Below are 57671 nucleotides of genomic sequence, written 5' to 3'. Positions count from 1 at the left end.
GCAACCCAAGGGGAAAAAGATCGCCCTTTAAAAGTAGAAGTGTGGTACCCAGCAGCAGACAGTGCAAACGCACCCTTAACTAGCTACAGCGACATAACCCGTACAGGTAAAGCGTTTACCTTACAAGCCGATGCCATGCGCGATGTAGCCATTAATAACAAAGAGCACTACCCTGTTATTGTGCTCTCACACGGTTATACCGGCTATCGTACAATTATGTATTACTTGGGCGAACATTTAGCATCGCATGGGTACATTGTGGCAGCCATAGATCATACCGACTCAACCAATGCAGATGTTGATTTTAAAAATGCGCCGTTTTCGGGCTTTTTTAGTACCCTTATTAACCGCTCACGCGATCAACAATTTGTACTTAACTACTTTAACGAACAAAACAACTTTGCCAGCAAGCAAGTAGATAACAAAAAAGCAGGCGTAATTGGTTACTCTATGGGTGGTTTTGGCGCGGTTAATACAATTGGTGGCTGTTATGACTTTAACGAGCAAACCACTGCAATGTTTACCGGTATGAAAGACCCTGCACAAATAAAACAAGTGCAGCAATTACTCAATAGCTGTGCAGGTGGGCAATATAAGAATCCACAAGTAGATACACGCATTAAAGCCATGGTGGCCTTCGCGCCTTGGGGCGGGCAACATAATTTATTTAATGCCAGTGCTATGCAAAACATTAAAGTGCCTTCGCTTTATGTAGCGGGTAGCTTAGATGATATATCCGGTTATGAAGGCATTAAAAACCTATATAACCAAACGGGCAGCCCCGACAAGTACCTGCTTACTTACAAAAATGCGCGCCATAATATTGCGCCGCACCCTGCTCCTGCTATTGCCAAACGTAGCAGCGAATTAGATATAGGCCATTACTACGAGCCTTCGTGGTCAATGCGCACCCTAAACGAGACCAACAAACACTTTGTACTTGCTATGATGGACTGCCACGTAAAAGGCATTACCAGCCAATGTGAATACCTAGACTTACCACAAAATGGCGACCAAGCTGTGGTTAATGGTAAGCCACTGCCAGCTTGGCATGGGTTTGATAATCGTTTTTCTACTGGTATGGATTGGCAGCAAGCTAAACCGCGCACCAAGTAACACAAACTTTGGCGGCTATTTTTATATTTAGCCGCATACGCACTTAAAATAATGCTGCTATAAAACACCTGTTATTTAAAAGAGTTAGCAAACAAAAACAGCGTGCTTATTTTTTGAACGGCTATTTTAAGAAAAAATCATTGCCATTAATGTAAGTTAAAGGCAATCTAGTCATATATAAGATAAGATAAATAACACAAATATCATGTCAAAATACATACTCTCAATTGATCAAGGAACCACAAGCTCTCGGGCCATCTTGTTTACAAAAGATGCAGACGTTTTTGGCTCAGCACAACAAGAATTTTCGCAGCATTTTCCGCAAAATGGTTGGGTAGAACACGACCCTAACGATATTTGGCAAACCGTGCTAAGTACCAGCCGCGAAGTATTAGCAGATAAAAACGTTAAGCCTGAAGAAATTATTGCCATTGGTATCACCAACCAACGTGAAACCACTTTAGTGTGGAACAAAAAAACCGGTAAACCTATTTATAACGCCATTGTGTGGCAAGACCGCCGCACCAGCGATTACTGCGAAAGCCTAAGCACTGACGAGCTTTGCCAAACCATAAGCGATAAAACCGGCTTACTGCTAGACCCGTATTTTTCGGCCACTAAAGTACGCTGGATTTTAGACAACGTTGAAGGCGCACGCGAACAAGCTCTTGCAGGTGAACTGGCGTTTGGTACCGTTGATACCTACTTACTATGGCAGTTAACCGGTGGTAAAGAGCACCGCACCGACGCCACCAATGCATCACGCACTATGTTATTTAATATTCATACTCAGCAATGGGATCAAGAACTCCTCGATTTATTCGAAATTCCTGAATCTATGCTGCCCCAAGTGATGGACTCAGCCGACGAATTTGGCTCAACCAGCGATGAGATTTTTGGCGCACCAATACGCGTATGTGGTATTGCCGGCGATCAGCAAGCAGCCCTTGTAGGACATGCATGTTTTGAACAAGGCATGGCAAAAAGTACTTACGGTACAGGCTGTTTTTTAATGCTGAATACCGGCGAAAAAGCGCTTACCTCTGAAAACCGCTTACTAACCACGGTGGCTTATAGGCTAAATGGCAAACCAACATATGCCATTGAAGGCAGCATTTTTATGGCAGGCGCCACGATGCAGTGGATTGTTGAAGGCTTAAAACTATTAAGCCATGCCGGAGAGAGCGAATCGTTAGTAAAAGATGTACCGCTTGATCATGGGGTATTTTTAGTGCCTTCGTTTACAGGTTTAGGCGCGCCCTACTGGGACCCTAATGCACGTGGCGCTATTTTAGGTTTAACCCGCGACTCGGGCATTAGCACCATTGTTGCTGCTGCGCTGCAATCGGTTGGGTATCAAACCAAAGACTTACAAAAAGCAATGGAGCGTGATGGCTTACGCCCAAGCGTGTTACGGGTAGATGGCGGTATGGTTAAAAATAACTGGGTACTGACCTTTTTATCAAACATTTTAGGCGCAACGGTAGAGCGCCCAACAGTGACCGAAACCACCTCTTTAGGCGTAGCATACTTAGCAGGCTTACAAACCGGTGTGTATGAGTCAACTGAGCAATTAGCAAAAATGTGGACCTGCGACCGTCGCTTTGAGCCAACAATGAGCGCTGACGAACGTAATGATTTATACGCAAAGTGGCAGCACTGTGTAGCGCAAGTTTGTCTCTCTAGTGACGATAGTAAACAAGCGTAATACGCCTAGCCGCTAATTAAAATTAGCGGCTTACAAAACACCGGCAACAGCGCTTAAATGGCGCGTTGTACGCTGTATGTTTTAAAAAGATCAGGATTGAAAATTAACAAGCAAAAAGCGCGGTTATCTATTGTCAAATAAGGGCCGCAGCTTTATGATGCCATATGTCTTATTTATATTACAAATAAAAAGGTTAGCTCGGTGGAATTAGCAGATAACGAATACGACCTACTCGTCGTCGGTGGTGGTGTAAACGGCACTGGAATAGCAGCTGATGCAGCAGGCAGAGGATTAAAAGTGCTATTGTGTGAACAATCAGACCTTGCCAGTGCAACGTCTTCAAATAGTTCTAAGCTGATCCACGGCGGTTTACGCTACCTTGAACATTACGAATTTAGATTAGTAAAAGAAGCCTTGGCTGAGCGCGAAGTGCTGCTTAAAAATGCCCCGCATATTATGTGGCCGCTTACCTTTAGGCTACCGCACCAATCGCACCTACGCCCAGCATGGATGATCCGCATTGGCTTATTTATGTACGACAACCTAGCTAAGCGCGAAACACTGGCTGGCTCGCGTGGCATTAAATTTGGTGAAAACAGCGTATTAGAACCTTCAATTACCAAAGGGTTTGAATACTCAGATGGCTGGGTTGATGATTCACGTTTGGTAATTTTAAACGCCTTAGCAGCCCAAAACAAAGGCGCAACCATTGCTACGCAAACCAAGTGTGTAAGTGCAAAGCGCATCGATAACCAATGGCAAGTAACGCTTGAGCAACAACAAACTAAGGCGCAACAGACTATTAAAGCCAAAGGTATTGTTAATGCAGCAGGCCCCTGGGTTGCAAAATTATTTGACGAAGCACTGATAGAAAAATCGCCACAAAGTATTCGCCTTGTTAAAGGCAGCCATATTGTTGTGCCACGTATTCACGATGAAAAACAAGCCTACATTTTACAAAATAAAGATCAGCGCATTGTGTTTGTTATACCTTTTGAAGATGACTACTCGCTAGTAGGCACCACCGATGTTGAACACAAAGGCGCAGCGCAAGATGTAAAAATTAGTGATGAAGAAATCGATTACTTAATCGATATTACTAACAGCTATTTTAAAAACCACATTAAACGCGAAGACATAGTACATACCTTTTCAGGTGTGCGCCCACTGCTTGATGACGAATCAGTGAATGCACAAAAAGTAACGCGTGATTACAAGTTAGAGCTTTCAAGTGAAGGCAAACACACACCACTGTTAAGTGTTTTTGGTGGCAAAATTACCACCTACCGTAAACTTGCCGAAGCTGCGGTAAATAAACTTGAAGAATTTTACCCGCAAATGAGTGAAGCGTGGACCAAACACAGCGCCTTACCTGGTGGCGATTTTAGCTCGGTAGAAGCGCTGACCAATGAGCTTAAAGCGGCTTATAGTTGGTTACCAGAAATCACTCTTAAACGCTTTGTACGTACCTACGGGACTCGTGCAAAACTAATTTTAGGTAGTGCAACCCAGCTCAGTGATTTAGGCCAAGATTTTGGCCATGGCTTATTTGCAGCAGAAGTCGATTACTTACTAAATGAAGAATGGGCGGGTAACGCTTACAATATTTTATGGCGCAGAAGTAAACTAGGGCTGCGCTTTAATGAAGCACAAGTGGCAACGCTTAATCATTATATTACGCAAAGCCAAGCGGCTAAAACAGCCTAGCAGCAGGCTACAGCCAATGTAACCCTTACTTAATTTAAGAACTAGCCCCCAATGATTGCACAATCAATATTGGGGGCTTTTTATATTACTTGATTTTATTACTATTAAATAAGTAGTTAAAACCACTTAACGTAGCCTCTTTCACGCCAAACTCTAAACATTGCACACCAATGCAATTTAACGCATGGGTAAAGCAGGTATTTAGTTGCTCTGTGCCAATAACCACCACTTTAGAATTATTCACCAATTGCCACTCACTGGCATGGCGTGCTGCGCGTACATCACTACCAATAAGCACGCCCGACAAGTATGCCTTGGCTTGCACTGGTGTTAACTCTTTTGAAAGCTGGCGCGTACGGACACTAAAAATACCGTGCGCCAAATTACCGCTGTCACTGCCTAACGTGAGTTCACAGCCTTGCTCAAATGCATGCCAATCAAATTCCCCTGCTTCACAGTCGTTAGGAATAAGTACACTTTGATGACATAGCAAGTCGTATAATTCGCCGGTCATTGCGGTTTTAAAACAGATAATTTGGCCATCTTTTAACAGCACCCATTTAGTATGGGTACCGGGTAAACAAATGAGTACGTTGCCATGCTGATAGGCCGGGTTTTGCTTTAAAAAACCTAAAATTTGCAGCTCTTCGCCGCGCATTACATCAAATAAATTGTTTTGTAATGTGCATTTTGTACCAGGCAAAGCACTGACTTTATTACCTGCACAATCAAAATTAATTGCGCCACTAAGCAGGCTTTCGGGGTTTATGGGGCACGCTAAATAAGGGGTTTCTTTCCAGCCAATACTTGAGGTGATTTGCCCTGCCATATAAATAGGTAAAACGCCGTATTCGCTAGTCCATGGTGCAACGACACCAATTAAAGTATGTTCAAAGTTTTGTTTATCTCTAATCACACCGGGGCCGTCGCGCTGAGCAATTAAAGTTAACTGCCCTGTGGTATTTACGCTGCATAAATAGGCGCGTAAATGACTCGTGCCCCAATCTACGGCTATAAAAAGGTTTAAGTGCTGCAACTTAGAGCCTCCCACCGTCAATTTTAATACCTTGACCGGTGATCATACTGCTTTCGTCGGCAGCTAAAAAAAGTGCTAAATTAGCTACATCTTCAGGGGTTACTAACTTTTTAAGTGCCATGGCTTCCATCCACTTCACTTGCTCTTGCTCGGTAAACCAACTGGCTAATTGGCGGTCGGTGGCAACCCAACCCGGCAAAATAGCATTCACCCGAATACCAAATTCACCATAATCGCGCGCCAGTGCTTTAGTCATGCCGATTAAACCGGCCTTTGCCGTTACGTAACCCGCCATTTGTGGCTGCCCCATTATGGCATTGATAGAGCTAAAATTAATAATACTCCCCGCGCCTTCGCTTTTCATAAAAGACATAGCGACTTGCGAGGCAAAAAACGCCGGATTTAAGTTAATTTGTAGGCATTGATCCCAATCTTGTACTGTAACGTCTTCACTGGCTTGGCGGCGGTCGTTGGCTACATTGTTTACCAGTACATTAATAGCGCCTAGTTCAGCACATGCATCTACCAAAGATTGCTGTAAAGCATTTGAGTCGGTTACATCAACCTGTCTAAACCACAATTTGGCGTTAGGCAGTGAGGCTATAAGAGATTGGGCAGCCTCGTTATTAATATCTATAAAGGCAATTTTGGCAGCTTGAGCGGCGAACGCCTTTACCATTGCACGGCCAATGCCTGAAGCGCCCCCGGTAATAAAAACAACTTTGCCAGAAATACTGGGGTAGTGAGCGTGATTATTCAAATGCGTTTCTCCATAATACAGACTGCCCTCTCAATATATATAATTATTTGCTAAAGAGGATTACTGTTACAGCTGTGTTAAAATACTTGCCTTTAACAAAGTTTATAACATATCCTTTCGTACATTAATATGATATATGATATATAATAAAGCAATAACTCATTCGGATAACGCTCAATGAAAAGCCAACCTCGTCAAAATTTAACACAACAATTAACCCATGATTTAGGCTTTGCAATTGTGCGTGGCGTTTACCCTGTTAACGAAGGCCTGCCCTCAGAAGCTGACCTATGCGTAAAATACGATGTGAGCCGCAGTGCAACACGCGAAGCAGTTAAAATGCTCTCTGCTAAGGGCTTAATATCTTCTCGCCCTAAGCAAGGGATCCGCGTACTGCCAGAAAGCAGCTGGAATATGTTTGACACAGATGTACTGCGCTGGATTTTAAGCAGTAAACCGTCGCTTTCTTTATTAAAAGAGTTTACGCAAGTACGTGTCGCACTTGAGCCACAAGCCGCTGCCCTAGCAGCTGAAAATGCCAGCGCCGAACAACTTGCTGAAATAGACAACGCACTTGCCCGCATGGCCGATGCAGACCAAGGCTTAGACGATCCGCTTGAAGCCGATATTGCCTTTCATACCAGTATTTTAGTAGCTAGTAATAACCGCTTTTTTGTACAGCTCACTGAATTTATTAGCACCGCGCTGCGCGTAAGTATTCGTTACACCAACCACATTAAAGGTGTGCCAGGGGCCGACGTTGCAAAGCATGCTGATATTTTAGATACGATTAAATCGCGCAATCCAGAGCGCGCTAAAAAAGCAGTAGAAACTATTTTAGAAGAAGCGCTTGAGTTGATTGAGTCTAAACTCGACTAATAGCTTAAAAAACATTATTAAAAAAGGGAGCTAATTAGCTCCCTTTTTACTGCTTGCTCTATTTTAAGCTTTGTTAAGCTCAAAAATAAGCGATGTTTGCGGGAATGAAATTGGCATTTGTAGGCCAAATTCCATCAACGCTTCACCCGTAAAAGTTTGCCCGTTAACAGCGGCAATAGACGAAGGTCGGTATTCTTCAAATTTAACAGGCCACACTAAATTAAGTGTGTACTGCGTATCTGCATCTAAACCAACAAAACGAAGCTTATTAGGCGCAGTGCGCGGTGTTTCGCGTACACTGTTATACGCAAATAACGCTTTTGATTTTTGCTCGTCGATTAAACCAAAGTTAATTGATAAATCGTCGCTATCGAGGCGGTACAAATCGGCAGCATGAATAAATTCACGGTGCTCTTTGTGTAGCGAAATAGCCGCTTTAAGCGCATTGTATTCGTGATCGGTCAGCTCACGTGGGTCCATTTCAATACCCATGTGACCAAACATAGATACCGCAGCACGCATTTCAATACTGACATTACGACCTGTGATATGACAATCACGAGGGCCTACGTGTGCACCCATAACCGACGATGGGAAGAAGAACGAACAGCCGCGTTGAATTTCAAGACGGTCAAGTGCATCGTTAGAATCTGACGTCCATACACGGTCTGTGTGTGCAAGCACACCATAATCTACACGGGCACCACCTGAAGAACAGCTTTCTATTTCAAGGCCTGGGTGCGCCGCTTTAATACGGTCGATTAAGCGATACAGTGCCAGTGTTTGCTGATGCACCGCAGGCTTGCCTGAGAAGTTACCCGCGTGGTTTATATCGCGGTTCATATCCCATTTAATGTACTTAATTGTTGGGAATTCAACTAAAATGTCATCAATCGCTTTGTATAGGTATTCAATAACCTCAGTGCGCGTTAAATCAAGCACTAGCTGGTTTCTAAAGCTAAGTTGCTCGTTATTTTCTGAGCCTAATACCCAATCAGGATGGGCGCGGTATAAGTCACTATCTGGGTTTACCATTTCAGGTTCAAACCAAATACCAAACTCCATGCCTAAGCTATTTACATGGTCAATCACTGGCGATAGGCCGTCTGGATAAATTTCGTAGTCTACGGTCCAATCACCTAGGCCTGCATAATCACCACGGCGACCTTTAAACCAACCGTCGTCCAGTACAAAACGCTCAATACCTAATGGCGCTACTTTATCGGCTAGCTGCTTTAGCGTGTCTACATCGTGATCGAAGTAAATACCTTCCCACGTGTTGTAATGTACTGGGCGTGTTTTTTCGCGCTGTGCTTGGCTAAGTAAGTTAGCTTTAACAAAACGATGAAAATTACGCGACAGCGCACTAAAGCCATCGCTCGAAAACGAGCCATAAATACTTGGGCTTTGATACGTTTGGCCTTTAGCAAGGGTTAGCTCGCCCGGTAATAATAACTCACCCATTTGCACATAACGGCGCCCTTCTGGTAATAGCTCAGCGCGTAGCTTGTTGTTACCGCTCCAACCTAAATGAAAGCCATAACACTCGCCTTGTTGCTCGCCTGCGCCTTCGCTATGAACTAATAAGCCAGGGAATACGTCGTGCGATGTTTTACCTTTGCGGTTTTCGCGTACAAAGCTGCCTAATACTAAATCAACCGATTGGCGTTGAAATTCGTTAGACCAACGTCCTTCAAAGCTCACTAGCTTGTTCATGCTATCGGGTAGTTGGAACGTGGGTGCGGCGCAAAAGTTAACGCTTAGCGGTGCATCACTTAAATTAGTTAATACGGTATGCGCACTTAGCACATCGGTGTTGCTATCAAGTGTGATGCTGTGCACTACTTCAATACCACGCAGCTCATCAACACTTACAAACTCTAAACTAGAATGGGTTGGCTGACGAACATCTTGAAGAGCAGGCCCAACTGACCAAGCTATGGTGTCGTTTGACAGCTCTAGCCCTGGCGCGCCTGTAAAGCCTTCACCTAATAGTGGAGAAAGAGAAATAGGTGCTTCTTCAACCACGGCACATTTTACTTCCTGACGAGTCGCAAGCTGAGTTAGCATTGTTTCAGTTGTTTGCTCAGATAGGCGCTTACCAAAATAAAGTAACGCTGGGGTTTTGCTCTGGCAGTCGAAAATAACGGTGCTGCTTGCGCTGTCTAATCGAAAGAATGGTTTAATATCAGCCATGATTCTCCTGTCCTCTTTAATGAAGATGAGTTTAATACGCGAGTACATTATATGTGTGCTTACTCGCCGCTTACTGCATCAAATTGCAGTCAGTGATTTTAAAATAATAGTATATATCATACAAATTACTTTTAGATAGTGTTTACGGTGTAATTTAGCCAATATTATTACTGGCTATACCAGTCATTAACTTAAACAGCGGTTAAAAAATTTAATACCACCTTGAGCAATATTATATTTAGGGGCTCTTAGCCTGGGGTAGTCTGTAAAACCCCAGCAGGTAGTCACACGTTTAGACCCGCAAAATGATTAAGTATTATTGCCCATGGGTGTTATCTACAGTGTCGATTAATTGAATAAATAAAAATCGGCCTAAGTTACCTTAGGCCGATTTAGTAATGTGTTAACTGGCTAATAAAAAGTGACTTAACTTTTTATTGCTGGTTATTTTGGTGCGTGCACTGGTGGCGTATCTTCAATAGCAGGTGTTTTACCTGCCCACTGTGCATTTAAACCAAACACTACTTTATTAACGATTAACGCAAAGGCTACACATACAATAAGTGTAATTGGCATTAAGTGAATATAGTGTAGTTCAGTATGTAGCGGCGAATTTTCAAACGTCAGCATGCCATACATAACAACGCCTAAAATTACCGCGGCAATACCTGCACGCGCATCCACATTTTTAAACAATAAGCCCACTACAAAAATTGAGAATATAGGCATACTTAATAAGCCGTTTAACTGTTGTAGTAAGTTAATAATGCTGTCGGCTTGCTGATAAATTGGCACAAGCACAAGCGTTAAACTAGTAAGTAACAACGTAACGTAACCACTTAGCTTTACTACACTTGGCTCTTTATTAAAGTAAGCTTCGTGAATATCACACACGTAAAGTGCCGTAGCCGAGTTTAATAAGCTGTTATAAGTAGAAAGCACTGCCGCCGCCATTGCTGCGGCAAACACACCCGTTAACCATGCAGGCATTACATCACCTACAATTCGACCATAAGCTGCATCGCCAATGTCGCCATACAATTTGTACGAAATAATACCCGGTAGTACCACAATCGCCGGTACAATTAAAAAGCGAATACCCGCTGCTGCAAATATCCCTTTTTGCGCTTCTTTAACGTTTGGCGCAGCCATTGCACGCTGGGTAATGGTTTGGTTAGTACCCCAGTAATACATTTGAATAAAGATCATACCGGTTAAAAGCGTAGGCCAAGGGATTGGCGAGTCAGCATCACCAATTAATGTTAAGCGCTCTTGTGGAATACCGCTAAAGTCGTAATCAATCGCGTTAAGCGCTAAAAATACGACCAGTATTGCCATACCTAACACTAATAAACCATTGTAGGTATCGGATACGGCAACCGCACGTAAGCCACCAAAAAATGCATAAATAGCGCCTACTAAAGCAAATGCGGTCGCTATGTATATTAGCGGAATATCAACCTTAAACATGGTCTGCATAAATAGCGCACCAGAATAAATAACCGCAGGCATGTAAATTAGCGCATTACCTAAAAAGAATAAGCCACCAATAACAGCGCGAATGTGCTTGTTGTTGTAGCGTTTTTCTAACAGCTCTGTGGTGGTTGTACAGTTGTACTTGTAATAAACAGGAATAAATACTTTGGCTAAAATAATAAGCCCTAAAATAGCCGCCAATTCCCACCACACAAGCAAGGCCATTTGATTGCCATTCATACCCACCAGCTGGTCGGTACTTAAATTTGTGAGCGTAATTGAGCCTGCTACAAACATCCAAGTAAGGCCACCGCCCGCTAAAAAATACTCTTTTGTTTGATTATCACCACTATTACGGTTTTGGCCTCGGCACTTCCAATATGTAAGTCCACCAATTAAAGCGGTTACAAAGAAAAAAACCACCAACTGCAAAATGTTGTCTGACATGTGTGTGTCTCCAGCGCGTTAAACGCAATGTCTGTCTATGTGAACGTATTAACCTATGAAGGCTAATTAATAAATTGCACCTTACAGTGCGTGTGCATCTCGACTTAGTTCTAACTTGATTTGCTTTAATGGCATAAGTTCAGGATGCTGGTTGTGACGCTTTACTAACGCATTTAACTGAAACAACGAAATAAGCATGCTGTTAAGTACGCTCAGGTAACCTTGTTTGTGTAAATTGGCAATGGTATCGCTGTCTAAAGTTTGCAGTTTATCTTCATCAACAGTGCTCAAACCTTGAATAGTTTGCGCCTCGCCTTGTTCAAACTGCAAAACAATATCTATGTTTTTAATAAGCCCTAAGCGGGCAATTTCTTGGGTAAATTGGTACGTTTGGTAATCATTTTTTAAATCGCTTTCTAGTAGTTTTTGCTGCGCACTTAAATACAGGCTTGGGTTGCCTTTGGCATCAAATAACGGCTCGCCTTGCTGGGTATTAACGGCTGAGCTTTGCTCATCAATAGCAATAAAGTAATCACTGCTATTTGCCTCACGAGTGAGTAAATAAAGCGGCTGGGTTTGCATGCACACAGGCATGTACAGCGCTTGCCATTGATTGTTACTCACAAATAAACTTTGCTGAGCACTAAAGCTGGTTAAGCCCGAAATAGTGTAGCTGCCGTTGTGTGCGTTACGCGCTAAAAAAATAGGTAAATCGCAGGCCGCTTTTGCTACTTCGTTTGCACGCAGATTAACTAAGTGCTGTGTTTTTGCGTATTCAACACCCGCATTAGGGTTAATTTTTATTGCTTGGTGCTGAGTATTTGATAGTTCACTAATTGCCATAGTTACACATCCTTAAACTGGGTTAGCCGCAAGCCACTGCTCAATATAAGCACGGTGAGGCGGCAACGTTTGCAACATCTGCTGTGTAAGCTGGCTGTTACGTTCAATTATTTGATTTGCTTGCGCATCGTTTGAGTACAAATACGCTTGCTTAGTAAAGTCGGGCTTAAAGCCCATACCGTATAAAACATACTGGTAACTGGCGGCAGGAAATAGCTCTAATGCGCCATGAAAATCTTGAATAAGTGGGCCACGCGTCCCCCAAAGCAGTAAGTCTTCTTGTAAACTTTGCGGAATGCTTTGTGGTTGTACGTGCGCTTGCCAATAAGGCTCTGGGCGCTTAGTTAACATGTAATGTAGTTTTAAAAAGTCGATAATACGCTGCCAGCGATAATCCATTTGCTCATTAAAGCGCTTTGCAACAATGGGCATTACTTGGGTATCGGCTGGCATATGCTCTGCAACAAAGCGAGACGAAATTTCAACCAACATAATGGCGGTTGCCTCAAGGGGCTCTACAAAACCTGCCGACATTCCCACTGCGACACAGTTTTTGTGCCAAAATTTTTCGCGATAGCCTGACTCAAAACTTATTTTTCGGGCAGTTAAGCCTTTAGCGGCATCACCTAAATAGTTACGTAAGTTTTGTTCGGCTTCTTCATCTGATAAAAACTTGCTTGAATATACATGCCCTACACCACGGCGATGCGTTAGGCCTATATCCCAAATCCACCCAGCATTTTGTGCGGTGGCAATGGTATGACTGGCCAGTGACTCATCACCTTCGTCGTAGGGGACTTGCATAGCTAGGGCGCTGTCGTTAAATAATACGTGATCCATTTTTTTAAATGGCACGTTAAGGGCTTGGCCTAATAACAGCGATGAAAAACCCGTGCAGTCTATGTATAAATCAGCGTTTATGGTGCGGGTTTGATCGGTTAAGGTAAGCGTGTCTATAGCCCCGCTTTCATCAAGCTTTACCTGATCAACGGTGCCAATAATGTGCTCAATGCCTAGTTTGCTCTTACAATGTTGCTTTAATAGCTCAGCAAAGGCGCCGGCATCTAAATGGTATGCGTAATTACAATTTGCTTGATACTCGCCTTGCGCAATGCCTCTCGGGGCTAGGTTTGCTTCGCAAATATCGTGCTGAAAATTAGTTTGCTGAGCAAAGTTTTCAACATTATCTAAATAGGGGGCTAAATCTATACGGCCGTAACCTAGCGGTACCGTAAAGGGATGGTAGTAAAAATCGTTGTTGCCATGCGTCCAGTTTACAAATTTACCGCCTTGTTTAAAGGTGGCATTACAGGCTTTAAATACATCCACTTCTCGCAAACCAATTTGCTGAAGTGTGTTTTTCATAGTGGGCCAGGTACCTTCACCTACACCAATTGTTGGAATATCAGATGATTCTACCAACATCACTTTTAAGCCATCACCCTTATTACCTTGGTGATACGAAGCGATAATTGCAGCGCTCAGCCATCCTGCTGTGCCGCCACCAATTACGGCGATTATTTTTATTGCTTTATTCATAACGGACTACTCTTTGAGTACTTTATTGATAACCGGTTAGACAACAAATGCCCTTTCGGGCATTTGTTTAAATTAGTCTCATTTTGTGCAAATTAGCTACTAACTTTATTAGTAACAGTACTTATAATGCACTGCAATGAAAACTAAGAGGCAATCGCTGCCTCTGCTATCAATTAAAACGTACCGCGAATACCAAACGCGTAACGTGAGCCATTATCTTCTACAGAGTAGATTTGATTAGCAAAACGGCCCGTTTGCACTAGCTCTTCTTCAGTAATGTTGATGCCTTCGGCAAAAATAGTGAAGTTTTCGTTGATATCGTAGCTTGCACTAATATCCCATTGACCGTACGTTTCTACGTTCACTGGTTCGCCGTTAAAGCCGTTATCAACTAAGCGTAAAAAGCCCTCACGGTTGTTAAATGCAACACGTGCCTGCCAGTTATCTTGCTCGTAAAACAGCACTAAGTTTTGTGAATCACCTAACCCTTCAAGTGCAAATGTTTGGCTTGTATCGCCATCAACACTAATGTCGCTATCTACTACCGTGGCATTAGCAATAAAACCAAAGCCGTTTTCAAACATATGAGTTACACCGATTTCGTAACCCGTTACCGTTGCAGACTCGCCATTTTGCGGGCGGCTTACAGTGTAAACTTCTGAGCTACCGTTAAGTTCGGCATCGCTTTGGTCAGTACAGGTTGTACACGCAAAATCAGGGCCTGTACGGTCAGTCATGTCGTATGTTTCGTCGCCGGTTAGGGTAACAATAAAGTCATCCACTTCTTTACTAAATACGGCAAAGCTAAATAAGTTAGCGTCGTTGTAGTACCACTCGTAAGAGATATCCCAGTTTTCAGATTGGAACGGCTTAAGTGCAGGGTTACCACCACTTGCTGTTAAGTTTTGACGACGAGGCTCGTTAAACGTGGTCGCAGGTGATAACTGTGACATAGTAGGACGAGTAATACTGTCGTACGCTGCAAAGCGTAAAATCATGTTGTCTTGCAGTTCAAGCTTAACGTTAAAAGAAGGAAGTAAGTTTGAGTAACTCGTCCCTTCTTGAATGTCTGTTGCCGGGCCAAATACGTTTTGGAATAAAGTGGCATCAGAGGTAGGTATAACATCGCTGATAAAGCTTTGTACGGCAGCTACTTCAATATCAGTTTCTGAGTAACGTGCACCCATGTTAACCGTTACTGGCATATCAGCTAGGTCAAAACCAATGGTAAAGTCCATGTAAAGGCTAGTGATATCTTCGTTAATTGTGTAACGGTTATTTTGTAGTGTTGGCTCTACAGGGAAACCTTGGTCAGCAAGGTAATCAAGCATTTTATCGCCGTCGTAGCTATAAAATGTATCGATTAAACCTGGGAAGTAGTTACTTGCTGAGTAAGCTTCAAAATCAATTTCATCAAGTGGCGCTTCAGTGCCGTAACCACAAAATTGACATTGGCTACCAAAAATTTGGAAGCTTGATTTTTCACGTTCCTGACGATAAGCACCAAAGTTAATGCGATCAACTGGGCCTTTATCTGGTACGTATTCAAAATCGGCTTTGATTTCGGTAATTTCATCTTCATCAGTAAACTGGTTACCAATTTCGTTGTGGTGAAGACGCGCAAGGCTTGCATCTGGCAGCGAGCCATTTTCAAAACCATCATGCTGTACGGTAGGAACGCTACCGGTGCCGTCAAAGCTGTAGCTGTTAATAATACCCACTACGTTAAAGCGGTCATTACCAGCACGGTCGTTTTCAGCTGTTGAGCGAGATACGTCAAATTTTGCTTTTAATGACTCGTTTACTTGCCAGTCAACGTTAATACCAAATGCTTTGTTAGTTACATCACGCGAGTTACGTGTGTGTGATACAAAGTCGGTTGCAGGGTTGCCACTGGCGTTACCTAAACCCACCTCTTGCGTAAAGGTAAGCAAGGTGCCCGTTTCTGGATCGATTGTTGCGCTACCTACGCGGTCTGGTTCAAACCAAGAAGCTAAATCGCGTACTGATGAGTCCACTTCAAATTTTGAAATTAAACCATCTACAGTAATAGTAATATCGTCAGACGGTGCATATTGTAATACTAAACTTGCATTAGTACGTTCACGGTCTTGCTCATCTACAACTTGGTCCCAGTTACGTGGGATGTATGCATTGTCGTACAATACGCCGTCTTGTGGATTTGAAATAGTTTGTCCACCGCGCCAACCAGCCGTTAAAATTTGGTTATTTTGCAGCTTACGTTGTTGGTTAGTGATGGCAAAAAGCACACCGAGCTTGTCGTCGTTAAACGTATTACTTACTAAAAATGAAGCCGATGGCGATACTTCTTCAGAAAGGCTTTCGTACATACCTTTTACTGAACCAATCACATGTAAGCCACCAAAATCGAATGGACGAGCTGTGGTTACGTTAACCGTACCACCAATGCCGCCTTCTTGAAGCGTTGCACTGTTACTTTTATAAATATCAGCGCCGGTGATTTGGTCTGCCGCTAATACATCAAAATTAAATTCACGCCCCGCACTGTCAGTCGCAATTTGACGACCATTTACAAGTACCGTGTTAAATTGTGGGCCAAAACCACGAATTGTTACTGCTTGCCCTTCACCGCCACTACGGTCAATGGCTACACCTGTAATACGTTGCAGAGACTCTGCTACGTTTAAATCAGGAAATTTACCAAGATCTTCTGCTTTAATCCCATCGGTTACAACATTAGATGCTTTTTTATCTAACATTGATGAACGTAAGCTGCTGCGAATACCCGTTACTGCGATAACCTCAACATCTTTATCTACTACTGTCGGTGTGTCGCCTTCAGCGCCTTGAGCTGCAACGTGGCCGCTTGCCAATATGCCTGTAATAGCAATACTGAGTGCGGTTTTCTTGTTGAACGATAACTTATTGTTAATTATCATTTTTTAAAAACTCCTGATTGTGTGTAGTCATTTTGTCGTTGTGTGGTGTGTATAGCTTCAAATACTATTTATAATATAAATACTTTAAATCGAGCAAAAGTGCAACCTTTTCCTTAATTATGGCTATCTTTTTGTTACGTGTATTTTTCTTTTTGTTTTCTTTAATTTAACAGTGGAATTAGTATGTTATTGCGAAAACGCAAAAATTATTTGCTGATTATATTCTTCATCCGGCAATAAATTAGCTTTTGGATAATCGCTTCTATTTGCTGCATTGGGCCAGTTTTGAGCTTCTAAACACACTGCTTGGCGTGCTTTAAAAGGAGAACCTACAAAATTTGCCGTATAAAGCTGCATACCAGGTTGGGTACTTTTAAGGGTTAAATTAACGCCCGTGTGTGGCGAGGTTAATGTAGCCATTGTTTTTAAACGATTGTCATCGCTAAAAATATAGCAATGATCAAAGCCACTACCGGCATCAAGCTGTGCATGCTGTGCGCAAAGTGCATCGCCAATGGGCTTAGGGTGAGTAAAATCAAAGCAGCTGCCCGAGCCATCTTCATGATGGGCAAGCGGTATACTGTTACTATCGATAGGTAAATACGTTGCGGTATTTATTTGCAGCAGGTGATTATTAATGCTCTCCCTGCCTTCAAGATTAAAATAGCAGTGGTTGGTAAAGTTAACGAGGGTTTCTTTATCGGTAATGGCTTTGTAACTGAGGATTAGCTCGCCATTGCGTGCAGTAATTGTTTGCCAAACTTGTAATTGGCCAGGAAAGCCTTCTTCTCCATCTGCCGAGCAGTAATAGAGCTCCACGTCATTATTGCTTTGTTTAGTGACTTGCCACAGTACTTTATTAAAGCCTTTTTCGCCGCCGTGTAAGCTATTTGGGCCATTATTTGCTTTAAGTTGGTACTCTGTGCCTGATAATACAAAACGTCCGTTTTCAATACGATTTGCGTAGCGCCCGACTGTTGCCCCTAAATAAAATGGGTTTTCTAAATAATAAGCAGGTTCGTTAACGCACAGTGTCATCTCTTGGTTATTAAACTTTATGCTTTTGATAATAGCGCCAAATGGCAATATTTCTGCAGTTAAGCTTTTACCATCGCTAAGCGTTATTACCTCTAATGGTTTATTGCCAGTTGTAGATGCCACATTCATTCTCCATAAACTACCAGCTCAACAGTACCTGTCATAGCGGTGCAACAATATATAATATAAATAGTATATAAGTGAGAAGCGTAACTCAATCAAAATGCGTTAAAATAACGCTATAAAAATTCACAGCTGTCGCTTGTGGTTTACATCACCGCTCCTCGTTGCGTGGAGTAAATGCACCTAGTTAAACTAGGTGTTCGCTGAGTGCTGCGACTTCTGCTTCGCTTAAATTTTGTTTAGCTTTGTTTTTAAAGTTATAACGCACTAATACAGTTTTACCCACAACACAGCATTTACCTTGCTGCCACGCCTCTTGCTTAATGGTAAAAGAGCTATTTCCTACATGCTCAACAGCTGTTTTAATCGTCACTTCGTGAGCATAAAATAATTCCCCTACAAACGATGCTTCTATTTTAGCAATGATCAGTTTCCAGTCGTGTGGGTTTAGATCGGGGGTAAAAAATTTAAAAATAGGGACGCGTGCGGCTTCAAACCACACAGGTAGTACGGTATTGTTGATGTGTCCGAGTGCATCTGTTTCGCTAAAGCGCGGCATCACTTTTTCAATAAACATAAAAATCCAAATAAAAACTAAATAAAAAGGTAAATCATGACGGACTTTATCCACGTTATTGATAACGCGTTAAGCGATGATTTTTGCGATAACTTTATTACCACATTCTCTAACAGCCCGCATGTAAAACAAGGTGTAACCTCTGGTGGTGTGGACTTAAAAAAGAAAGACAGCCACGACCTGCAATTAAACAGTTACCCAGAATACGCCCAACAATTAAAGCATATTCAGCAAACCACTGCACAGCATGTTTTTAACTATGTAGAAGCACACTTTTTTATGCTAATTGGCGCATTTGGCTTAAAAGTTTATCACCCAAAAACGGGGGATGTGGTGGATTTAACACAGGATAACTTTGACGAAGTGGGCAAACCACAGCTCTCTGTGTTGGTGCAGCAAATATTTAGACTTGGGAACATTCAGGCGCAAAAGTACGAGGTAAATAAAGGCGGCTACCCTTACTGGCATAGTGAAGTGTATCCACAGCTACAACACAATGAAGCACTGCACCGTGTATTATTATTTATGTTTTATTTAAACGATGTAGAGGAAGGTGGCGAAACAGAGTTTTATTATCAAAAACGTAAAATTGCGCCTAAAAAAGGCACTATGGTCATTGCCCCTGGCTACTTTACGCATACCCATCGAGGTAATAAACCGGTATCGAACGATAAATATATTTTAACTTCATGGGTGCTATTTAATCGCGCAGAGCAAATATATGGTGCGCCTAAAAGTTAGCGCACCAAAATTAGTATCATTTAACCGAGCAGTTCATCAAATAAATTAAACAACTGATCTAGCTCTTCAATGGTGTTGTAGTGCATACAACCAATACGTACTACACCGCCTTTATCAAGTACGCCTAACTGCTCACATAAGCCTTGTGCATAAAAATGTCCATCCCATACACAGATATGCTGTTTGCCTAAAAACTCAGACACCTCACGCGGCTCTAGCCCTTCAAAGGTTAAAGCAAATGTAGGCGTACGCTCGTTTAAGAGCTCTAGGTCATCAATGCCAAATAGCTTAATGCGCGGGTAATTAACTAAACGCGTTAAAAAGTACTCACTAAGCGCCATTTCGTGCTGCTTTGTTTTAGCAAAAGCCGCAGTTAACTTTTCACGGCGCGTGTGGCCTTCATCAAGCCCGCTAATTGCAGCAATGTAATCAACAGCGGCAATAAAACCAGCTAAGGCTTCGAAGCTTTGCGTGCCTGTTTCCCATCGACCTGGTGCTACATCTTTAGCTGGTTCTACTTTGTAAGGCGTAAAACCTTCAAGATGCTGTGTTTTACCGTACACCATGCCTAAGTGAGGACCAAAAAACTTATAGGCAGAACAAGCCAAAAAGTCGCAATCAAGGGCCTGAACATCAACAAGCTCATGCGGTGCATAATGCACGGCATCAACGTACACTAATGCGCCTACAGCATGGGCGAGCTCTATAATACGTTTAATATCGTTAATAGAACCCGTAGTATTTGAAGCGTAAGTTACCGCAACCAGTTTAGTATTGCTGTTTAATAAGCTTTCAAACTGCGCCATATCTAAGCTGCAATCAGCCTCGTTAATTAAAGCGGTTTGAACTTTAACGCCTTTATCTTGCGCTGCTTGCTGCCATGACGATACATTTGAGAAGTGATCAGCATTAGTCACAATAATCTCATCGCCGGCTTGCCAATCGCGTGAAATAGCACGGCTAAAGCTAAAGGTAAGGCTGGTCATGTTAGGGCCAAACACTATATTTTGTGCACTTGGCGCATTAAGTAAATCGGCTGCTGCTTGGCGCGCATTTGCCATTAGCTCAACTGTTTTATCACTTGAAAAAAACGCACCGCCTAAGTTTGAGTTGTAGTGCCCTAAATAAGCAGTCATTGCACTTAGTACAGACTGCGGCACTTGAGAGCCACCTGGGCCATCTAAAAATATTGGCGATTTACCATCAACGGTTTGTATTAATGCAGGGAACTGCTCACGTAATTGCGCTATGTTCATGAGCATTCCTTAAGAGGTAAGTACAAAACAATCCAGGTAACCTGGCTTGTTTGTATCTACTTTGTTCATTGGCGTTGCATTGTGCCAAACTTGACGGTCGTTTATTAGTGCAAACATTCCGTCTTTAATTTCCATTTTAAAACACGGTTCTGCTTGCTTATTTTCGTATACAAGCAGCTCGCCGCCTTCTAAGTTTTCGTGAGAAACACCACATACACAAACATGGTCAAACCCATCTTGATGCACACCTTCTGGTGCTGCGGGCGTATCGCTATCAATGGCAAGCATTCTAAATTGGTGAATTTCAATATCACGGCCTTCATCAATGCCGGTAAGCTCACAAAACTCACTTACAATGCTTTTCATACCTTCTGACTCAAGTAAGCTTTGCTCTAAGTTTTCATAAGTACGCTCAACATTACCCTGAAAGGTATTAATAGAATCGTCTTGAACAAACGCTTTGGCAGCTTGTAGTTTTAGCTCACCATTTTGAAATTTAATTACCGAGTAACGACGCTTACGAAATTCACCATCTGCATACGGATTAGCAGGTAGGTTATCAAAAGAAGGCTTAACCAAATCAATATTTGCTTGGTTAATAAAACGAAGTTGCAGTAAATTCTGGTTGTTTAATGCAGTCATAAAATCTCGCTTAAAATAATGAGAATATTGAAAGGGATTTTAATGCATGTAGAAAGGATTTTCTGAGCATAAATTGAGGCATAAAAGATAAAAAGTTAAATTTTAAGATATAAAATTCTAGTTTATTGAAAATTTAATTCAAAAAAATTGGCTACACTGTGTAGCCAATTTATTAAATTTAATCACCGCTCTAATTTTAGAGCGAAACTATAGAGCGTATTCACTCCATTAGTTCAAATGCGATATTAATATCGCAGCTTTGCGCCAAATAATGAACCGTGTATGTATTGTCTTCTAAAACGCCATCACACCCGCTAATAGACTCTAATTTATAGCCTGCATTTGCAGAAATATTAAAGGTTAACGTATCGCCATGAAAGCTTGTGTAGTTTTCAACCCCGTTATTTACCACACCATTACCATCTGAATAAACTGTAACATCATACCTTGGCGCAAAAATCGTAAAGGTCATCTTTTCTTGATTTTGACATGCTGTACCTTGTAAATACTCACAAAGCACTATCTCATCGCGATCATTCGAGATAAATTCAATCACCTTATTTTGGCCGTCTTGTTCGTAGGTAAACTTACCTTCAACTAATTCAAGTGATCCAGCTTTAATATCGTTTTTCCAAAGCTCGTACCCATCTATATAGTAAATACCCCACTTTACGAAGCTCTCACCACTGCGTTCGTAAATTTCAAAAGGGATTTCATGCTCATAAAACTTATCAGCGCTTGTATTTTCAATATAGTTTTCAAAGTAAAGTGATGCGTAAGAAAGGTTTTCTTCCCCTGAATTAGTATCAAACGATCTAGATACACGCTCTACAACTTGGTAACTATCATTTTGATTAATAAGCCTATAATCCATCGTATAATCAATTAAGCACGTTTCTAAAGTCAAATCACAATCGGAGCCGTATGTTCCTGTAAGTTGATCATATTTTCGGCTTCGACTAAAGCTTTCATCTTTAAACTCACCTTGAATGGAACTTGTTGAATAAGTGAAGAATACTTGACCATCTTCATATACTTGTAGCTCATCCCAAATGGTCTCTAAGTCATGACCTTGTTTAAATAAGTGACGCCCAGCAAAATTACTCGGTGTTATAGGTTGTTCTTCAAGCCTTATCATCACGGCAACATTTACCTGTCTTTCATCTTCATACTGGCCTTGCATTATCATTTGATAGCCAAGGTCTATATCCTTAATAATATAGATATCTTCAACACTATCAGAAGTCGTAATTTGAAACCCTACTTCTGTTTGCTGCCAAGTAAAACTTTCTGCTTGCGTTGTATCAATAGTATCGACTACATTACCTGTTCCATCACCATTTAGCAGTAATTCCTTAACTGTACTCTCAGATGGAATATCCAAAGACCAGCTACCAACCAAATCGCTTGGGGTTAAATCAATTTGAGATGCTACAGAATCAAATAATTTAACATGGCTATCACTGTGCCACTCTTCAACTAGTTCCTCGTTACGAAACTTACTTATACTCTGCGTCATTTCGTACCAGCCGTTACCTAAATCAAAACGCTCCTTTAGTACCATACTGGTCATTACATCTTTACGTCTGACTTCTACTTGAGTGCCATTTTCAACTTCATACGCAACACTTTCATTTAAAACATACTCATCAGAAAAATAAACTCTAATTTCATCAAAGTATTTATACCAAGTGATCGCAACCTGGTTATTGCCAGTAAATGCGCCCTCTTCATTTTCGTTGAGCTCTAATTTGAAAGAGGTAGAGGTAAAATAATCAGGATTATTAATTAAAAATTGCCCTGATATTGTTTCTGGCTTTTCCACAAATGTAGCATTAATTTCGCAGTCACTGTGTCCACTAAAGGCAATATAATATTCCCCCTCAATATAACCTTCGCAGCCTTCTATTGAATCAACTTCATAGCCCTCATTAGGCACTATATTAAAACCAACCAACTGAGCAAAAGGCACCTCTTGCACTGCTGGCTGTAATTGACCAAATTCATTAGATAGAGCTGTTAAAGTCACTCGTGGGTTTTTAGATTGATAGACTGTTTTATCGCTCTGTGTACAGCTACTACCTTGTTGGTAATTACAAATAGTGTATGTTTCACCATCACCACTAACAATTTCAAAAAGCCATGTTTGCGCATTTTTTTGATATTCAATGACACCTTCATTCAACTGCGCTTCATACTCTATGCCATCGATTGTTATCGTAAATGAGCCGTCATCGTAATTAACCCGGATTCGATCCTCTATTACTTGCTCACCAGCACTTTTATAAAGATTAAAACTGCTTTGTAATAAGTAGGGGGTAAACTCTGAATAGCTTAGCTCTTTACTGTACTGATAAATAAGTAAACCTTTTTGGATATCATCAATATCTCCTTCAGGAGAAAACCATTTAAACTCTCTTAGTAAGTAATATTGACTGTCTTCTACTGCAATGATGTCATGGGTTACTTCGGCGCTTAAGTAGCAGGTTTCATCAAACCCTTCACAACTGCTAACGGTGTAGTCATTATATTCATAACGGCGTCTAGTTAGTTTTCCATCCTCAAGAATCCCTTGGTAAGACGTAGTTCCTAGCCCTAACATTATTGTGCCATCGGCAAACACGTTCATATCATAAAGTTGTGACGTGCCAACAAAGCCCTGCCAACGCCCAACTAAATCGTCATTTGATAAAGACACCGCTTCTCTTTTTATCATTAAGCCATATTGGCTATCAGCTGGGTCGGCTGATGTAGTATCTAATGAAACTAGCTGATAGCCTGCTTTTAAATTTTTAGTAAACCAAAAATTTGTTGTTCCAACGCTACCGTCTTCATCATAGGTTACTTGTAATTGATTATTAGTCAGCTCCCACTCAAACGGTGCTGAATTATCACTTAAAACAGCGCCGGTCCCATCCTCATAGAAAGCAATAGTCTCTAGGTGGCTAATGAAATTACGGCTTTCTGTACGTTCCATTTCCCATTCACCGACAATATCTCCGACGGTCAAACTTAAGGTTTTACTTTTAAGAATAAGGTTGGTGGTTTGTATTTCTTGCTTGTTTTGCGCTTCAACGCTGTTTTCATAAACTGAAATATCGCTTTTAATATCTACTGTTTTAAAAACATCGTTTTCGCCGAGTACTTGTAGCGAAAATGAATTTAAATGCTCCTCATAAATAGTTTCAACATCTTCTTCGATCTGGGAGTATTTATTAATAAGTACTGGAGACTGTAAATTAACTTCGATTTTACCACTTACTTCTTCCCACGTTACTGGGCTACCCGTCACTGCATGGTATTGACCAGTACCATTTTCATTTAAGGTTAAGTGACTAGCGGGGTTTGCATAATAACGCGGAGAATTAATTATATACTCACCAACCAACGGCTCTTTTGAGCCTGTTACTAAGTCTTCGTCTTCTTTAATTTCGGTTTTCGTTTGCTCTATTAGGTCGGGGTCTTGCTCGTTAACTTCTTCTTCAAATTGCTGTGCAACTTCTTCATCGGTAACTAAATCAAGGGTGCTTTCTACCCCCTCCGGCAACTCATAATCAGAATTATCTACAATAATTTTAATCAAGCTTGCAAGTTGTACTTTTTCATCAGCATCAACATTTAAAAGTGCATTATCTAGTTCATCTTCACTTGTCGGTTCATCACCATCTCTTACAATCAGTGCATACTCTGCTGTTGTCACATTAGTTGTGTTAACCCCAAAATTTTCATTACTGTCTAAAATGCCATCATCGCCTGCCTGCGTAGCTAACTTTTTAACAGAGCTAAGCTGAGAGATAAATTCAACCCCAGGATTTAAATCATCCCGCCCTTTAGCTTTAACTTTTACTAGGGTTTGCTCTAAGGCTTCATCGACATCTAATACTATTGTGTAAACACCATTTTCATCTGCTGTCGCTGAATAAACTTCATCACCTATTATTATTTCTACGCTTGCATAACTAATTGTATTATCGGTGATTAAGCCATTAAGAGTCACTGCCGTTGAGTTGCGTTTAATTAATACTTGCTGAGTAGCACTTGTTGTTGCCCCATCATCATCTTCTACAGTTACTGTAAAGTTGACAGTTACATCTTCTGTAATATCGGGGGAGAGGTATGTTATCTCATTTGAATTTGGGTTTTGTGCGCTGAGGTTTAAAGTCGAGTCATGCTGCCAATAATAATTTACTATTTCTCCATCTTGATCTGATGCGCTGGCAGTAAGTGAAAAGCTGGTTTTTTCTTGTATTTCGCCTTGCCCAGAAATTGCTACAGAGGGAGCTAAGTTTACGGTTTCGTCGCTATCCTCATCTTTATCAAAACTACAGGCCGAGACTAAAAAACACGTACTCACAGTACTCGCTATTAGTTTTAATCGGTAGTTACTTTTATATTCCATTATGTGCTCCGTGAGTTGTTTAAAGCGGAGCAAGAAAATACTTGTTGATTGCTCCCTCAATCTTTAACAAATGTTATTGTGACTTATAATTGTTCATTTTTTGTTAATTTTCAAATTAATTTACTAGTTATTATGCTAATTATTTATTTTTATAGTTTAGTTATTGAAAGTATTAGATTTTATTTTAACCAATAAAAAACCCGCCTAAGCGGGTTTTTTTAAAACAGGTTTAGATTATACAGCTTGCTGAATAATTACGTTGTCTGCTTTTTTAGTGTACTGAGGCATACGGTGGAAGTTCAAGTAACGGTATGTATCTGCAGCCGTTGCATTGATTTTCTCTGCGTATTCTTGGTACTCAGCTGGTGTAGGTAATTTACCTAAAATTGCCGCTACTGCAGCAAGCTCAGCTGATGCTAAGAATACATTTGCGCCTGTACCTAAACGGTTAGGGAAGTTACGTGTTGAAGTAGAAACAACCGTTGCTTTATCAGCAACACGTGCTTGGTTACCCATACACAGTGAACACCCTGGCGTTTCGATACGTGCACCAACACGACCAAAGATACCGTAGTAACCTTCGTCAGTTAGTTGGTCTTTATCCATCTTCGTTGGTGGAGCTACCCAAAGTTGAGTTGGGATACGACCAGTAAAGCCATCTAGTAATTTACCCGCAGCACGGAAGTGACCAATGTTAGTCATACAAGAACCGATGAATACTTCGTCGATTTTCTCGCCAGTAACATCAGAAAGTAAACGCGCATCATCTGGGTCATTTGGAGCACAGAGGATTGGCTCTTTAATTTCTGCTAGGTCAATTTCTACAACGTGCTTGTACTCTGCATCAGCGTCAGCTTCCATAAGTTCTGGGTTAGCTAACCACTCTTGCATTGCATTAATACGACGTTCGATTGTACGTACATCGCCGTAACCTTCAGAGATCATCCACTTAAGCATAACAATGTTAGACTCAAGGTATTCGCTGATAGACTCTTTAGAAAGCTTAACAGTACAACCTGCTGCTGAACGCTCTGCTGATGCATCTGATAATTCAAACGCTTGTTCAACAGTTAAGTGCTCAACACCTTCAATTTCTAGTACGCGACCAGAGAATTCGTTGATTTTACCTTTTTTCTCTACTGTTAATAAGCCTTGCTTAATACCGTAGTAAGGGATTGCGTGTACTAGGTCACGTAAAGTGATACCTGGTTGCATTTCACCTTTAAAGCGAACCAAAATAGACTCAGGCATATCAAGTGGCATAACACCTGTTGCTGCTGCGAACGCTACTGCACCTGAACCCGCAGGGAAAGAAATACCTAATGGGAAACGTGTATGTGAATCACCACCAGTACCTACAGTATCTGGTAATAACATACGGTTTAACCAAGAGTGAATTACACCATCACCAGGGCGAAGTGAAACACCGCCACGGTTCATGATGAAATCAGGAAGCGTATGGTGGGTGTTTACGTCAATTGGTTTAGGGTAAGCAGAGGTATGACAGAATGACTGCATTGTTAAATCTGCAGAGAAACCTAAACATGCTAAGTCTTTAAGCTCATCACGTGTCATAGGACCTGTAGTATCTTGCGAACCTACAGTGGTCATTTTAGGCTCACAGTATTGGCCTGGGCGAATACCTGCTACGTTACATGCTTTACCAACCATTTTTTGCGCTAGTGTAAAGCCTTTATCAGACACTTCTGTGACTGCTGGTACTTTAAATACGTCAGTAGCACCTAAACCTAAAGAGGTACGTGCTTTGTCTGTTAAACCACGACCAATGATTAGAGGAATACGGCCGCCGGCACGTACTTCATCTAAAATTACGTCTGATTTAAGTTCAAAAGTAGAGATAACGTCATCAGTACCGTGGCGCTTAACTACACCTTCGTATGGGTAAATATCAATTTGATCACCCATGTTGAACTCATCAACATTTAACTCGATTGGTAACGCACCTGAATCTTCCATTGTGTTGAAGAAGATAGGCGCAATTTTGTTACCTAAACATACACCACCAACGCGCTTATTAGGTACGTATGGGATATCATCACCCATAAACCAAAGCACAGAGTTAGTTGCAGATTTACGAGAAGAACCAGTACCTACAACGTCACCTACGTATGCAAGCGGTAAACCTTGAGTTTTTAATTCTTCAAGTTTAGTGATTGGACCTACTTCACCCGCTTTGTCAGGAGTGATACCGTCGCGCTCATTTTTTAGCATTGCTAAAGCATGAAGTGGGATATCTGGACGTGACCATGCATCTGGTGCAGGTGATAAATCATCAGTGTTTGTCTCGCCGGTTACTTTAAATACAGTAACAGAGATTTTTTCAGCAACAGCTGGCTTGTTAGTAAACCATTCAGCGTCTGCCCAAGATTGAATAATCTTTTTAGCGTGCTCGTTGCCTGCTTTTGCTTTTTCTTCTACGTCGTAAAATGCATCAAACATTAATAATGTGTTTGATAGACCTTTTACAGCGATAGGCGCAAGGGTTTCGTCATCAAGTAGCTCAATCATTGGGGCGATGTTGTAACCACCTAACATTGTACCTAATAATTCTGCTGCTTTTTCTTTAGATACTAATGGAGATTGTGCTTCGCCTTTAGCAACTGCCGCTAAAAAGCCTGCTTTGATGTATGCTGCATCATCAACGCCTGGTGGTACGCGGTTGATTAGTAAATCTAAGATGAACTCTTCTTCACCCGCTGGTGGGTTTTTAATTAGTTCAATAAGATCAGCCGTTTGCTGAGCATCTAATGGCGCTGGTACGATACCTAACGCGGCACGTTCTTCTACGTGTTTACGATATTCTTGTAGCACAATATTGCCCTCTTGGTGACGTGAAAGTATTCGGTAGCGCCTCATGCGCAAAAAAAGTAACCCAATACTTATAGTATTCTAACGCGGGATTATAAAGCTTTTATGTATAGATGAAAATCCATCCAGCTAAGCAACTGATTATACCGGCTATAAATATTATGAATAGTGGTAAGCGTAAATTCTATTTTCGTGAATGTTTGTTAAGTAATAATCATTCTTGTTTAATCAAATTAATACTGCATATGCTGTTTTAAAGGCATAAAAAAACCCAGCACTAAGCTGGGTTTTTAAAATAAAGTAAGTAACTATTAACGCTTAACTTTTACACGTTCAATAGATTTTACATGTGCTTCTACACGACGGTTTTCAGCGTGAGCTTCTTTCGTGTTAGCTGTGTTTTTAAGACGTTCTTCACCTAGGCCAACAGTTGTAATGCGATCTTCAGCAATGCCATCTTTAATTAGCTCTTGTGCTACATCATCAGCACGCTTTTTAGAAAGCATCTTGTTGTAGTTTGCGTTACCTACAGCTGACGCGTGGCCTTCAAGTAGTACAGTTGTATCTTCGTGCTCTTTTAAGAACTCAGATACTGATGCAATGTCGTCAAAGTAACGTTGACCAACTTGTGCAGAATCATGTGGGAAAGTAACTAATAAGCTTGTTGTTACTTCACGGTCTTCGTATAAAGTACAGCCATCGCCATCAACAGCGTCTGTCATTGGCGTGTTAGGACATTTATCATCTTTATCTAGGATGTTGTCGTTGTCGCTGTCTTTAGGTTCTACAGGTACTTCTACTACTGTAGGCGCTGGCTCTACAGGCTGTGCAGGCATAGAGTTTTGGCCAAATAAGTAGTTAATACCAATTTTAGCACCTACATCTGTGTAACCTTTATCAAGACCTTGGTATACCGCAGTTTCAGCGTTTACGAAAAAGCCATCAGTAATAAAGTGTTGGTAACCAACACCTGCGTTTAAAAATGTGTTGTCATCTACTACGTCCATTTCTTTAATACCGAATAGACCGTAGAAAGGGCCGCCGTCAAGGTGGTAAAGCGCATCAATACCGTAACGCTCGCCGTCGATATTATTACGATTGCCCGCAGCTTTATCGAACGCGTTAAAGTCCATATCTGCATACTCAAGGCGTGCGCTCCAGTAATCGCTGAAACGGTAACCTGCTTCTACACCCCAACCAGTTGACTCGTTTACGTCAAGGCCAGCTTGAGCGCGCATGTTTTCCCATGACGCATCATAGTAGTCACCAAATGCACCAATGTAGAAACCTTCTTCTTTATCGGCAGCGAATGAAGACGCGCTAGTTGCAGCTAACGCAATTGCAATTGTAAGTGATTTTAATTTCATTGTTTTCTTCCCATTTTAACAACTTAGAAAATTGTAGCTAATCAATACTAGCTCAACCAGTTTTGTACACACTACCCGAGCTTTTGTTAATCGATACTTAACGAAAAATAAAGTTTATAAATTTTTTCAACGATCTACAGGCATTCCAACCACCAATTGTAGGTTAAGTAAAAATTTTTACCTAATCTGCAATTAATAAATTATGGTAATTTATAAATAGTTACTTTTTATGAATGCGCACAATAACACCGAGCGAGTAACTGCTCAATCATTGTACACTGTATTATTTAATAATGACTATTTATAATCAAAAACTTACAATTAATTACAATACTTAAGTGCCGCAAAAAGTTTGATAGCCCTTGTCATCTTTACCTGTCTCTTGAAAGCGGGCTAAATTAGCTGTTTTATCATATGGGTTACTCATCACCGTTAAAAAGTCGCTTAGCAGCTCGCTCTCGCCGTGTTGATTATATTGCGCAAGGATTTCTTCGACGATGTGATTACGCGGTATAACCCTTGGGTTAGCCGCTCTCATTAGGTTATAGCTGTTTTCATCACATCTTTTTTGCCATAACTGGGCCCATTGCGTTAATTCATTTGGCACTTTGCCACCCTTTAGTGACTCAGTTAGGGCATCAAAGGTATTGGTATAATCGAGCTTATGCTCTTGAAATAACAATAATAACTTACTTACAAGCTCTACATCGTCTTCTTTATAACCTGCTGAGCCTAATTTTTGTGCCCACATTTGATTATATTGCGCGTTAAATAACGTAGAAAACTGATTAATTAGCGGCGTCATTAAACTTACAGCTTGTTCGTCATCTTCATCTATTAGCGGGATTAGGCTCTCAGCTAAACGCGCGCAGTTCCAACTTACAATATTTGGCTGATTACCATAGGCATAGCGACCTTGCTTATCAATTGAGCTAAACACGGTATCAAAATCAAAGGTATTCATCATTGCACACGGGCCGTAGTCGATAGTTTCGCCGCTTATCAAGGTATTATCAGTATTCATAACGCCATGAATAAAGCCTACTCGCATCCAGCTAATAACCAGCGCTAGCTGACTATTTATAACGGCTGCTAAAAAGTCTAAATAGCGCTGAGCCCCTGTTGATTGAATACTTGGGTAATGACGCTCAATGGCTACATCAGTTAATTTTTTTAATCCCTCTACATCACCTTGAGTTGCTAAATACTGAAACGAGCCAACGCGAATATGGCTATTTGCTAAGCGGGTAACAATTGCGCCAGGTTGCGGCGGATTACGATAAACAGCTTCGCCTGTGCCGACAACAGCCAAACACCGCGTGGTTTTAATCCCTAAGCCATGCATAGCTTCGCTCATAATATACTCGCGAATAGCGGGGCCTAGTGCACATCGTCCATCGCCTCCTCTTGAAAAAGGCGTGGCGCCTGAGCCTTTTAACTGAATATCCCACAGCTGATTTTTATCATCGCTGATAGCACCCAGTAAGTGCGCTCGCCCATCACCCAAGCGCGGCGAAAAGTGCCCAAACTGATGCCCAGAATAGCCAAGCGCTACAGCACTTACCGGTTGTGGCTCGTTACCAGCAAAAGTACTGGCGCGCAGCGCTAGCTCAACATCTATATTAAACTGCTGTGCTAACGCTTCGTTCCACAAAAGTAATTGCGGGGCAGCAACGCTTGAAGGACTGTCCTCTATTGCGAAGTTATCTGCTATGTCTGTGTATCTTGGCACTAGTTTCATGGTTAATCCTCTGTTTGCTGGCTTATGCCTACGCGATTGTCGCCCACACTGTAAGCCACAATTAAGCTAAGTTCTTGCAGGCTCAAACCACTTTGTTTTTGCATTTCGTTAAAAAATGCCTGTGCGGCAGTGAGTGATTTTTTAGTTTGCAGGCCGCCATCTATAATTTTGTGCGCTCTTAGGTAACTTTCTACATCTCGCGAAAGTAAAAAAGTATCTTTACCAAGCGCTCTTAAGGCATACGGGCCAGTATTTCCACCCAAACGGGCGCCGTGTTTTTTTAAATATGCCCATAAACCAATAATGTCATCGCTCGGCCAGTTAGCTACGAACTTGCTAAAACTGCCATGTTGCTGTGCTATTTCGTGGATCATGTAGGCATTTTCAGGAATTGTTTTTACCTTTTTATAATTACGAATAATACGCTCATCAGTTGCTTTTTGCTCGAGCATATCGGGCGGCATCATAAGTAATTTATCAACACTAAATTGCCAAAAAACCTCTCTGAAACCGGGCCATTTACTGTTTATTACCGACCAGTAAAACCCGCTTTGAAATACTTTTCGGGTAAACTCTTCAAGCCAGTCGTCGTCACTTAATGCGCTTAATGCTTTTTTAGATAAGGGTTTTGCGAGTAATAACTTAAGCATTTTTTCAGAACCTTTTCGCTCTACTGCTCGCTTATAAATATCGCTAAATTTTTCCATACTTATTAAATACCTCATCACTGCTCATAGGGTTAGTTTACGAGAAAAGCAGCCAATACGTAACCACCCACATTTTCGATGAACTAATCTGTATCCTGCAACTTGACACCTAGACGGCTAAAATGTTTTAATCGCCGCAATTACCCTATTTAAATTGTATTTTGTTAAACCTTTTGCGGTTTAAACAAAATACAAAGGGCTAGAAGAGGTGCGTTATTCAGGTAGCGTATGTTAGGAGCGCAAACTCCAGTGAGCATATGTGAGGGGAATACCGCCGAGAGGTAAACGCTTTTGCGAAGCAATTACTTCGGGCGACTAGGTTGAATCCTAGCGACTGTCACCAATAGCTGTTTTAAAACAGCTTATTAGTTTGGTGGAGAGCTTCTGGTCTTAAATAATAAGGCCGTGCGCCCTATTATTTTAAGCCCATTCGCTCTTCGAATACTGTTCGAACGACGTTAATGCGGCTCACATCATACAGCCTCCTTAATATCTCGAACACCTTATAGGTTCGTAAGAGATGATTCACAACTTCAATTTAGACGACTACGCACTGTGGACAGCGCTTGTTACGCCGTTTGATCAACAAGGTAATGTTGACTACGACACGCTCACAACACTTGTTAGCGAACAAGAAGCGGCACACAACGGTATTTTACTGCTCGGTAGCACAGGTGAAGGCTTAGCCCTTACGCTTAAAGAGCAGCAAGGTATTGTTGAGCACATGTGCCAATTAAAACCCAATGTACCGCTTATGGTTGCTGTTGGTGGTAGTAACTTGGCCCAACAAAAAGAATGGGTTAGCTACTGTAACCAATTACCTATTCACAGCTACTTATTAGGCTCGCCTCTTTATGCAAAACCAGGGGCTGTAGGTCAAACACATTGGTACGAAAGCTTATTAAACGAAAGCGCGCATCCGTGTATGTTATACAACGTACCTGGGCGCAGCGGTGTAAGCATTCCTATCGAAACCATTGAAAACTTAAAAGCGCATCCAAAACTGTGGGCTTTAAAAGAAGCCAGTGGCAACATCACCCAATTTGAAGCATACCGACAAGCCGCGCCTAATTTAGCGCTATACAGTGGCGACGATGCACTTATGCCCTACTTTGCCCAAGCAGGTGCAAAAGGCTTAGTTTCGGTTGCGGCCAATGCATGGCCTTTGCAAACACACGAATTTGTAAAGCGCAGCCTAAGCGGTCAACACCCCAATTTATTTGCTCAGTGGACTCGCGCTATTAATAGCCTATTTGCTGTAGCAAACCCTATACCCGTTAAAGTGCTAATGCACCAGCAAGGGCGTTTAAATAGCCCACTGTTGCGTCCACCTTTAACGCATCTTGAGTTAACGCAAACCGATTGCATTACCACTGCAAACGACACCATTTTATCTTGGCATTAAACACAGGTTTTTATAATGAGCTGGTTAGAACTACTAAATAATTTAGAATCGGGCGCAGTACGCGCAGCATCACAAAACGAAAGCGGCCAATGGGAAGCTAACGTAGAAGTAAAACAAGGCATTTTAGAAGCCTTTAAAAATGGCACTAACACCGAGTTTGCAGGCGGGTTTGTTGATAAGCATAACCTTGCACCACAAGAATTTAGCACTGAAGATGGCGTGCGTATGGTACCAGGTGGCACCAGTGTTCGCCGCGGTGCCTACGTAGCTAAAGGCACTATTATTATGCCACCAGCGTACGTAAATATTGGCGCATACATCGACGAAGGTACTATGGTTGATAGCCACGCATTAGTGGGTTCGTGTGCACAAGTTGGTAAAAATGTACATTTAAGCGCAGCTGTTCAACTTGGTGGTGTACTTGAGCCAATTGGGGCAAGCCCAGTAGTGGTTGAAGACGATGCGTTTATTGGCGCAGGTTGTGTTATTGTTGAAGGCGTAGTGGTTAAAAAAGGCGCTGTACTTGCACCAGGTGTGCGTTTATCTGCAACTATTCCGGTTTACGACTGTGTTAACGAGCGCCAGCTAGATAAAGGCGAGCCAATTCCAGAGTACGCTATTGTAATACCAGGTTCTCGCCCTGCGTCTAACGAATGGGCTCGTGAGCAAGGCCTAAGCATGTCGTGTGCACTCATTGTTAAATACCGCGACGAGCAAAGCGATGCATCGTTATTGCTAGAAGAGGTTTTACGATAATGAGCTTTTTGAGCACGCCTATCAAGGCCGCCGTAAATACACTTACTCAGCAACTTGATACACCTTTTTTTGTTTACGACTTAGACAAACTAAACGCACACCTTACCCGTTTAGTTGCGCAAACCGATGTAAAGCTTTGGTATGCGGTAAAAGCCAATCCGCTTTCTAAGGTTATTCAATGCCTAGACAGCGCCGGATTTAACTTTGACGTAGCAAGTAAAGGTGAGCTTGAACAAGTCCTTGCACAAGGTATTAGTTCACAGCGCGTGCTCAACACAGGGCCTGCAAAGAGCCCTAAACAAATTAAACACTTTATTGAGCGCGGCGTGCGTATTTTTGTTGCCGAAAGCCTCAATCAAGTACGTTGGTTAAACCAGCAAGCGCAGCTGCAAAATACGCAGCTGCAAGTATTACTGCGTGTGCAATTACGCTGGCCAGAAGGTGAAAAAAACCCATTAGGGGGTGACAGCCTTACTCCGTTTGGGCTTGGTTGCGATGAATGGCAAGCGCTCAATACCCGCGATTACCCAGCACTTAATTTTGATGGCCTACATATTTTTCAGTGGGGCAACATGCTTAGCACACAAAAGCTAAGCGAGCTGTGGTCGCAAATGATTGCACCGCTTACCACCTTGGCTAATAACTTAAATATAAACCTGAAAATTTTAGACTTAGGCGGCGGTTTAGGTATCCCTTACACACCAAACGATGCAACACTTGAGTGGGATGGATTAATCACCGCGCTGGCAAAAATTAAAAAAGATGCGGGTGTAGACGAGCTTTGGATGGAGCTTGGCCGTTACGCTGTAGGCGAATGCGGTCATTACGCTAACCCCGTCGTTGAGTGCAAACAAAACTACGGGCAACAGCAAGTTATTTTAACCGGTGGTATTAACCACTTATTACGCCCTGCTGTTACAAGCCAAGATTTTCCTGCGGCGTTACTACGCGAATCAACGGCGCCAGAACAAGCAATGAGCTTATACGGCCCATTATGTACTGCCCTTGATTGCTTAGGCGAGCATACCCTACCAAGCGATTTAAACGAGCAAGACTGGCTGGTGTTTAGCCAATGTGGCGCCTATGGTTTTACCGAAAGCATGCCCTATTTTTTATGCCATGAACTAGCTGCAGAATACGTGTTACAAAATGGCGAGCTCACGTGTGTGCGCCAAGCAGAAGATGCCAGTCACTACTTAAGGTAATAAACATGAGCATAACAACACCCATTAGCCAAGAAAACATTGTAGTAGGGGAAGTAGCAAACGGCTTACCCCTAACTATTCCGGTGTATCGCTTAAAAGGCGATGGCAGCGGGCCAAGCGTGTATATTCAAGCCAACATGCATGGCGCCGAGGTACAAGGTAACGCGGTTATTTTTCAGCTGCTAGAGCAGGTAAAACAGCTCAATTTAAAAGGCGACATTACCTTAGTACCATATGCTAACCCTATTGGTTGCAATCAAAAATCAGGGGAGTTTACCCTTGGCCGATTCGACCCTATTACTGGCACTAACTGGAACCGTATGTATCACTACAATAGTGATTTAGTCACCCAGTTTGCCAAAGATCATAGCCAGTACGACGATGCAGCTTTAAAAGATAACTTTAAACAAGCCTTGCTTGATGAAATAGACACCAAACTTAACGGCCCCGCATATTTACTCAATACCGGTAAACGCATTGCGCTTAACCTGCAAAAGCTTGCGCACCAAGCCGACATAGTGCTCGATTTACACACAGGCCCTATTTCCAGTAAGCATTTATATTGCCCAACCTATGCAACAGACAGTGCTCGTTATTTTAATATTGAACATGTACTGCTGATCCCAAGCGACTTTGATGGCGCTATGGATGAAGCTAGCTTTTGCCCATGGTGGCACTTAAGTGATGCACTTAGTGCGCAAGGCAGGGACTTTAATGTACAGGTTGAGGCCTTTACAGTAGAGCTAGGCAGCCAAGAAAAAATAGATTTAGCAGCCGCCTTTGACGATGCAAACAGCATTTTAAGCTATTTGAACCATAAAAATGTATTGGTAGATGCAGTGCATCAACCTAAGCAGATGACCCGTTATGCGTGCCATTTAGATGACTACTTTGCTTATTATGCGCCGATTGGCGGCATGGTTGAATATGTTGCCCCATTAGGCGCACACATAAAGGCAGGTGAGCCAATAGCCCATATATTGCGCATGGAGCGCTATTTAACTGAGCAGCCCCTACAAACATTAAGCCTCGATTGCGATGCAATTGCTATTTTGCATTTTGCCTCAGCAAGCGTAAACCAAGGCACTGAACTTTATAAGTTTTTTACTAACGTATTTGAGTTATAACGCACCGCGCTATAACTCCCCCTTCTCATTGCGTGAGAGTAAGTTAACTAACTTACAATATAAGCGGCTATATGCCGCTTTTTTTGATCTGTGATAACGGTGTAAACGTAAGGTAATCAAATAAGTCTAAATTCAGTGAAAGTTCACTGTTACAAATGTAAAAACACGTTATAATTTATAAATCTACCTTACTCTCAAAGGAATAAACAATGAGCTGGCGTTATTGGATTGCAGTTACGGCTTTACTAAGCACACCCTCTTTTGCCCAACAAGAGGTTAAAAAAAATGAACAAGACAACGACATAGAGCTAGTTAAGCAATGTATTTTAAATGAAGTAATTGGTGGCGATGGTAAGCAAACCTTAGACGAGCTGCGCACAAAGTGTTCCGCCCTTGAAGAAAACAAACAACTTACCGCACTTGATAAACGCAAGGCTCGCGAAGAGGTAAGTAAAAAAAATCGTAACGTAATTACGCCGCATAAACGTAACTACATTTTACCTTTATCGTATGTCTCGCACCCTAACGATCGCCCGTTTGATGGCTTTGACGAGCTAACAGATGAAGAAAATGGCGAACCCCTTGACAACCTAGAGGCTAAATATCAGCTTTCTATTAAGGTGCCACTGTACGATGATTTTGCAGATGACGACCAAGCCATATTTTTTGGCTTTACCTTGCAGTCGTATTGGCAAATTTATAACTCAGAGATTTCTTCTCCGTTTCGTGAAACCAACTACGAACCAGAAATATTTTGGGTAAACTACCTAGACCAAGAAAACGTACTTTGGGGCGACGAAATGGCCATAGCGCTGGGTATTTCGCACCAATCTAATGGCCGCAGCCAGCCAAACTCTCGTTCATGGAACCGAATTTACGCCGATTTTATATGGGAAAAGAGCGGTTTTGTATTTAGCTTTAAACCTTGGTATCGCATTGCCGAGGATGAAAAAGACAATATATTAGAAGCCGATGGCGACGACAATCCAGATATTTACAAATACATGGGTTACTTTGAATTTGGCGGGGCGTATCGTTATCAGGATCATGAGTTTAGCTTTATGACGCGTAATAATTTAAATTCAGATAACCGTGGTGCACTTCAACTAGATTGGTCATTCCCTCTTTGGGGTCGTTTGCGTGGCTACGCACAATATTTTAACGGTTACGGTGAAAGCCTAATTGATTATAACGCTGATGTAGAGCGTATTGGTGTAGGTATATTACTTACTGATTTACTCTAATTTATTAATACGCCATAAAAAAAGCCAAGCCCTTTTATAAAGTGCTTGGCTTTTTTATTAAAGCGTTACTCGTTATTTTTTAACGGCAAACACCCCTTCAAACTCTGCAACAACATCGCTGCCATCAAATATAGTAACAGGTACTACATAACTTGCTTTGCCTGTTGTTTCCAGCTCTCTGAGTTTACCTTTACAGGTTTGCACATCAACACAACCGCGTGGGTCGGTATTAAGTGGTTTTAAGTATTTTATAGTGGCATCGGCTAATACAATATTACCCTCAAGCCCTGCCTCTTTAAGCGCTAGGTACGTTGCGCCCCAACCGGTTAAGGTTGCTAAGCTGTATATAGAGCCTGCAAACATAGTGTTGTGTAGGTTTAAGTTAGCGTCTAAATCAGCACGCGTTGTAAACTGCCAATCTGTGTAGCTTTCTACTTTTATACCCATTGCATCACTAATTGGGATTGATTCACGCCAAATATTTTGCAGTACTTGCGTCCAATCAGGGTGGCGAAACCAACCCGGCTCACTAGGCTTTTGCTTAATCATTTTGAAATGTTGTACATCGCCATACGCTAAGTGGGCTTTTTCTTTTAGCTCGTAGCCATGGCGCTTATAAAACTCAAGCGCACGCTCGCGAGCAAATAACACTAATTCGCCTGCATTTTGCGTCCATGCTATTTTTTCAAGCTCGTGTAATAAACGGCTACCAATATGTTGATTACGGTTGCCTTCGGCTACGGCCATGTAACGTACTTGCGCTTGTTCATGGTTGTTAAAGTGTAAACGGGCCACACCAAGCACATCACCGTTGTTATTTTTTATAAAGCGATGCTCTGAGTCTTGTTCCATATCATCTTGTTCAGAGCCTCGAGGCTCATTCCAAGGCGCACGTAGTACTTCCCAACGTAATTGATAGTACGCTTGCCAGTCTTCGCTGCTCTGCGGTGTCGTTACTTGAAACATATATACTCCTGTTGTTTTGCCGTAAATAAAAAATAAAGGCTACGGCATGTAATCCAACTGAATAACTCTTTAACCTGCACATTGGTTTTTACATTAGAAAATTAAAGATTAAGTTGGTTGGAATTATTATGGCAAATACCATACTCCATCTTTTAAACACTGCCAATACGACTTTGGTAAGCAAGCGAAAAAATAACTGTTTTACCCATCGCATCAGCTAGTTTATGCTGGGCCTTTAGGGATTGAACATGCACTGAGCGAAGGGTTCTGCCTTGGGAGAATTTACTCTTTGTTGCCTACATGGATATAAGCCAGTAGAGTAACGCAGGAGCAGTTACCTAGCCCACTAGGTTACGAATCTCGCGCCGCGATTAAATCGCCCCTAGATTGAACAAACTTTAATCCTGAAAGGTCAACAGGCCCTTAATGTTATGAGCGATTTTATAAACCCTTTAACGGGTGTAGTGAGTAGCCACTTTATTAGTCACAGCCAAGATATTGGGCAACTAGTTTACTGGCATAAATATGCAGGCGATCACATACAGGTTCGCCATTCCGGTCAGCTTCGCTGGCTGCTAATTAACGATACGTTGCAATCGGTGATAGAGCTTAACAATCCACAGCGCTTACTATTTCCACATTTAACCTATTTAGCTAAGCAGTGGCAAACCTTAGCACCACCAAATCATGTGTTAGAACTTGGCCTTGGCGGTGGCGCTATACGTAATTACTTACAATACACTTACCCGCAGGCACACGTAACATCAGTTGAAAAAAATGCAGATATAATTGCCTGCTATACAGATTTTTTCGCTCTTAAAAACCAAAGTGACGTGCAGTGTGATGACGCGCAAAATGTACTTAGCAAGGCACATAACCATGACTGGATTATTCTTGATTTATTTAGCCAGATAGATGCACCACGATTTTTGTTTGAACGCGCTTTTTATCAAAAAATATACGATGCGCTAAACGCAGGTGGCACGCTATTTATAAACTTTTTGTCGCAACATGAGTCGCAGTTAATTCAGTTACAGCAATTACTATTTAATGTGTTTGGCGTAAAAGTAAGCCCGCATAAAATTGCGGGCTTTGTGAATCATATTATTATTGTTACTAAAGCAGGTAATTAAACCGATAAGTTAAACGTAACAGGTCCATCGTTACACAAGCTCACTTGCATATCGGCGCCAAACTCTCCCGTGGCAACACTAATACCCTGCGCTTTAGCTTGAGTTACAAAGTACTCGTAAAGCGCGTTAGCTTGGCTAGGTGTGGCTGCTGATGAAAAGCTTGGGCGCATGCCTTTTTTAGTATCAGCCGCTAATGTAAATTGCGACACCACGAGTAACTCACCGCCTATATCTTTTAGGCTTAAGTTCATTTTTTCGTTTTCATCAGTAAATATTCGGTAATTACTTACCTTATGCAACAGTTTGTCGGCGGCTTGCTCATCATCTGGTTTTTCAACACCGAGTAACAATAATATACCTTGGCCAATTTCACCTATAACTTGGTTATCAACTTCTACTTTGGCACCTTTTACACGTTGTATTAAGCCTTGCATTTAACTGCGTTCCTCTGTTTTTAGTTCTTCATCAATGTCTATCTCTGGTGTTTGTGGTACATGATTAGGGCTTATACAGGCGGTAAATTCGGCCCCTAATAACACCACCACCCACGACAAATACACCCACACAAATAAAATAGGAATGGTCGCAACAGCGCCATAAATTACTTCGTACGATGGAAAGTGGCTAATATAAAGCGCAAAGCCTTTTTTAGTCAGCTCAAATAATACTGCCGCAAAAAGAGCCCCAGGTAGCGCTGCCCGAATAGATACAGGCGTGTTAGGCACTAAAGTGTATAACATTAAAAAGCCAATCATCGAAAAGCCATAAGGCACCAGCTTTAACAAAAAGCCACTAAACCCAGGAATGCCCTGATCGGCAAACGACACTAACGAAACAATATACGATGTAACACCAATACTTGCGCCCAGCAGTACGGGGCCTAAGCTCAATACCATCCAATAAACCGCAAAAGAGATCATCATGGGGCGTTTTTTCTTAATACGCCAAATACGATTAAGCGTGGCATCAACATTACGTATAAGCAGCAGTGCAATCGCCGCTAAAAAGCCAATACCCACGGCGGTCATTTGGTTCGCATTGCCAGCAAAGGAGCTTATATGCTCTTTAATCACATCAGATGAGGTAGGTACAAAGTTAGTAAACAAAAAGCTTTCTATGGCTATGCGGGTAGATTCAAACCCCGGAAAGGCCGAAAATATTGCCACGCCTACCGCTATCAGAGGCACTAAAGAAAGCAAAGTAACATAGGCAAGGTAGCCTGCATTCACTGTAATTTGATCGTCTATACAGCGGTTAACGTATTGCATCCACCAGCTTGGCTGCTGCTTCAAAAAGGAGATAGCTTGCTGTTTATAAAGGGAGAGCTTATCATTCATACAATTGACTTGTGCTAATCGAATTTTGATTATGATAGCAATCAGCACCATAATTTACAGCACTTACTGGTAAATAGGGATCCAAATGAAAAAACAAACATTACTTAGCGCCTCGGTACTGGCCATTACGCTTACTTTATCGGGCTGTCAGTCGGCCTATTATTCTGCAATGGAAAAAGTAGGTGTACATAAGCGCGACATTCTTATTGACCGCGTAGAAGAAACCAAAGATTCACAAGAAGAGTCGCAAGAAGAATTTCAATCAGCACTTGAGCGCCTAACGACCTTAATTAATTTTGACGGCGGCGAGTTACAAGATGCCTACAATCAACTTAACGACGATTATGAGTCGAGCTTAGCAGCCGCTAATGAAGTGTCGAGCAATATTAATAAAGTTGAAGATGTAGCAGAAGCTTTATTTGATGAATGGAGCGATGAGCTTGAGCAATACAAAAGCGCGTCGCTTAAACGCGAAAGCAGTAAAAAGCTAGCGGCTACACAACGCCAATTTAGCCAGTTACTTCGCTCTATGCGCAGTGCAGAAAGTAAAATGGAACCAGTGCTATCGTCTTTACAAGATAACGTACTGTACTTAAAGCATAACTTAAACGCACAGGCGGTTGCCGCTATTAAAGGCGAATTCACTAATTTAAAGCGTGATATTCAAGTACTGATGAACGACATGAATAAATCAATTGCCGATTCAAACAAGTTTATAGAGCAAATGAATAGCGCTGGCTAATCAATTAAAATCTGCCTAACAAAGCCTGCATATTGCAGGCTTTTTTGTTGTTACGTTTTGTTACCTTTGAACTATTTGTTAATCTTTTGATGTTGTTATACTTTTATAAAAATAATAATAGATAACAAAAATGAAACTAAAAACTACCAGCCTTGTATTTATTTGTGGATTGCTTAGCGCTTGCGAAACCGCTAATCGCATTGAGGTGATTGCAGGGGAAAACACGCTTACACCGCAGCATCAAACAGGGGAGCGAAAAGGACGCTTTTATAACCTCTACCCTGGCAAAAAAACCTACCCCACCACCTGCGAAACCGACTGCTACCCGTCAAGCCCTAAATTACAATGCAAACAAGACGCTGAAGATTGCCAATTTATTGCTGAGCAAAAGCCAATTAATTTAAATACGGGCTTTACCGTGCGCTGGTTAGGGCACGCTGGGTTTATGATCCGCACACCTAACGGACAACATGTGCTATTTGATCCTGTAAAAGAGCAGTTCGACTCACCTGTTGATTTAGCCTTTAGGTTAGCCTCAGGGTTTTACAGGCAACCCGGCGATTGGCTTACACAAAACGAGCTTAAAAACCTAAGTGCAGTGATGTACTCGCATATTCATTACGATCACTTTAATAAAGCCGATATAGAAGAGCTTGGTAATCAACCTCGCTACTTAACGCCTTTAGGTATGGCCGACAACTTCCCTACTGGTGGCTATAACATTAGCGAAATGGCCTGGTATGCAAAAACACAGCTTGATGATTTAACGATTCATGCCCTACCAGCGCACCACTTTAGTAGCCGCGTATTGGTACCCTTTATTTACGAAGATAACGATAAAGACCTATGGAATGGCTGGTTGCTTGAGCAAAACGGCAGTACCGTGTTTTTTGCAGGCGATACCGGCTACTCAAAACACTTTAAAGATATTCAGCAAAAGTATGGCGATATAGACATATGCCTACTGCCCATAGCCTCGTATTACAGTGAAGACAGCCCTACTTGGTATCGTTATGTACACACCACACCAGAGGATGCTGTAAATGCAGCTAGTGACCTTAACTGTAAAGTAATGATACCGTGGGGCTATGGTAACTCAAGCTGGAAAATGGGCGACCGGACAAGCCATTCAGCACTGCTAAGGTTGCTACATATGCACAATAAAATGGCTTCAACCACACCTTTATATATTTTAAACGAAGGCGAAAGTATTTCACTGTAACTCATTGCTGAACTGTTTTAGGATGATTGTTATATCTAAATACATATTAACATTGAGAAATTAATGAAAAAACACGCATTAGCTTTAAGCTGTTTATTAAGCGCCCCAGTAATGGCCATTGATGTAGCGCACACATCGACCCCTATTACTATCGATGGCGTATCTGAAAGCGCATGGGATAAAGCAACGTGGCATGATATGCCGCATTTAATGGATGGCACCTTGCCCTCATCAGATGCCGACTTTAAAGGCCGCTACCGCCTGCTGTGGGATAAAAACTACCTGTATTTACAAGCGGATATAACTGACGATGTACTTATTGATACGCATCCAGACCCGACCGTAAAATATTGGGATGACGATGCGCTGGAAATTTTTATCGATAGCGACGCCTCAGGTGGTATTCACCAATTTAACCATACCGCGTTGGCATATCACATCGGCCTTGATAACCAAGCCGCCGATTACGGCCCCGATAAAAAAGCCCATTTATACACCGACCACTTAATAAGTAACTGGAAGCGTAATACCCAAGCCCCTTATAACATCACCTGGGAAGTTGCTATAAAGCTCTACCCTAACGATTACCAAGAAGGCGCTGTAAACACGCCCATTACGCTTAATGAAAAACAAGTCATTGGTTTTATGCTCGCGTATTGCGATAACGATGGCAGCGAAGTACGCGAGCACTTTATGGGCTCTCACGAAGTACAGCCAGTCAATGGCGACAGAAACCGCGGTTTTATAGACGCAGATGTCTTTGGCAAAATCACCCTGCTGCCAAAAAGTAACCACTAATAAATAGTTGAGAAGTAGGTTGGGTTGAGCGCAGCGAAACCCAACGAAAAAATACCCTACAAACAATGACAGATGCTTTGCATCCTAGCTATTTTAAATCTTCTTATACTTCGTAGGTATATTTCACCATGTATATATCCCTGTCACACTTAGCGGGGATTCTAATAATCTCTCTCTATCTTCTTTTGGTAAATCTAATTGATTTGGATAATATCCATTCATTTGAATATCTCTTTCTATTTTCCTAGCTGTATCGATGAATACTTTCAATACCTCGCAACTCGTATTTCTATGTGACTTACTTCGTATTGAAGTGACTGCATGAACAACTTCATCTCTGCTAATATCATCTGGCATTTTAATAATGATAGTTTCTTCAATAGTTTTCCCATGAGCTAGTAAATCTCTAAGGTCAAAGCATTTTTTGGCGTTTTGATATTCTCTTGTTCCAAGGTAGTCTGGTAAATTTACTTCTCCAAATAATTTTTTATGTAACTTCTTTCTATCTAATCTATCAGTATCCCAATCATCAAATAAAATCTGCCCAAAGTGATTAAGCATTGCTTCAATTGAGAATGCCACAAATACAATTCCGGTAACACAATGATGGTCAATTTCCCACTCTTCGCTAGCTCGTTTAGCTAATTCATAGCTAGTTGTTGCAACTCTAAAGTTATCTTTAGCGGAGCGCGATTCAAATTTTACAGTAATGGAGCTCATCATTTTTTACCCTGTAAATTAAAATACCTATTATCAAAAACCTTAGTATAAGCCATTTTTACCACTAACTTTATTCGACCAAACACAAAAAAGCCGCTGTATTTTGCAATACAGCGGCTTTTAAACCATTACTCTAAATTAATAGATTATGATTTTGGAGCACGACCCGCACGCTTACGCTCACTTTCAGTTAAGTGACGCTTACGGATACGAATGTTCTCAGGTGTTACTTCTACTAACTCGTCATCATCGATGAACTCAAGCGCTTGCTCTAGTGTGTAGTTCAATGGTGGCGTCAATGTTTGTGCTTCATCTGTACCAGATGCACGAACGTTAGTAAGTTGCTTACCTTTAAGGGCATTAACTGTAAGGTCGTTATCGCGGCTATGAATACCGATAACCATACCTTCGTAAACTTCAACACCGTGACCGATGAATAATTTACCACGCTCTTGTAAGTTAAATAATGCGTTAGTAAGTGCTTTACCTGTAGCATTTGCAATCATTACGCCGTTCTTACGAACACCTAGCTCGCCACCTTTGTGCGGACCGTAGTGATCGAATGTATGGTAAAGTAAACCAGAACCTGAAGTTAACGTCATGAACTCAGTTTGGAAACCGATTAAGCCACGGCTTGGGATCATAAAGTCTAAACGCATACGGCCCTTACCATCTGGTGCCATATCAGTAAGTTCACCTTTACGAAGACCAATTTGCTCCATGATAGAACCTTGATGCTCTTCTTCACAGTCAATTGTTAGTGTTTCATACGGTTCTTCTAATACGCCATCAACAGTGCGTAAGATTACTTCTGGACGAGATACAGCTAGCTCATAACCTTCACGACGCATGTTTTCGATTAAGATACCAAGGTGTAATTCACCACGGCCCGATACGCGGAAGCTATCTGGGTTGTCAGTATCTGCAACACGAAGTGCAACGTTATGTACTAATTCTTTGTCTAAACGCTCACGAATATTACGTGATGTTACAAACTTACCTTCTTTACCACAGAAAGGAGAGTTATTTACAGAGAACGTCATTGTTACTGTTGGCTCATCAACACTTAGTGGTGGTAATGCTTCAACGTTGTTAGGACAACAAACAGTATCTGAAATCGTAAGCTCGCCAAGACCTGTTACCGTTACAATGTTACCAGCGTAAGCTTTATCTGTTTCGATACGCTCAAGACCTAGGTAGCTTTGTACTGAACCAATTTTGCCGTTACGTGTAGAGCCATCAGCACTAACAATCGTTACTTGCTGGTTAGGCACAACAGAACCACGTTTGATACGGCCAATACCGATTACACCTTTATAAGAGTTGTAATCAAGCTGAGAAATCTGCATTTGGAAGTCACCTTCAGGATCTGCATCCGGTGGTGATACTTCGTCAACGATCATTTGGAACATAGGTTCCATGTTGTCAGACGGCTCGTCTAAATCTAGTGTAGCCCAACCGTTGATTGCTGAAGCGTAGATTACTTTAAAGTCTAGCTGTTCGTCAGTTGCACCAAGGTTGTCGAATAAATCAAAGATTTGATCCATAACCCAATCAGGACGTGCACCTGGCTTGTCGATTTTGTTGATAACAACAATTGGCTTTAAGCCTTGCGCGAATGCTTTTTGCGTTACGAAACGCGTTTGCGGCATTGGACCTTCTTGAGCATCAACAAGTAATAATACTGAGTCAGCCATCGAAAGTACGCGTTCAACTTCACCACCAAAATCGGCGTGTCCCGGGGTATCTACGATATTGATATGGTAGTCTTTCCAAGAAATGGCTGTGTTTTTAGCCAAAATGGTAATACCACGTTCTTTCTCAATGTCGTTTGAGTCCATCACACGCTCTTCGTTACCGCCGCGTGTTTCTAATGTACCTGATTGCTCAAGTAGTTTGTCAACCAATGTCGTTTTACCGTGGTCAACGTGCGCGATAATCGCTATATTTCTTAACTGTTCGATGCTCATATTTTTACTCAGAGAAGTTTATTCTCATTGATCCTGCAAGATCTACGCACTCATCTGCGTTTTCACCAGATGTCCCAGCATAGGATTTAAAAGGGCGCATATTATCCCTCATTAATGACATGGATGAAAGTTTATCCAATACAATTTTAAAAACTTTCTTAATACTTTTACTAAGTATCTGTTTTTTATATGACAATTATATGAAATAAATTTCGACAAATTACATAAATTGTCGTTTTTTAGCTAATTTGTTGATTGCTTTGGCACTATTTACTATTTAAGTTAAGCTGATTTAGGTGATTAAAATACGTGCAGAATCGAGCGTGAAATTTTTGCACCAATGTGGATATTTTACGCACCATAAAAGTGCAAAGCGCGTGACCACTTTTGTGCAACCATAATTTTTAACTTAATAAACAGCAAGTTAAAATAATGGCATAAAATCGGCTTACTAAAAAACCAAAGCATTTAATGCAGCAATAATAAAACCCAACAGTTGGAGGACACATGTCACAATCGGTTTTAGATTTTATTAAAGAAAATGACGTTAAGTTCATTGATTTACGCTTTACTGATACTAGAGGTAAAGAACAACATGTTTCTATTCCTCATCACCAAGTAGATGAAGATTTTTTTGAAGACGGCAAAATGTTCGACGGCTCTTCAATTGCAGGTTGGAAAGGCATTAACGAATCAGACATGGTACTTATGCCAGTAGCTGATTCAGTAAAATTAGACCCATTCACAGAAGAAGCTACGCTAATCGTACGTTGTGATGTTGTAGAGCCATCTACACTACAAGGTTACGAGCGTGACCCTCGTTCAGTTGCTAAACGCGCTGAAGAGTACATGAAATCTACCGGTATCGCAGATACAGTTTTATTTGGCCCTGAGCCAGAATTCTTCCTATTTGATGATGTTAAATACAAGTCAGATATGTCAGGTTCTATGTACAAAATTGATGCTGTTGAAGCAGCTTGGAACTCTGATAAAGACTACGAAGGTGGTAACACAGGTCATCGCCCAGGTGTTAAAGGTGGTTACTTCCCATGTTCACCAGTTGACTCTTCACAAGATTGGCGTTCAGCTACTTGTTTAGTACTTGAAGAACTAGGCCAAGTAGTAGAAGCACATCACCACGAAGTTGCAACAGCGGGTCAAAACGAAATCGCAACTCGCTTTAATACAATGGTATTAAAAGCGGATGAAATCCAAGAGATGAAATATGTTATTCATAACATGGCTCACCTTTACGGAAAAACGGCCACATTTATGCCTAAGCCTGTTGTAGGCGATAACGGCTCTGGTATGCACTGTCACCAATCTTTAGCAAAAGACGGTGTTAACCTTTTTGCTGGTGATAAGTACGGTGGTCTTTCTGAAGATGCACTTTACTACATTGGCGGTATTATTAAGCACGCTAAAGCAATCAATGCGTTTGCAAATGCCTCAACTAACTCGTACAAACGTTTAGTACCAGGTTTTGAAGCACCGGTAATGCTTGCATACTCTGCACGTAACCGTTCTGCATCAATCCGTATTCCAGTTGTACCATCTGAAAAAGGTCGTCGTATCGAAATACGCTTCCCAGATCCAACTGCTAACCCATACCTTGCTTTCTCTGCAATGCTTATGGCTGGCCTTGACGGTATCAAAAACAAGATCCACCCTGGCGATGCTATGGACAAGGATTTATACGACCTACCAGCAGAAGAAGCAGCAGAAATTCCACAAGTTGCATCTTCACTAGATGAAGCGCTAGAAGCACTTAGTGCTGACCGTGAATTCTTAACGCAAGGTGGCGTATTTACTGATGATTTAATCGATGCATACATTGCACTTAAATCTCAAGAAGTTGAAAAACTTAACATGACAACTCACCCAGTTGAGTTTGAAATGTACTACAGCGTTTAATACGCCGTAGACAAAATTATCGATAAGATAATAAATGTGTGTTCTCAAGCCCGCTTAGCGGGCTTTTTTTTATGGTAAATTAGGGTTATCTCCACTAAAGTTATGTAATTACAAAATATGCAGGGTAGCAATGTGAATTACAGGATATTATTACTATTTTTTGCTTTAGGATTAAGCATTTATAGTTATGCAGGCAATAAGAAAATTTATGCTTGGAAAGATAAAAATGGTGTTTTAGTGTTCTCAGATACACCACGTAGTGGCGCGCACGAAATAAAACTAAGCAGCCAAGATCTTACCCTGTCTGAGACCGATAAACACACCCCTGGTTCACCACAGCCAACGCACCCTAACCGTTTTCAAATTATGATATCGTCGCCTACACATAACCAAACCGTACGCGAAAACACTGGCTCGGTGTACGTAACAAGCCGCATAACACCGCGTTTTGAAGCTGGCTTTACCATACAGCTATTTTTAAACGGTAACGCTTATGGGCCCGCAAGCAATTTATCAACGTTTGCCATACGGGATGTAGAAAACGGAGCTCATACTTTGTATCTCAAACTTTATAATAAACAAAATCAAGCCATTGCTATCAGTCAGCCCAGTACCTTTGTGATGCAAAGAAAGGCTGTAAACTAAGTACAATGTCTCATGAAGCAAAATTAGCGCAGCAGTATTTACTGATTAAAACTTGCTTGCAAATATTAACGCACTAAAGTGGTGCAAAGATGTCAAACGAACAAAATTTTAGCCCTGAACTTCTCAATGCCATTTGGCAAAATCAAACTACATCGGTCATGTTACTTGATAAAAGTTTTACCCTTGTTTATGCCAACACCAGCACCAGCGAACTACTCGGCTTGGGTAAAAAGCGCATTATTGGGCAAACCTTTAACAGCTTATTTAATTACCATTCTGTGGATTTAGAGCGCATAGCCCAGTACTCACTTGTTGATGGTGTAGATTGCAGCCAGCACAGAGCTGACGTGGTCTTTATAGATTCTCGCCATGCAAAAATAGCCATTACATCGCGCCAAGTTAAGTTTAAAAACGAACGCTATATTTTACTTGAGTGTCGTAAAACCGATGAAGAAATAAAACACGACAAAGCCTCTAACCAAATGCATCAATATCAAGCGGCACGAAATTTAATTAGAGGGCTTGCTCACGAAATTAAAAATCCTTTAGGGGGAATACGCGGAGCGGCGCAGTTATTGCAGTATGAGGTAGATCAACAAGAAAGGGACGAATGCGCTGAGCTTATAATTGAGCAAGCCGACCGATTACGCGAATTAGTTGATAGGCTACTTGGGCCAAATCAGCTTCCGCAAAAGTCGTATGGCAATATTCACCAAACACTTGAGTCGGTTGTTAAATTAAGCACATTAGATAATTGTAAAAATATTAGTCTAGTTAAAGATTACGACCCAAGTATCCCTGATGTGTTTATTGACCAAGGCAAGGTTCAGCAAGTTGTACTTAATATTGTACGCAATGCTCAACAGGCGTTAGTTGATGGCGGTGAAATAAAAATAAAAACCCGCATTAATCATCAGTATCGCCGCCCCGGAAAAGCCCCTAAAAAAGCCTTGTTGATCCAGGTTTCTGATAATGGACCAGGCATAGACCCTAGCGTTCGCGAAACATTGTTTTACCCGATGATCACCAACAAAGAAGGTGGTTCAGGGCTAGGGCTTTCAATCGCACAAACGCTCATAGATCAGCACGACGGTTATATAGACTGCGATAGCTGGCCTGGCCATACTGAATTTAATATCTATCTGCCTTTTGCAGATTAATGTTTTGGAGTTGGCATGAAAACAGTTTGGCTTGTAGATGATGACGCATCAATTCGCTTTGTATTAGAAAAAGCGCTGACACGCGCAGGGTTTGAAGCAGAAAGCTTTGCAAATGCGCAAGACGTGTTAAGCGCGCTAAAATTTAGCCAACCAACCGTGTTGGTATCTGACGTACGGATGCCAGGCATGGACGGCATGGCATTGCTTGAACTCATAGCAGAGCAAAACCCAGGGCTGCCGGTTATTATAATGACCGCCCACTCAGATTTAGACTCAGCAGTTAACGCATTTCAAAAAGGCGCGTTTGAGTACTTAGCCAAGCCATTTGATTTAAACGAAGCCGTGGCATTAATCGAAAGTGCCTGTAGAGCAAACTCAACTAAAAAGACTAAGCGTAAACAAGTTCCACCTAAAAGCGCGCACATTATTGGCGAAGCCCCTGCGATGCAGGAAGTGTTTAGAGCGATAGGTAAACTGTCGGCTTCAAGTATGAGCGTACTAATTAATGGTGAGTCTGGCACAGGTAAAGAGCTTGTAGCCAGCGCTTTACATAACCATAGCCCACGTAAAGAAAACCAGTTTATTGCATTAAACATGGCCGCTATTCCAAAAGAGCTTGTGGAGTCTGAGCTATTTGGCCACGAAAAAGGCGCATTTACTGGTGCCGATAGCGTTCGTAAAGGCCGCTTTGAACAAGCCAATGGCGGCACACTGTTTTTAGATGAAATTGGCGATATGCCACTGGATGTGCAAACACGTTTATTACGCGTACTCGCCGATGGTGAATTTTACCGTGTGGGCGGGCACCAAAGTATTAAAGTAGATGTACGCATTATTGCTGCAACGCATCAAAATTTAGAAGATTTAGTAAAACAGGGTAAATTTAGGGACGATTTATTTCATCGTTTAAACGTTGTGCGCCTTCGTTTACCGGCTCTTAGAGAAAGAACTGAAGACATTGAACGCCTAGCGCAGCACTTTTTACACAAAAGCGCAAAAGACCTGCAAGTAGAAAGTAAAGTACTAAGCCCAAAAGCCACAGAGCAGCTTAGGCTATTTAGCTGGCCTGGTAATGTGCGCCAACTCGAAAACACCTGTCGCTGGTTGACCGTTATGGCCCCTGGTGAATTAGTAAGTGAGCAAGACCTACCACCAGAGATCATTGATGCAGCGCCTGTTCAACAAGAAGGTGATTGGCTCGATGCGTTTCAGCAATGGCTCAATCAAGAGCTTAAGCAAGGTAAAGAAAACATTTGGCCCGATATTCAAGCTCAGCTTGAAACTCGTCTTATAAAAACAGCACTGGCTAATTGCTCTGGCCATAAACAAGATGCAGCCATAAAAATTGGCTGGGGGCGCAACACGTTGACCCGCAAATTAAAAGAGCGCAATATTAGCTAGTTTCTAACCGTTACTCGTTGGCCCTAGGATGAAATTAATAGAACACATTCCATTATTTAAACAAATGGAAATAGTGAATAGATTGCACTTTTTTAAAGACTTCACCCTTGCTGAACGCCAAGTGCTACTAGAGTCGTTTGGGTTATTGTATTTAGTTAACCAGCATCAGTTTTTATTTAAACAATACGATAACGACAAACGCTTATACATTGTATTAAGTGGTGCGTTACTTGTTTTTAAACATAACCACTTGCTGGAGCTTGGCACTATAGAGCCCGGTGAGTTTATCGGTGAAGGCGCATTTATTAATAACCGCGAGCGCAGTACGAGCGCTCGTGCTAAAACCGACACCATAGTACTTGCCATTACCCCAGAGGCACTTACTCGCTTGCCTAATGTAATACGCGAAAAAATTAAAGATAGAATCATAGAAGGTATGAGCCTGCGCATTGCAAAGCTGAGTGAGCACATAGAAACCCACGGTTAACTCTATCACTCAGTCCATATAAACAATTTGTAGTGAGCAATCAAGCCAGCTGGGGTTATTAACATGCGCCGTAAATGTATACGTATCGGATGGCTTGGCGCCAAAAGGCGTCGCTACAAGCGGCTGTGAGTGGCTATATGTTTGCGAGTAGGTTTTATAATAAATAACAACATAACCATATAAAAACTCCCAACCTAACCTTACAACAGCGCCACTGGGTAAGGTAAAGTCAGCGTGTTCATTTGAAAATCTAACCGCTAAATCATTGTATTTATCGTCGCTGCAATGAGTTGTTCGTAACTTTTTAGGCATAACAAAGGTTGACCCCGCCACTGCATTTTTTAGATAAAAGCCTATATTGCCATCACCATAAAAGTGATTTGATCGTGTGGTGTAGTTAATTTCGGGCTGATAACCTAGCTCTTGCATAATAATAGCTAACTGCTCAGTTTCTTTTGGGTAAATTTTATCGCTTGATAAGAGTAATGTAGCCTCACCAAAGGTAGATGGGATTTCTAGCGCTACGTATTCATAAGGAAGATTTTGTGCTTTTAGCGCAGCATCGAGCTGCTTGCGCTGCTCATCTTGCAAGTTTTCACTAAAAACATAAACGGTAGGTTGTTGGCACGCAGTTAATAATAGTGCCCACATACAGATTAAAATGCCATTTTTCATAGTTACCCCCAATGATTACAATTGTAGTCTATTGAAGGTAACTATCTATAGCAAATTAATACTCATGTGCTTAATTAAGTATTATTGTACGTTGGTATAATTTGTTTGGCTGTCTAACCAGGCATCTACACTTTGGCGCGTATATAAAACTTCGTTAAATAAGCGATGGCGTTCAAATTCCAGTTTTGATTTTTTAAGTGGATCGCCACTAATTAGTCGACTGTGCGTATCGTTAAACTTAGAAATAACCGAAAAGCCGCGTTCATCTTGCTCTTTTTGTGTTTTTACCGAGTTAGCTAAGTGAGCTCTTACATCATCTGCTGTCAGCATATCTGAATTATCTAAGCCCATTAGCTCTTTTTTCATTGCTAATCTTATGCCCATTTACTGCTCCAATTATATGCAGACCTAAACAATTAAAACGGTGAAATAATTACCATGTTTTAGGTACGATTTTTTATTTGCCAAAGCAATAGCAAATAGCACACCAAATTTTTGCTAGAGCATACGCATCAAATGCTGCAGTTTTTTTAAAGTTGAAAAAAGTTTTATATTCATCACTCTTTTTTATCCCACTCGGGCGAGCTTGCTAGGTGCAAAAAACAGTGCAAGCCTTTATACTTGCTGCTTATGCGCCACCAACAGAGATAACCATGTCAGAAGAATACATTGAAATTGAACTTGAAGAAGAACCTATAGAGCTTTGTAAATTACTAAAAGTACTCGATTTAGTAGAAGGTGGCGGCCAAGCTAAAAACCTAATAGCGCAAGGCTATGTTGGGGTTAACCATGAAATATGTACAATAAAACGGAAAAAATTATACAGTGGCGATGTACTTGAATTTGATGGCGAGCTTTTTCAACTCACTTTAAGTGAAGATGCGACTCCTGTAGAGCGCCCAGTGGCAACAACCCAACCACAGCCAGAAAAAACACCTAATGAAACAGCTCAAAAGCCGGCAAAAAATAAAAGAAAGCGCACTAAAAAGCCAAAGGTTGATGAAAATACAGGGCGCCGCCCTATCTCATTTGGCTAGCCATTAGCGCTTTGTGCCATTTTTATTATATGTATAGGCTAGCTTGAACAGTTAGCCTTTTTGCTCTTTAATTACCTCGTAAAATACAATAAAAACAAGGTAATAATATGACAACCTCAGCCATACCCAATTGGTTTAAACCCGCCCTGTGGGCAGCACTTATCTGGAATTTATTAGGTGTGTTTGCATTTATAATGCACCTTATGATGACCCCCGAGATGATAAGTAAACTTCCGTTAGATCAACAAGCTGCATATTCAAACGTGCCTTTATGGTCTACCATTGCGTTTGCTGTAGCGGTATTTGGTGGCACCCTTGGCTGCATACTACTATTGGCCAAAAATGCATTTGCAACGCCTACCTTTGCGCTATCGTTGGTAGCGATATTTATTCAGCAATTTTATAATTTCATTGTGATAAATAGCATTAAAATGCTGGGGGTAAGCGCGGTGTTTATGCCTATTTTAGTGATTGTTATTGCGTTTTTGCTTTTATATTTAAGCATAAAAAGCAAACAATAAGGTTGGTTGAACTAACCTCCCCCCCTTTTGTAAACTCATTATTTTGCTACTTGAAAAAACAATTTTAGGTAGCACTTCTATACTTATTACTGTCTAAAAAACATGCATTGCGCTACCTGCTTTTTAGCCTGATTTGTCATATTTATTATCTCTGGTATGCACTTTGCAAACTATTGGCAAATAAACACGTTATTTTATCAAGGACATAATCCTAACTATCAAAGGGGCAAAAAATGAATAGTTTCGACACCCAACAACAATTAACGATTAATGGCGAGCAATACCATATTCACTCACTTAAAGGATTAGGCGATAAAGCAAAGCGATTGCCCTTTTCTCTCAAAGTATTACTAGAAAACCTATTACGCAATGAAGATGGCGTAAATATTAAAGAACAAGACATTCAAGCCCTTCTTGACTGGGACCCTAAAGCAAAGCCCTCAGCTGAGGTGGCCTTTACGCCGGCACGTGTTGTAATGCAAGACTTTACAGGTGTTCCCGCCATAGTTGATTTAGCTGCCATGCGTGATGCAATGGAAAAGCTAGGTGGCGATCCTGCAAAAATAAACCCGCTTTCTCCTGCTGAACTTGTAATTGACCACTCAGTACAAGTAGATGGCTATGGTGACGACGGTGCGTTTGATTTAAATGCCAAGCTAGAATACGAACGAAATAAAGAACGCTACGAATTTTTACGCTGGGGGCAAACTGCTTTTGATAATTTAAAAGTAGTGCCACCAGCTACAGGTATTGTGCACCAAGTAAACTTAGAGTTTTTAGCGCGTGTTGTTTTTAACGACAGTGAAAACGGAAAATCAATAGCCTACCCAGACACCCTTGTAGGGACTGATTCGCACACCACCATGATTAATGGTTTAGGTGTGTTAGGCTGGGGCGTAGGTGGTATTGAAGCCGAAGCAGCCATGCTTGGGCAACCAATTAGCTTGCTTATTCCTCAGGTAGTGGGCTTTAAATTAAATGGCCGCTTACCCGAGGGCACCACAGCTACCGATTTAGTGCTCACCGTTACCGAAATGCTACGTAACCACGGCGTAGTGGGTAAATTTGTTGAGTTTTATGGTGACGGCCTAGCTGATCTACCGCTAGCCGATAGAGCAACCATTGCCAACATGGCACCAGAGTACGGTGCAACATGTGGTATTTTCCCCATTGATGATGAAACAATTAACTACCTGCGTTTAACGAACCGCGATGAAGATCACCTCAAACTGATTGAAGACTACGCTATACACCAAGGTTTATGGCGCCATGAAGGCGACGAAGCGCATTACACAGACACCCTTGAGCTTAAATTAGACGATGTAGTACCTAGCCTTGCAGGTCCTAAACGCCCACAAGACAGAATTACACTTGATAAAGCCGGTGATGTGATAGGCCAGCACCTAAAAGGCTTCCAAGATGAGCGTATGGCTCGTCGTGATAAAAGCGATATTGAAGAAGCGCGCATTGAAAGTGAAGGCCCAACAACCAACCCTGATGAACCGGTAGACGAAGCGCAGTTTATGGGTGCAGCCAAAGTGAAGTTTAAAGGCCAAGAATTTGAACTAAACGATGGCGCCTGTGTTATTGCCGCTATTACAAGCTGTACAAATACCTCTAACCCCAGTGTTATTTTAGCCGCAGGCTTAGTGGCTCAAAAAGCTAAACAGCTGGGTATTAATGTAAAACCGTGGGTTAAAACATCGCTTGCACCCGGTTCACAAGTGGTAACCGACTACCTTGAAAAAGCAGGCCTAATGGATGACCTAGAAAGCTTAGGCTTTAACTTGGTCGGTTATGGTTGTACCACGTGTATAGGTAACTCAGGCCCGCTTGCAGATGAAATTAGCGAAGCTATTCAAAAGCATAAGCTAGTTGTAAGCTCTATTTTATCGGGTAACCGTAATTTTGAAGGGCGTATACACCAAGACGTTAAAATGAACTTTTTAGCCTCGCCTCCACTTGTGGTAGCGTATGCCATTGCAGGACGTACAGACATAGATGTATACAACGAGCCATTAGCGCAAGATGAAAACGGTAACGATATTTACCTAAAAAATATTTGGCCAAGCGTGAGCGAAGTCAGCGAACTAGTACAAAAAACGGTAACCAGAGAAATGTTCGAAAAAAGCTATGCCAACGTATACGAAGGCGACAGCCGTTGGCAAAAAATCCAAATTCCTGATGGTAAGCTCTATGATTGGGATGACGGCTCAACTTACATTAAAAAAGCACCATTCTTTGAGGGCATGAGCGTTGAACCACCAGGCGTGCCAACAATTGAAGGGGCGCGTTGTTTAGCTAAACTTGGCGACTCAGTAACCACTGACCATATTTCTCCTGCGGGGGCCATTAAAGCTGAAGCGCCAGCCGGTATTTACTTACAGGAAAAAGGCGTAGAAAAAGCGCAGTTTAACTCGTACGGTTCACGCCGTGGTAACCACGAAGTGATGATGCGAGGCACATTTGCGAACGTTAGGCTTAAAAACTTACTCGCACCAGGTACAGAAGGTGGCGTTACTCGCACCCAACCTGATGACAAGCTTGCCAGCATTTACGATGCCGCAATGGAATATGAAAAGAGTAACACACCATTAATTGTGTTAGCTGGTAAAGAATACGGTACCGGTTCATCACGCGACTGGGCAGCAAAAGGCTCACTTTTATTAGGTGTAAAAGCGGTGGTTGCACAAAGTTATGAGCGTATTCACCGCTCTAACCTCATTGGTATGGGTGTACTGCCTTTACAGTTTAAAGAGGGTGAGAGCCACGAATCATTAAATTTAACTGGCCAAGAGCAGTTTGATATTGAAGGTTTGTACGACAAAACGAATGAAGTGAGCATTATTGCCACGAATGCTGAGGGCAAAAAAGTCAGCTTTAGCGCCGATGTACGTATAGATACCCCTAAAGAGTGGGATTACTACAAGCACGGCGGTATTCTACAATACGTTTTACGTAACATGCTTGACTAATCATATACTTAAAACTAAAAAGCCTAGCAGTCGCTAGGCTTTTTTATGCGCTACATTGTCTTGTCCTGAAATGTGTTTACACATTTAGGACTTATTTTATGAAAACCACTAAAACTAAAGACGTTAAGCGTACTCAGCGAGATTATACATTAGGCTTTAAATTATCTATTGTTGAGCAAGTAG

At 41.6% G+C, this 57671-nt stretch carries 45 protein-coding genes and 1 riboswitch (1 of these 46 running past the window's edge); of the genes, 22 read left to right on the top strand and 23 right to left on the bottom strand.

Annotated elements, in window-relative coordinates:
* The 3 genes from PSI06_RS03650 to glpD form a co-directional block, all read left to right on the top strand.
* Window positions 1-1116 carry the 3' portion of an alpha/beta hydrolase family protein gene (locus PSI06_RS03650; RefSeq protein WP_273602991.1) on the top strand. It extends 213 nt beyond the left edge of the window, so the window shows 1116 of its 1329 coding nt (coding positions 214-1329); its start codon lies off the left edge, out of view; the stop codon is at window positions 1114-1116.
* A 205-nt stretch (window positions 1117-1321) separates the two neighbouring features.
* Window positions 1322-2824: a glycerol kinase GlpK gene (glpK, locus tag PSI06_RS03645; protein WP_096041021.1), complete on the top strand. Its 1503-nt coding sequence runs from the start codon at window positions 1322-1324 to the stop codon at window positions 2822-2824.
* A gap of 201 nt (window positions 2825-3025) precedes the next feature.
* Complete coding sequence (gene glpD, locus PSI06_RS03640; RefSeq protein WP_273602990.1) at window positions 3026-4531, top strand: glycerol-3-phosphate dehydrogenase; 1506 nt, start codon at window positions 3026-3028, stop codon at window positions 4529-4531.
* Between the two features lie 85 nt (window positions 4532-4616).
* Here glpD and PSI06_RS03635 read toward each other — a convergent pair whose 3' ends face one another.
* Together PSI06_RS03635 and PSI06_RS03630 are read right to left on the bottom strand one after the other, a co-directional pair.
* The gene (locus PSI06_RS03635) at window positions 4617-5567 is read right to left on the bottom strand and encodes a 2-dehydro-3-deoxygalactonokinase (protein WP_273602989.1); all 951 of its coding nucleotides are present in this window, start codon (window positions 5565-5567) and stop codon (window positions 4617-4619) included.
* A gap of 1 nt (window position 5568) precedes the next feature.
* The gene (locus PSI06_RS03630) at window positions 5569-6327 is read right to left on the bottom strand and encodes an SDR family NAD(P)-dependent oxidoreductase (RefSeq protein WP_024032022.1); all 759 of its coding nucleotides are present in this window, start codon (window positions 6325-6327) and stop codon (window positions 5569-5571) included.
* Between the two features lie 177 nt (window positions 6328-6504).
* On the opposite strand from PSI06_RS03630, the gene PSI06_RS03625 reads away from it, so the two are divergent.
* On the top strand, window positions 6505-7206 hold the full coding sequence (locus PSI06_RS03625) for a FadR/GntR family transcriptional regulator (protein ID WP_004588172.1): 702 nt from the start codon (window positions 6505-6507) through the stop codon (window positions 7204-7206).
* 63 nt (window positions 7207-7269) lie between these two features.
* On the opposite strand, the gene PSI06_RS03620 is transcribed toward PSI06_RS03625, so the two are convergent.
* From PSI06_RS03620 to PSI06_RS03590, 7 genes are all read right to left on the bottom strand, one after another.
* Complete coding sequence (locus PSI06_RS03620; protein ID WP_273602988.1) at window positions 7270-9402, bottom strand: alpha-galactosidase; 2133 nt, start codon at window positions 9400-9402, stop codon at window positions 7270-7272.
* Between the two features lie 444 nt (window positions 9403-9846).
* Window positions 9847-11325, bottom strand: coding sequence for an SLC5 family protein (locus tag PSI06_RS03615; RefSeq protein ID WP_273604979.1), 1479 nt, complete (start codon window positions 11323-11325; stop codon window positions 9847-9849).
* Window positions 11326-11406: 81 nt separating this feature from the next.
* Complete coding sequence (locus tag PSI06_RS03610; RefSeq protein WP_096041016.1) at window positions 11407-12168, bottom strand: SapC family protein; 762 nt, start codon at window positions 12166-12168, stop codon at window positions 11407-11409.
* 12 nt (window positions 12169-12180) lie between these two features.
* Entirely contained in the window at window positions 12181-13707 is a 1527-nt protein-coding gene (locus tag PSI06_RS03605) for a tryptophan halogenase family protein (protein ID WP_273602986.1), read from the bottom strand.
* A 173-nt stretch (window positions 13708-13880) separates the two neighbouring features.
* Window positions 13881-16628 (bottom strand): TonB-dependent receptor, encoded by a 2748-nt coding sequence (locus PSI06_RS03600; protein ID WP_273602985.1) that lies wholly within the window; start codon window positions 16626-16628, stop codon window positions 13881-13883.
* Window positions 16629-16814: 186 nt separating this feature from the next.
* On the bottom strand, window positions 16815-17795 hold the full coding sequence (locus PSI06_RS03595) for an aldose epimerase family protein (RefSeq protein ID WP_273602984.1): 981 nt from the start codon (window positions 17793-17795) through the stop codon (window positions 16815-16817).
* A 181-nt stretch (window positions 17796-17976) separates the two neighbouring features.
* Complete coding sequence (locus PSI06_RS03590; protein WP_024032015.1) at window positions 17977-18366, bottom strand: acyl-CoA thioesterase; 390 nt, start codon at window positions 18364-18366, stop codon at window positions 17977-17979.
* 36 nt (window positions 18367-18402) lie between these two features.
* On the opposite strand from PSI06_RS03590, the gene PSI06_RS03585 reads away from it, so the two are divergent.
* Window positions 18403-19107 (top strand): 2OG-Fe(II) oxygenase, encoded by a 705-nt coding sequence (locus PSI06_RS03585; RefSeq protein ID WP_029774123.1) that lies wholly within the window; start codon window positions 18403-18405, stop codon window positions 19105-19107.
* Window positions 19108-19127: 20 nt separating this feature from the next.
* On the opposite strand, the gene PSI06_RS03580 is transcribed toward PSI06_RS03585, so the two are convergent.
* The 7 genes from PSI06_RS03580 to PSI06_RS03550 form a co-directional block, all read right to left on the bottom strand.
* Window positions 19128-20363 (bottom strand): cysteine desulfurase-like protein, encoded by a 1236-nt coding sequence (locus PSI06_RS03580; RefSeq protein WP_273602983.1) that lies wholly within the window; start codon window positions 20361-20363, stop codon window positions 19128-19130.
* A 9-nt stretch (window positions 20364-20372) separates the two neighbouring features.
* Window positions 20373-21005: a 2OG-Fe dioxygenase family protein gene (locus PSI06_RS03575; RefSeq protein WP_004588163.1), complete on the bottom strand. Its 633-nt coding sequence runs from the start codon at window positions 21003-21005 to the stop codon at window positions 20373-20375.
* Window positions 21006-21225: 220 nt separating this feature from the next.
* Entirely contained in the window at window positions 21226-25404 is a 4179-nt protein-coding gene (locus PSI06_RS03570; RefSeq protein ID WP_273604978.1) for a PKD domain-containing protein, read from the bottom strand.
* A gap of 234 nt (window positions 25405-25638) precedes the next feature.
* Window positions 25639-28236 carry a bifunctional aconitate hydratase 2/2-methylisocitrate dehydratase gene (acnB, locus tag PSI06_RS03565; protein ID WP_004588162.1) on the bottom strand — a complete coding sequence of 866 codons (2598 nt, stop codon included), beginning with the start codon at window positions 28234-28236 and terminating at the stop codon, window positions 25639-25641.
* Window positions 28237-28544: 308 nt separating this feature from the next.
* Complete coding sequence (locus tag PSI06_RS03560) at window positions 28545-29600, bottom strand: OmpA family protein (protein WP_273602981.1); 1056 nt, start codon at window positions 29598-29600, stop codon at window positions 28545-28547.
* A 334-nt stretch (window positions 29601-29934) separates the two neighbouring features.
* Window positions 29935-31341: a protein adenylyltransferase SelO gene (locus PSI06_RS03555; RefSeq protein ID WP_273602980.1), complete on the bottom strand. Its 1407-nt coding sequence runs from the start codon at window positions 31339-31341 to the stop codon at window positions 29935-29937.
* 2 nt (window positions 31342-31343) lie between these two features.
* Window positions 31344-32048 carry a DNA-3-methyladenine glycosylase I gene (locus PSI06_RS03550; RefSeq protein ID WP_264390842.1) on the bottom strand — a complete coding sequence of 235 codons (705 nt, stop codon included), beginning with the start codon at window positions 32046-32048 and terminating at the stop codon, window positions 31344-31346.
* 195 nt (window positions 32049-32243) lie between these two features.
* A riboswitch (Lysine riboswitch) is annotated at window positions 32244-32440 on the top strand.
* Between the two features lie 128 nt (window positions 32441-32568).
* Between PSI06_RS03550 and dapA the strand changes: the two genes are divergently transcribed.
* From dapA to PSI06_RS03525, 5 genes are all read left to right on the top strand, one after another.
* Window positions 32569-33453, top strand: coding sequence for a 4-hydroxy-tetrahydrodipicolinate synthase (gene dapA / locus PSI06_RS03545; RefSeq protein WP_273602979.1), 885 nt, complete (start codon window positions 32569-32571; stop codon window positions 33451-33453).
* A gap of 15 nt (window positions 33454-33468) precedes the next feature.
* Window positions 33469-34209: a 2,3,4,5-tetrahydropyridine-2,6-dicarboxylate N-succinyltransferase gene (locus PSI06_RS03540; protein WP_054983375.1), complete on the top strand. Its 741-nt coding sequence runs from the start codon at window positions 33469-33471 to the stop codon at window positions 34207-34209.
* Window positions 34209-35414: a PLP-dependent decarboxylase gene (locus tag PSI06_RS03535; protein WP_273602978.1), complete on the top strand. Its 1206-nt coding sequence runs from the start codon at window positions 34209-34211 to the stop codon at window positions 35412-35414. The genes PSI06_RS03540 and PSI06_RS03535 overlap by 1 nt, the downstream gene beginning before the upstream one ends.
* 5 nt (window positions 35415-35419) lie before the next feature.
* The gene (locus tag PSI06_RS03530; protein ID WP_273602977.1) at window positions 35420-36541 is read left to right on the top strand and encodes a succinylglutamate desuccinylase/aspartoacylase family protein; all 1122 of its coding nucleotides are present in this window, start codon (window positions 35420-35422) and stop codon (window positions 36539-36541) included.
* Between the two features lie 209 nt (window positions 36542-36750).
* Complete coding sequence (locus PSI06_RS03525) at window positions 36751-37785, top strand: phospholipase A (protein WP_273587794.1); 1035 nt, start codon at window positions 36751-36753, stop codon at window positions 37783-37785.
* Window positions 37786-37857: 72 nt separating this feature from the next.
* On the opposite strand, the gene PSI06_RS03520 is transcribed toward PSI06_RS03525, so the two are convergent.
* Window positions 37858-38751 (bottom strand): bifunctional GNAT family N-acetyltransferase/hotdog fold thioesterase, encoded by an 894-nt coding sequence (locus PSI06_RS03520; protein WP_004588422.1) that lies wholly within the window; start codon window positions 38749-38751, stop codon window positions 37858-37860.
* 431 nt (window positions 38752-39182) lie between these two features.
* On the opposite strand from PSI06_RS03520, the gene PSI06_RS03515 reads away from it, so the two are divergent.
* A complete protein-coding gene (locus PSI06_RS03515; protein ID WP_273602976.1) occupies window positions 39183-39884 on the top strand; it encodes a spermidine synthase in 702 nt (233 codons plus the stop codon).
* Here PSI06_RS03515 and dtd read toward each other — a convergent pair.
* A complete protein-coding gene (dtd, locus tag PSI06_RS03510) occupies window positions 39881-40318 on the bottom strand; it encodes a D-aminoacyl-tRNA deacylase (RefSeq protein ID WP_273602975.1) in 438 nt (145 codons plus the stop codon). The genes PSI06_RS03515 and dtd overlap by 4 nt on opposite strands.
* On the bottom strand, window positions 40319-41221 hold the full coding sequence (locus PSI06_RS03505; protein ID WP_024032002.1) for a virulence factor BrkB family protein: 903 nt from the start codon (window positions 41219-41221) through the stop codon (window positions 40319-40321).
* An 85-nt stretch (window positions 41222-41306) separates the two neighbouring features.
* On the opposite strand from PSI06_RS03505, the gene PSI06_RS03500 reads away from it, so the two are divergent.
* The 3 genes from PSI06_RS03500 (at window position 41307) to PSI06_RS03490 (ending at window position 43983) form a co-directional block, all read left to right on the top strand.
* Complete coding sequence (locus PSI06_RS03500; protein WP_004588426.1) at window positions 41307-41963, top strand: DUF2959 domain-containing protein; 657 nt, start codon at window positions 41307-41309, stop codon at window positions 41961-41963.
* A gap of 130 nt (window positions 41964-42093) precedes the next feature.
* Window positions 42094-43185 carry an MBL fold metallo-hydrolase gene (locus PSI06_RS03495; RefSeq protein WP_256851526.1) on the top strand — a complete coding sequence of 364 codons (1092 nt, stop codon included), beginning with the start codon at window positions 42094-42096 and terminating at the stop codon, window positions 43183-43185.
* A gap of 63 nt (window positions 43186-43248) precedes the next feature.
* Window positions 43249-43983: a CBM9 family sugar-binding protein gene (locus PSI06_RS03490; RefSeq protein WP_273602974.1), complete on the top strand. Its 735-nt coding sequence runs from the start codon at window positions 43249-43251 to the stop codon at window positions 43981-43983.
* A 123-nt stretch (window positions 43984-44106) separates the two neighbouring features.
* Here PSI06_RS03490 and PSI06_RS03485 read toward each other — a convergent pair whose 3' ends face one another.
* Window positions 44107-44706, bottom strand: a complete 600-nt coding sequence (locus PSI06_RS03485) for a hypothetical protein (protein ID WP_154945397.1) — start codon at window positions 44704-44706, stop codon at window positions 44107-44109.
* Between the two features lie 143 nt (window positions 44707-44849).
* Window positions 44850-46673 (bottom strand): translational GTPase TypA, encoded by a 1824-nt coding sequence (gene typA, locus PSI06_RS03480; protein WP_273602973.1) that lies wholly within the window; start codon window positions 46671-46673, stop codon window positions 44850-44852.
* Window positions 46674-47180: 507 nt separating this feature from the next.
* Between typA and glnA the strand changes: the two genes are divergently transcribed.
* From glnA to PSI06_RS03455, 5 genes are all read left to right on the top strand, one after another.
* Complete coding sequence (gene glnA, locus PSI06_RS03475; RefSeq protein ID WP_004589454.1) at window positions 47181-48587, top strand: glutamate--ammonia ligase; 1407 nt, start codon at window positions 47181-47183, stop codon at window positions 48585-48587.
* Window positions 48588-48719: 132 nt separating this feature from the next.
* Window positions 48720-49232: a DUF4124 domain-containing protein gene (locus PSI06_RS03470; protein WP_004589453.1), complete on the top strand. Its 513-nt coding sequence runs from the start codon at window positions 48720-48722 to the stop codon at window positions 49230-49232.
* An 89-nt stretch (window positions 49233-49321) separates the two neighbouring features.
* Window positions 49322-50392, top strand: a complete 1071-nt coding sequence (gene glnL / locus PSI06_RS03465) for a nitrogen regulation protein NR(II) (protein WP_004589452.1) — start codon at window positions 49322-49324, stop codon at window positions 50390-50392.
* Window positions 50393-50407: 15 nt separating this feature from the next.
* On the top strand, window positions 50408-51793 hold the full coding sequence (glnG, locus tag PSI06_RS03460; protein ID WP_004589451.1) for a nitrogen regulation protein NR(I): 1386 nt from the start codon (window positions 50408-50410) through the stop codon (window positions 51791-51793).
* A gap of 28 nt (window positions 51794-51821) precedes the next feature.
* A complete protein-coding gene (locus PSI06_RS03455) occupies window positions 51822-52280 on the top strand; it encodes a cyclic nucleotide-binding domain-containing protein (protein ID WP_004589450.1) in 459 nt (152 codons plus the stop codon).
* A 9-nt stretch (window positions 52281-52289) separates the two neighbouring features.
* Here the strand turns inward: PSI06_RS03455 and PSI06_RS03450 are convergent, their stop codons facing one another.
* On the bottom strand, window positions 52290-52955 hold the full coding sequence (locus PSI06_RS03450; protein WP_273602972.1) for a hypothetical protein: 666 nt from the start codon (window positions 52953-52955) through the stop codon (window positions 52290-52292).
* A gap of 81 nt (window positions 52956-53036) precedes the next feature.
* Complete coding sequence (locus tag PSI06_RS03445) at window positions 53037-53339, bottom strand: hypothetical protein (protein WP_004589447.1); 303 nt, start codon at window positions 53337-53339, stop codon at window positions 53037-53039.
* Between the two features lie 269 nt (window positions 53340-53608).
* Between PSI06_RS03445 and PSI06_RS03440 the strand changes: the two genes are divergently transcribed.
* The 3 genes from PSI06_RS03440 to acnA all read left to right on the top strand — a co-directional run bounded on the left by PSI06_RS03440 (window position 53609) and on the right by acnA (window position 57488).
* Window positions 53609-53992, top strand: coding sequence for an RNA-binding S4 domain-containing protein (locus PSI06_RS03440; RefSeq protein WP_024031994.1), 384 nt, complete (start codon window positions 53609-53611; stop codon window positions 53990-53992).
* 107 nt (window positions 53993-54099) lie between these two features.
* The gene (locus tag PSI06_RS03435) at window positions 54100-54513 is read left to right on the top strand and encodes a hypothetical protein (protein ID WP_273602971.1); all 414 of its coding nucleotides are present in this window, start codon (window positions 54100-54102) and stop codon (window positions 54511-54513) included.
* Window positions 54514-54746: 233 nt separating this feature from the next.
* Entirely contained in the window at window positions 54747-57488 is a 2742-nt protein-coding gene (acnA, locus tag PSI06_RS03430) for an aconitate hydratase AcnA (RefSeq protein WP_273602970.1), read from the top strand.
* Window positions 57489-57671 lie beyond the last annotated feature (183 nt).

The organism is Pseudoalteromonas sp. GABNS16E (genome assembly GCF_028598715.1).
Taxonomy (GTDB): Bacteria; Pseudomonadota; Gammaproteobacteria; order Enterobacterales; family Alteromonadaceae; genus Pseudoalteromonas; species Pseudoalteromonas atlantica.
This window is presented reverse-complemented; position numbering and strand designations above follow the sequence as displayed.

Excerpts from the sequence above, each read along its gene's own strand:
- glpK (WP_096041021.1), top strand. The coding sequence starts at position 1,322 with ATGTCAAAATACATACTCTCAATTGATCAAGGAACCACAAGCTCTCGG.
- PSI06_RS03625 (WP_004588172.1), top strand. The coding sequence starts at position 6,505 with ATGAAAAGCCAACCTCGTCAAAATTTAACACAACAATTAACCCATGAT.
- PSI06_RS03620 (WP_273602988.1), bottom strand. The coding sequence starts at position 9,402 with ATGGCTGATATTAAACCATTCTTTCGATTAGACAGCGCAAGCAGCACC.
- PSI06_RS03615 (WP_273604979.1), bottom strand. The coding sequence starts at position 11,325 with ATGTCAGACAACATTTTGCAGTTGGTGGTTTTTTTCTTTGTAACCGCT.
- PSI06_RS03610 (WP_096041016.1), bottom strand. The coding sequence starts at position 12,168 with ATGGCAATTAGTGAACTATCAAATACTCAGCACCAAGCAATAAAAATT.
- PSI06_RS03605 (WP_273602986.1), bottom strand. The coding sequence starts at position 13,707 with ATGAATAAAGCAATAAAAATAATCGCCGTAATTGGTGGCGGCACAGCA.
- PSI06_RS03600 (WP_273602985.1), bottom strand. The coding sequence starts at position 16,628 with ATGATAATTAACAATAAGTTATCGTTCAACAAGAAAACCGCACTCAGT.
- PSI06_RS03595 (WP_273602984.1), bottom strand. The coding sequence starts at position 17,795 with ATGAATGTGGCATCTACAACTGGCAATAAACCATTAGAGGTAATAACG.
- PSI06_RS03590 (WP_024032015.1), bottom strand. The coding sequence starts at position 18,366 with ATGTTTATTGAAAAAGTGATGCCGCGCTTTAGCGAAACAGATGCACTC.
- PSI06_RS03585 (WP_029774123.1), top strand. The coding sequence starts at position 18,403 with ATGACGGACTTTATCCACGTTATTGATAACGCGTTAAGCGATGATTTT.
- PSI06_RS03580 (WP_273602983.1), bottom strand. The coding sequence starts at position 20,363 with ATGAACATAGCGCAATTACGTGAGCAGTTCCCTGCATTAATACAAACC.
- PSI06_RS03575 (WP_004588163.1), bottom strand. The coding sequence starts at position 21,005 with ATGACTGCATTAAACAACCAGAATTTACTGCAACTTCGTTTTATTAAC.
- PSI06_RS03570 (WP_273604978.1), bottom strand. The coding sequence starts at position 25,404 with ATGGAATATAAAAGTAACTACCGATTAAAACTAATAGCGAGTACTGTG.
- PSI06_RS03560 (WP_273602981.1), bottom strand. The coding sequence starts at position 29,600 with ATGAAATTAAAATCACTTACAATTGCAATTGCGTTAGCTGCAACTAGC.
- PSI06_RS03555 (WP_273602980.1), bottom strand. The coding sequence starts at position 31,341 with ATGAAACTAGTGCCAAGATACACAGACATAGCAGATAACTTCGCAATA.
- PSI06_RS03550 (WP_264390842.1), bottom strand. The coding sequence starts at position 32,048 with ATGGAAAAATTTAGCGATATTTATAAGCGAGCAGTAGAGCGAAAAGGT.
- dapA (WP_273602979.1), top strand. The coding sequence starts at position 32,569 with ATGATTCACAACTTCAATTTAGACGACTACGCACTGTGGACAGCGCTT.
- PSI06_RS03540 (WP_054983375.1), top strand. The coding sequence starts at position 33,469 with ATGAGCTGGTTAGAACTACTAAATAATTTAGAATCGGGCGCAGTACGC.
- PSI06_RS03535 (WP_273602978.1), top strand. The coding sequence starts at position 34,209 with ATGAGCTTTTTGAGCACGCCTATCAAGGCCGCCGTAAATACACTTACT.
- PSI06_RS03530 (WP_273602977.1), top strand. The coding sequence starts at position 35,420 with ATGAGCATAACAACACCCATTAGCCAAGAAAACATTGTAGTAGGGGAA.
- PSI06_RS03525 (WP_273587794.1), top strand. The coding sequence starts at position 36,751 with ATGAGCTGGCGTTATTGGATTGCAGTTACGGCTTTACTAAGCACACCC.
- PSI06_RS03520 (WP_004588422.1), bottom strand. The coding sequence starts at position 38,751 with ATGTTTCAAGTAACGACACCGCAGAGCAGCGAAGACTGGCAAGCGTAC.
- PSI06_RS03515 (WP_273602976.1), top strand. The coding sequence starts at position 39,183 with ATGAGCGATTTTATAAACCCTTTAACGGGTGTAGTGAGTAGCCACTTT.
- dtd (WP_273602975.1), bottom strand. The coding sequence starts at position 40,318 with ATGCAAGGCTTAATACAACGTGTAAAAGGTGCCAAAGTAGAAGTTGAT.
- PSI06_RS03505 (WP_024032002.1), bottom strand. The coding sequence starts at position 41,221 with ATGAATGATAAGCTCTCCCTTTATAAACAGCAAGCTATCTCCTTTTTG.
- PSI06_RS03500 (WP_004588426.1), top strand. The coding sequence starts at position 41,307 with ATGAAAAAACAAACATTACTTAGCGCCTCGGTACTGGCCATTACGCTT.
- PSI06_RS03495 (WP_256851526.1), top strand. The coding sequence starts at position 42,094 with ATGAAACTAAAAACTACCAGCCTTGTATTTATTTGTGGATTGCTTAGC.
- PSI06_RS03490 (WP_273602974.1), top strand. The coding sequence starts at position 43,249 with ATGAAAAAACACGCATTAGCTTTAAGCTGTTTATTAAGCGCCCCAGTA.
- PSI06_RS03485 (WP_154945397.1), bottom strand. The coding sequence starts at position 44,706 with ATGATGAGCTCCATTACTGTAAAATTTGAATCGCGCTCCGCTAAAGAT.
- typA (WP_273602973.1), bottom strand. The coding sequence starts at position 46,673 with ATGAGCATCGAACAGTTAAGAAATATAGCGATTATCGCGCACGTTGAC.
- glnA (WP_004589454.1), top strand. The coding sequence starts at position 47,181 with ATGTCACAATCGGTTTTAGATTTTATTAAAGAAAATGACGTTAAGTTC.
- glnL (WP_004589452.1), top strand. The coding sequence starts at position 49,322 with ATGTCAAACGAACAAAATTTTAGCCCTGAACTTCTCAATGCCATTTGG.
- glnG (WP_004589451.1), top strand. The coding sequence starts at position 50,408 with ATGAAAACAGTTTGGCTTGTAGATGATGACGCATCAATTCGCTTTGTA.
- PSI06_RS03455 (WP_004589450.1), top strand. The coding sequence starts at position 51,822 with ATGAAATTAATAGAACACATTCCATTATTTAAACAAATGGAAATAGTG.
- PSI06_RS03450 (WP_273602972.1), bottom strand. The coding sequence starts at position 52,955 with ATGAAAAATGGCATTTTAATCTGTATGTGGGCACTATTATTAACTGCG.
- PSI06_RS03445 (WP_004589447.1), bottom strand. The coding sequence starts at position 53,339 with ATGGGCATAAGATTAGCAATGAAAAAAGAGCTAATGGGCTTAGATAAT.
- PSI06_RS03440 (WP_024031994.1), top strand. The coding sequence starts at position 53,609 with ATGTCAGAAGAATACATTGAAATTGAACTTGAAGAAGAACCTATAGAG.
- PSI06_RS03435 (WP_273602971.1), top strand. The coding sequence starts at position 54,100 with ATGACAACCTCAGCCATACCCAATTGGTTTAAACCCGCCCTGTGGGCA.
- acnA (WP_273602970.1), top strand. The coding sequence starts at position 54,747 with ATGAATAGTTTCGACACCCAACAACAATTAACGATTAATGGCGAGCAA.